Genomic DNA, 57,671 nt, shown 5'->3' with positions numbered 1-57,671 from the left:
CCACCGGGACGAACACCGCCGAGACCCGATCGGCGAGCCGCGCGATCGCGGCCTTCCCGCTCTGCGCCGCCACGACCAGCGTCGCCATCTGCGCAAGCTGGGTGTCCCCACCCACCCGGGTCGCCCGGACCACCAGCCGACCGCCGGCGTTCAGCGTGGCGCCGGTGACCGCGTCGCCCGGGCTGACCTCGACCGGTAGTGACTCGCCGGTGAGCATGCTCGCGTCGACCGCGGAGCGGCCTTCCTCGACCACCCCGTCAGTGGCGATCTTCTCCCCCGGCCGGACGACGAAGCACTCCCCCACGGCCAACTGCTCCACGGGTAGCCGCTGCTCCCGGCCGTCGCGCAGGACCGCGACGTCTGTGACACCGAGCTCCAGCAACGCCCGCAGCGCGGCGCCGGCCCGGCGTTTGGCCCGCGCCTCGAAGTAGCGGCCGGCGAGGATGAACGTCGTCACCACCGCGGCAACCTCAAGGTAGATGCTGTCCGCGGCGCTGTCCCGGGTGGCCAGGAGCGTGAAGTGCATGGTCATGCCCCGCTCGCCGGCATGACCGAGGAACAGGGCGTACAACGACCAGCCGAACGCCGCGAGCGTACCGATGGAGATCAGCGTGTCCATGGTCGCCGCGCCGTGCCGCAGGTTCGTCCACGCCGCACGGTGGAACGGAAAGCCAGCCCACACCACGACCGGCGCGGCCAGCGTCAGCGACAGCCACTGCCAGTTCTCGAACTGCAACGCGGGCACCATCGCCAACAGCAGCACCGGCAGACTCAGCACCACGGCGACGACCAGCCGGGTACGCAGCGGACCGGTCTGATCCGCCTGCGCTGCCCCGGTGGTCTCGCCGGCATCCCCGTCGAGGCTCGCCACCGCGCCGGCCGGCCGCTCCGTTCGCGGCTGGGGCACGAAGGCCCGGTAGCCGGCCTTCTCCACCTCGACGATCAGGTCGGCTGCGGTGAGCCGGCCGGGGTGGACGACATGCGCCTGCTCGGTGGCGTAGTTGACCGCAGCGCTCACACCGTCAAGCCTGTTCAACCGCTTCTCGATGCGCGCCGCGCAGGACGCGCAGGTCATCCCCTCGATCGACAGGTTGGTGGCACCGCCGCCGACAGGCCGCGCGTCATCCACGGTCGCGCTCATCACGAATCTCCCTCCACCCTCAGCGATCTTTCGACGCCAGCCCGGCCAGTGCGTAGCCGGCCTCATCCACGGCGGTGCGAACCGCCGCCTCGTCGAGCGGCTGTTCGCTGGTCACGGTCACCGCGCCGGCGGAAAGATCGACGGAAACGTCGCTGACACCCGCAAGGCGGCCGATCTCGCTGCGCACCGCGCTGACGCAGTGCGCGCAGGTCATGCCGACAACGGTGTAGGTGGATGTGATCACAGCGGGTTCCTTCCGAATCAAATGATCAATATCGGGGCGGGTCGACCAGGTTTCAGGTCAGGACCGGACCAGGCGGGCGATCGCCGCCGAGGCCTCCCGTACCTTGCGGTCGGCCTCGTCACCGCCGGCCGCCGCGGCCCGCACGACGCAGTGCGTCAGGTGCTCATCAAGGAGGCCCAGCGCGACCGACTGTAGCGCCTTCGTCGCCGCCGACACCTGGGTCAGGATGTCGATGCAGTACTCCTCCTGCTCGACCATCCGCTGCAGCCCCCGGATCTGGCCTTCGATGCGGCGTAACCGCTTGAGGTGGTCGTCCTTGTTGCCGATGTAGCCATGACCGACGTCCATGAACCCTCCAACACCAATACCCACTAGGGGTATCCTGAGTCGAAACGCTATACCGGTACCAGGTATCGGTCAAGGAGCGGCCGGCAGGGAGCCGGGATCGCCAGGGCGAACCCGCGGAAGATCCCGGCTCCGGTCAGGTGACGGTCAGCCGACGGACAGGGTCACGACGGCGGTGTGCAGTACCGCCGCGGTCTGGAACTGCACGAACACCCGCCAGTTGCCGGCTTTCGCCATCATCGCCTCGAAGGACAGCGCCGGTCCGCCACCCGCAGCGCTGGTCGCGCCCACCGGGTGCAGATGAGCGAAGGCAAGGTCACCTTCGTGGAAGGCACTCAGGTGCGCGTAGGTGTCCAGGTAGGGCTGCAGGTCGGTGACGGGCGTGCCCTCCTTGGACACCGTGACCGTCAGCGTGTGCGCCGCCCCGGCCATCACCTCACCGGCCAGGGTCAGGGTGTAGCCGTCGACCTGTGTCGTGGTCGATGCGGGCGGCAGCGGCGTGACGGCGGACCTCCCGGCAACGGTGACCGGCTGGCTGAGGACCAGCGGCAGGTCCTGCCCCGAGCTGTTCGTGGTGATGAACGAGGCGTAGACCCGGTACGAGCCCGGCTGCACCGCGTCAAGGGGCACCGTCCAGGTACCGTCGCCGGCCATGGTCGGGTGCACGTGCTGGAAGCCGGTGAGATCGGACCGGACCAGATAGAGGTGCATCAACCTGGTCTGATCCGGCCTGAACGCGGTGACCGGTGCACCAGTTCCGCCCACGATCTGGAACCGGAACGGGGTCGGCGCATCGGCTGGCAGCGAGGACACAGCCGGGACGAACCGGAAACCGGATGCCTCGGCGGTGAGGCCGTCGCCCACCGGCTGTTCCGCCGTACCTGCCATCCCGGCGTGCCCCGATGCAGACGGCGCCATCATCGTGGGCGCCATCATCGTGGGCGCCGTCATGGTGTGTTGCATCGTCGGCGTGGTCGTGGAACCACCGCCACAGGCGGTGACCGTCAGTCCGACGGCAACGGTCACACCGGCCGCCACGAACACGGACCGGACACGGGCATGCGAACGCAACAAAATCGACATCGACATCAAGAATCTTCCCGGACGGCACGCGACGCTCGCGTGCGGGTGGACGGACACGTCAGCCGACCCGAGCCCTCGCTCCGGTCAGCGACGCCCTGTCACGTCCGGGACACGCACAACCTCACCAGCAGACACGAACCAGCCAGCGGTGGGGCGCGGCACCCATGACCCGCACGGTCGGCACCGGCGTTCCACAGCCGGACGGGCCACGCCCACGCGACCACGCCGAGCAGAAGGGCCAGCAGCCAGGCCAGCCCTGGCCGGGGAGGTGACGACACGCACAACGTGCCATGGCCGCGGCCATCACCTCTGACCACGGCCGGTGTCTGGGACACCGCGGACACCGCGGACACTGCGGACAGTGCGGGAAGTGCGGGAAGTGCCTGGCCGGTGGCCGGGAGGTACATCGCCATCTGCGCCATCGCGGCGGCCTCGTGGCCGGTGGTCGAACCGTGTACCGCCATCGTCGACCCCGCCGCGGCGCCACCGCCTGGGCATCCCTGCCCGGCCAGCACCCCGTGCATGACGAACAACCCGGCCAGCACCACGTATGCCAGCACCAACCGGCCGGTCGCCCGCGCCGGTGCGATCCTGCTGCCCACGGGGCTCCCTTCCCGATCGGCATTCCCAATCGGCCTTCCCGATCGGAACCGGCAACCCGGGCCGCGCAAGCAGCGGCTCCGCGTGGCACGGCGACCACCTGACATCGTAGTCGATCTACGTGGGCACCGCTGCTCGCACGCTCGGTGCTTGCGACGCCCACTATTGCGAATTTCTTGCATCTGAGAATATTGTGCGTCTAGGTTGTGCTGTCGCCCCGCCGATGAAAGCAGGTCGCTCATGACCACGCGCTCGCTCGCCACGCTCCCCCCGGCCGGCTCGTCCACGTCCCGGTGGCAACGTGTGCGCGGCTCCATGACCCGCCGTGAGTGGAGCCGCACGGCCGGCATGGCCGCGTTCATCCTGGCCCTGCACGTGATCGGCTGGTTCGTCCTCGTCGCAATCGTCGCGCCAGAGCACTACAGCCTGGGGACCAAGACCTTCGGCGTCGGTATCGGGGTGACCGCCTACACCCTGGGGATGCGCCACGCCTTCGACGCCGACCACATCTCGGCCATCGACAACACCACCCGTAAGCTCATGAACGACGGCCAGCGACCGCTGTCGGTCGGCTTCTGGTTCTCTCTCGGCCACTCCACCGTCGTCTTCGCGCTGGCGTTCCTGCTCTCGCTGGGCGTCAGAAGCCTGGCCGGTCCGGTAGGTGATGAGAACTCCGAGCTGCACAACGTCACCAGCCTGATCGGCACCACCGTCTCCGGCATCTTTCTCTATATTATCGCGATCATCAATATTGTTATCCTTGCCGGGATCTGGCGTGTCTTCCGGCAACTGCGCACCGGCGTCTTCGACGAGGCAGCGCTGGAGGACCAGCTGAACAACCGCGGCTTCATGAACCGTCTACTGGGCCGGTTGATGAAATCAATTACCAAACCCTGGCAGATGTACCCGTTGGGCGTGCTGTTCGGCCTCGGTTTCGACACCGCCACCGAGATCGCCCTGCTGGTGCTCGCCGGCTCCGGCGCCGCTTCCGGCCTGCCGTGGTACGCGATCCTGTGCCTTCCCGTCCTGTTTGCCGCGGGAATGAGCCTGCTCGACACCGTCGACGGATCGTTCATGAACTTCGCCTACGGCTGGGCATTCTCGAAACCGGTCCGTAAAGTTTACTACAACCTCACCATCACCGCACTGTCGGTGGCTGTCGCCGTCATCATCGGCACCATCGAACTCCTCGGGCTCATCGCCAAGAAACTCTCGCTGCACGGTGCGTTCTGGGACTGGATCAGCGGCCTGGATCTGAACATCGTCGGTTTCGTCATCGTCGGTATGTTCTTCGCCACCTGGGCTATCGCGCTGGCTGTGTGGAAAATCGGCCGTATCGAGGAGAAATGGACCGCCGACAGCTGATTGCGCCCGGCAGGAGGGTCGCGGCGTCGCGGGTCGATCCCGGGCAGGCCGGGCTCCACGACCAGCCGGCGATCGCCCGTCCCCGGTGCCAGTCGGGTTCGCAGTCAGTCGGGTTCGCAGTCAGTCGGGTTCGCAGTCAGTCGGGTTCGCCGAGATCGAGTTGGAACCAGACGGTTTTGCCGGTGCTGGTGGGTCTGGCGCCCCAGTTGGTGGCGAGTTCGGCGACGAGTTGCAGGCCCCGACCGCCTTCGTCGTCGTCGGTGGGGTGCAGGAGGCGGGGGACGCGGCTGTCGTCGTCGGAAACCTCGACATAGAGGGCGTCGCGACCCTGGCGGATGGCGAGTTCGAAGGGGGTGGCGGCGTAGCGGATGGCGTTGGTGACCAGTTCACTGACGAGCAGTTCGGTGATGTCGAGAAGTTCCGGGACTTTCCATTCGGTAAGACTGGCGATGGCGGCACTACGGGCGATCTTGGCGGCGCGGGGTTCCGGGGTGAGGATGAAGGTGTTGGTGTACGCGGTCGTCGCAACGGTGGCGTGGACGAGCAGGAGCGCGACGTCGTCGTCATAGCCGTCGGTGCGGTCGAGGAATGTCAGAAGCCGGTCAGCGGTGGCGTGGAGGGCGCCGGGGCGGGCGAGGACGCGTAGGAGGTGTCCGGTTCCTTCGTCTATGTCGATGGTGGCGGATTCGACGAGTCCGTCGGTGAACAGGGCGAGGATGGAGCCCGCGGGAAAGCGGTAACGGGTTTCGGTGACGGTCTGGCGGCCGACGCCGAGAATGACGTCGTGGGTGTCCCCACCGCCGTCGAGGAAGCGGACCTGGCCGTCGGGGTCGCGCATGACAGGGGGCAGGTGGCCGGCGTTGGCCACGGTGATGCTGGCGGTGGCGGGTTCCCAGATGGCGTAGATCGCGCTGACGAGCGTGCCGTCGGGCCCGGTTCCGATGGCGCGGACAAGATCATCAAGATTGGTCAACACATCGGCGGCGGTCAGGTCGAGGGCTGCGAAGGCGCGGACGGCGGCACGGACCTGGCCCATGGCTGCGGCCGCGGTCAGGCCGCGGCCCATGACGTCGCCGATGACGAGGGCGACCCGGCCGGCGGACAGCGGGATGACGTCGAACCAGTCGCCACCGACCTCAGTGCCGGCGGTTCCGGGTTCATAACGCCAGGCAACGTCCAGACCTTCGACGGGGGGCACGTCGCCGGGCAGCACGCTGCGTTGCAGGGTGACCGCGGCAGTGCGTTGCCGAGCGTAGGCGCGGGCGTTGGCGATCGCGGACGCGATCCGGCTCCCCAGTTCCCCGGCGGTCCGCGCGTCCACGTCGGTGTAGGTCCGCCCGGAAGGACCCAGGCCGAAGTGGACGACACCGTGAAACTCACCCCCCGCCACCAGCGGCACCGCCAGGCCGGAGCGGATACCGAAATGCCGGCGATAGTCCTCCGTGCCGGGAATCGCAATGCGGTCGACCATTTCCTGGTCGAACGTCAAATGGATGGGGCGCCCCAGCGTCAGGGCAAGGTGGCCGGGAGTACCAGGCCGCATCTCGAGAAGGCGCCCGGCGGTGTCGTCGGCTCCGGGCAGGGGCGGAGTCCCAGGCAGGTGCGCCCAGACCACTCTGCGCATCAGCAGCCGGTCCGGCCTCGCATCGGGGTCCATCGGCTCGTCGGTCAGCAGCACCACGCACTCGTCGGTGAACTCCGGGACGACGAGCTCGACCAGCTCCTGCAGGGTCGCAGCCAGGTCCAGCGACGCTCCGACCAGCCCGCTGGCCCGGCCGAGCAGCCGCAGCCGCCGCTCCACCGCGTCACGCTCGGCCTCTGCCCTACGCTGATCGGTGACATCGGCCACCGCCTGACCGACCGCTACCGTTACGCCGCAACAATCCCGCAGCGGGTAGCAGGAGACACGGTGGATGCGTTCCTCGGGCCAGCGGAGCCGGGTCACGTCGATGATCTCCACATCGAGGCTCGCCTGCCCGGTCGCCAGTACGTGGCGGGCCATGTCCCATGCGGCGGACGCCACCTCGGGCATCACCGCGGGTGCGGGCCTGCCCACGATCTCCTCGGCGGTCAGCCCAGTCAGCGCGAGCATCGCCTGGTTGACCCGAAGTACCCTCAGCTCGCGGTCAAAGATCGTCAGGGCGATCGGGACAACCTCGAACAGCTCACCGGCTAAGGCCGACACAGCCAGCTTCCCCGACCCCGCCGTGGTGCGCGGTCCCGGGGGACCCGACTGGCTGTTCATGGACGTGTTGTACCCCCGAAGCCGTGGCGTCGCATCCAGGTGCTCGTGCACTTCCCGTGCTCGTCGGCACCAAACGTCCAGGTGGCCGCCGCACTGATGCAGGGCCGGGGTCCCGTGACACCTCCTCGGCTGCCTACCGTGCGTCACCAACCGTTCTGGACGTGGACGGGACCCCGGTCGCCGGCCGCCGGCCGCCGGCCGAATTCGCCAACGCCGGCTCGGGGACTCCGGTAGGTCATCCATGTATTACGCGGACGCGATCCGCATCGAGTTCGGATTGTGACACTGCGAACCTAACGTCGCAGCAGCGTCCCTGGCCTTCGGACCGGTCGAGCAACCTCGTGCCGACAAACCGGTGACGACCCGCGTCGCCGTCAGCTGCCGCCGCAGGGCAACGCTGGCAACCCTGTCGGGTGCAGACTCACCATGTGGACACCATGGACTATCCGAACCTGATCCGCCATGAGGGCGAGGCGCTGCTGAGCGCCGTGACCGGCAACCTCGACCGCCCGGTGCCCACATGTCCCGGCTGGGATGCCCGCCGGCTTGTCGGTCATGTCGGACGTGTGCTGGAGGCCCAGACGACCCACATACGCCGGGCGACGACGCAGCCGCCGGAGCGGGTCGGACCGCCGCCGACCGGCGACACCGAACTGATCGACTACTACCATCAATGTCTCGACCTGGCGGTCGACATCCTCACCTCGGTCGACGCCGACCTGCCCGCGTGGAACTTCACGCTGGCGCCGAAGATCGCCCGATTCTGGCCCCGCAGGCTGGCACACGAACTGCTCGTACACCGGTACGACGCGGCGAACTGCGCCGGCCTGACATGGACGGTCGAGCCGACCTTCGCCGCTGACGGGGTGGACGAGGTGCTCACCGTCCTGCTTCCGGCCGCCAGGGCGGCCGGGGTGACGCCGGTCGCCGCCGACGGGAGCGCGCACGTACACCTCACCGACACCGATGGGGAATGGCTGGTCCGGTTGGACGGCACGACGGTCGAGGTGAGCGTCGGCCACGCGAAAGGGGACGGGGTGCTGCGCGGACCGGCCGACAAGGTACTGCTGGCGCTGTGGGGACGGGTGGCGCCGGACTCGGACGGCCTCATAGTCCTCGGTTCCGCAGAACTCATCCAAGCACTGCTGCCTGGGCGGTGACACAGGGTGTCCGGGATGGCGGATTCGACGCCGATTCCGGCCGCTCTGAATTGCCCGCCGGCGGGATAGCAAGAACCGCAACGTGGCTGTTGACAGGTATTCGCCGCAGCAGCGAAGATTCGACCATGGCGACTGTTTCGGCGAGTACGCTCTGTATCGCACCATTGGATAGTGTATGGGCTACGCTGACCGACCTGTCCAGGTATCCGGACTGGAACACCGTGCACATCTCCTTCCCCAAAGGAGCACCCGCGGCCCTCGAGCCGTCGTCGACGTTCACCCAGAAAATATCGAACATGGGAACGTCCGCCGAGGTCAGATGGACGATCATGACGGTGGAGCCACCACGGCTGCTGGAGTTCAAAGGCCTCGGTCCGATGAATACCTCCGTCCAGACGTCCTACGAGGTCGACACGGTCGAGGGAGGCACCCGGGTCACCGTTACGAACGAATTCACCGGCACCATGGTCAGAATCGGGGGCAGACGACTCACCACCTCCGCGCAGACTGCTCTTGAAACATCGCTGGCGAAATTCAAGGACGTTGTCGAGTACTGATCCTGGTGGATGCACCGAACGATTTTCGTGATCTTTTTTGATCTTTCGGAAGCGGTTCTCCGGGATTCCGATGACGATAGTCGAGTGTCCGAGGGGGACTCGGCCACTACGCCTACGGACGAGTTTCGGGCATCCACAACCAGCGAGGAGCATTCGGGCCGGGGATCCGCTTGGACGGGGCGTGAAGGTACGGATCGGGATCGCGCCCGGAGCGGACTCCGGCGACAGTTTCGCGGACATCGTCGGCCGGCTTGACGAACTCGGTGTGGACTCCCTGTGGCTGCCGGAGCTTGTGTCCGCACCGACTACGTCGGTCATGACCCCACCTGCGGAAGGCTTTCTTCCTGTCCGGCGGCGTTCGTCCGCCGAACAAGCTCGGATAATGGACACTCGGTACTGTGCTGAGCCACGGGTGTACACGCCCCATGCTCCTAAATGGGAACCATCCTTGCGACGAGACCACGGAATGGACCGCACGCGTCGAGACGATCACTCCGGTGCTCGCCCGGCACCGAGACCAGGCTGAACACGAACGGGCCACTCCCCCCGCCGTCATCGACGCGCTACGCGAACAGAACATCCACCGGATGTGGGTCTCCCGCGCCTTCGGCGGCGGACAGGTCAGCGTCCAGACCGGCTCGGCCGTCCTGCAGGCACTCGCCCGCGTCGACGCATCCGTCGCCTGGCAGATGGGGGTCCAGGGTGCCATCGGCCGGATGTCGGACTATCTACCGGAGCCGGTGGCACACCGGCTCTTCCGCGAGAACACGAGACTGGTGGTCGGCGGCATCAACCCGACCGGGCAGGCCGAACCCGTGCCCGGCGGATACCGGCTACACGGCACATGGTCGTTCGCCAGCGGCTCGGCGCACGCCAGCTGGCTGGTCGCCACCGCGATGCTCCCGGATGACCACGCGTCATGCACGCCCCCCACCGGGCCACGGACACACATGTTCTTCGTGCCGACCAGTGCCGTCCGCTTCGTGGACGACTGGTTCACCGCGGGACTACGAGGCACGGGAAGCACAACCTTCTGCGTCGAGGACCTGGTCGTCCCCGCGGACCACACGATCGACGGCTCGCTCCTGCGACGGCCCCCCGCCGGTCGGACCTCCCGGGCCTACCCGATCGCCTACTACGACTTCGCCACGTTCACGACCGCGTCGACAGCACTGGGAATCGCCCAGGACGCCCTCGAGACCTTCCGGTCGCTGGCCCGAGAGAAAATCCCTGCCAGGGCGACGAGCCCGCTGGCCGCCAGCCACACCGTGCAGGCGGGGCTAGCCCGCGCGGAGATCCTGGTCCGGACAAGCGCTCTACTGCTCACCGACGCGGCCGACCACGCAACGGCACACGGCGAGCAAGGCCGGGACAACCTCAGCGCACTGATCCGCCTGGCGGCCGCAGCCGTCGCCGAGAACACCGCAGCAGCCGTGGACACCCTCTACGATCTGGCTGGAACGAGCTCCCTCCACACCGCCAGCCGGCTGGACCGCTGCTTCCGTGACATCCACGCGGCGGTCAAGCACATCACCCTGTCTCCGACGAATTTCGAGATGGTCGGGCAGTACCTGCTGGGCGGGGCACTCCTGACACGACGGTGAACCCCGTGGTCAGTCCAGACCTGCCCACGCCTGGGCGAGGAGTTCGTAGGAACGCACCCGGGCGGCGTGGTCGTGGGTAACGGTGGTGATGAGCAGCTCGTCGGCGCCGGTGACGTCCCGCAGCGTGCGCAGCCCCCGGACGACGGTCGCGGGTGAACCGACGAACTGGGTATCGACCCGATCCGCGACCAGCGCACGGTCCTCCTCCGTCCACGGGAAGGCCGTCACCTCGGCCGGCGTGAGATAGGGGACGACGCCCTCACCCCTGCGGATACTGCCCGCCCACGGGCCGTACCCGCCCGCCAGCCGGCGGGCGGTCACGTCATCGTCGGCGACGACGACGTCCGCGGAGACCATGACGTACGGTGCACGCAGCGTCTCCGAATTTTCCTACCTTCAGGACCATCCGACCGGCGGAGATCGACTGCCTGCCAAGTCAGGAATAAGGCGCAGATTGTTCCACAACATATGAGGATATCATCCTCTTCTCTCCCCTGCGCGCTTCTGCCGATCGACAAAAGCGGGACGGCTCCAGCCAGGGGCGGTCAGCGATGTTGATCGTACGCTATTCCGGAAAAGTGTCCGCCGTCCGCCGGCAATACGGGACGGCCTGTTCGACGCGCCGGCGTCCAGACGAGGAGTGCCCATGGAAACAGGCCCGGTGGTGACCCCGTCCGATACCGTCGAGCCGTCGGCACGGGAATTCTTTCTCCCCGAATTGCCGCGCTCCCTCCCGTTCGCCTACCACCCGAAGGCCGCACAGATCGAGTTCGCCTCGAACGGCTGGGTGCGGGCACAGCTCGGCGAGTGCTTCGCGACCGAAGAGGACCTGCTGTTCTTCCTGCGCCAGCGAAACGGAATCTACGGTCCCCTCACCGTGCCGAACGCCGACGACCAGCGGGCTCGGGACATCGCCGACTGGTACCAGTACGTGACAGTGATCGACAGCTTCGTCTCGGACCGGTCGGCCCTCTGCGCCAGTGACAGCAAGGCCCGCGAGGTCTTCGCCAACATCATCGCCGACTTCCACGGCCGTGTCCTCGGCGTAAGCCGGGCGTGCCCCGAACGTAACCGCTCTGATCAAGTCGACGGAGGTCGCGCTCTCTGCCGTCTGACGCCGTGAGCCTCCGTCCCGACCCGAGCTTGGGTGCCGCGCTGTCATCGTCCGCACATGTCTGCGTGATGAAGGCTGGGCTCCGTATCTGTACTTCCACTCGGCGCGGGCCGACATGCATTGCCGCCTGGGTGATCACGCCCAGGCGGCGGCCTACCGCCTCGCACGAAAGCGTCCGTCGAGCCCTACAGAACCGCAGCGTCGGCAGCTCCACAATGACCGCGTGATTCCGCCGGGCTATTCGACACGTGCGTTGTTCGGTTCGGTGATGCGTGTGAGTAGTGGGAGGGCGGTGAGGATCACTGCCAGGGATACGGCCAGGCCACCGCTGATGGTCAGGTAGTAGATGTGACCGGGCAGTGCGGCGGACCCGCCCTTGATGGCCAGCTGGCTGACGATCGGTACCGCGACGGCGAGACCTGCGGCGGCGGCCACGGCTGCCGCCACGACCAGTGGTAATGTCGATTCGAGCAGAACCACCCGGTAGAGGGTGGAGGTCGGGGTGCCGGTCAGGCGCAGCAGGGTGAACGGTCGTTTGCGTTCCAGCAGGCTTCCTCCGACCGCCACAGCGAGGCCGCAGCCCGCGACGAACAAGGTTATTGCGACCACGACCAGCGTGATCTGTTCGATTTCATCGAAGAGGACCGCCCTGGTGTGGGCGACTTCACCGAAGGTCTTCGGCGCGTCGGTCGCTGTCGACTGTGCGATGTAGATCGTCAGCAGCGTACGGACTTTCTCCAGCGTCGCGGGATCGTCGGTTTTGATCAGCACCGCTCCCAGAGCCAGGCCGGCGAGATCGTCAGCGACGGCGGCGCTGGCGTGGTCGACGATGGGCAGGTCCTTCTCGGCCGCCAGCATGTTGTCGGTACCCAGAAGGAGCCCGAAATCGGCGTTCACGGCCTGCACGCCCGGGGTGCACTGCCCGAGCGCGGCGAACTGGATGAGATTTTCGCAGCTGACGAGGTGGCCGATACCGGGGGGCCACCCGGTATCGGATGACGTCTGGGGCTGGCTGTCGTGCGCCGTCGGGGTGTACAGCGCCAGCGCGGTGACGCCGGGATAGGACCGCAGCCGGTGCAGGAGAGCGGCGCCGGTCTGCGGGGACAGCCCCTGCTGAGCGGATGCGAGGCTGAATTCGCTGGGGATGGGGGCTGTACCGCAGTCGCCCGCGCAGGTGGTCGGTATCGGCGCGAACGAGGCCCGCAGCACGGTGCGCAGCGTGCCGCCGCCGACCGCCTGCTGGCCCGAGATGATCGCTGGTATGAGCCCGGCGATCGCCGTCCCGATGAAGACGGCCAGCACGAGCCCGCTGACGGAGCGGAAGGCGGCTGTGGGGTTGTCGGCCAGTCGCCGTGCGGCCAGCAGCGTCGCGGCACCGCGCGCGGACCGGGCGACCAGACGCGCGGCCTGCATCGTGAGCCAGGAGCCGCCCACGACCAACCCGGCCATGATCAGCATGAGACCGAGGAAGGTGACCGAAAGGTCATGGGGAGGTTGGCGGCCGGCCGTCTGGGCTCCGTTGTTGTTGCCGAGCGTTGCCGGGCCTATGAACAGGAGCATGCCGATCAGGAGCGGAAGAACCCGCCACGCCCGGGGATCGGTGGGTGTCGTCTTTCGGCTGACGCCGAGCGGAGAGATCCGCACCCGCCGCAGCGACCACAGCGCTGCACCGACCGCCGCGAGTGGGACGCCGATGAGGACGGCGGCGTACTCGGACCCGGTCGCGGTGACCACGTCGGGGAAATAGCGTGCGCCGGTGATCGCGACGTCCGCGACCGCAGGCCGCAGCAGCTGGAAGATCCAGATGCCTGCCAGCGTGCCGAACATGGCGCCGACGAGCGCGTCCATCGACGCGATGACATTGATCTGGCGTGCTGTCGCACCGACCAGCCGCAACGCCGCGAAGCGCTCCTCGCGGCGAGCGGCTGCCAGCCGGGTGGCCGTGCCGATGAGGATCAGCAGCGGGAAGATCAGCGCGATCGCGGCGAGGCCGAATCCGTACTGGTACAGGCTGGTGGTGCTGGCGACGACGGGCTTGGTCGCGATGGCGCTGACCTGCATTGTGGACGGGATCGCGGCCAGTCGTTCGGGCGCGTACCCGATGATGATCGCTAGTTCATCCGGGCTGGACAGCGCCGCGTCGCCGACCACGCCGGCCTGCACACCGGGGAACCGGTCACCGAGTTCGTCGCGTGGTACCGAGGCCAGCAGCGTGGCCAGCGCCGGTGAGGCGTAGTACTGTCCCGCGCCGGGCAGTCTGGGGACGCCCGGCACGACAGGTGCCTGCGGGCCAAGGGCCGCCACGTCGAGCCGCTCGATGGGGTGGCCCTGGTAGTAGTCGAGGCTGTAGTTCCACAGCTCGCTGTTCGGGGCGCCCGGTGTGGGGCGGGCAGGCGCCGCCCCGTGCGTGCACTCCCAGCACGGCCGGTTGTTGGTCGCCTGGAAAGCGTGCAGATCGGCCAGCACCGACAGCAGCACCGCGACGCCGACCGTGACCGCCGACGCCATCAACACGAGTCTGATGAGGGCCTCCCTGCCGCTACGCAGCGACAGCGCCAGACCCAGCCGGACCATCACGGGATGACCTGTGTCACGTAGGGGTTGATGACCGTGCCATCGCGCACCATGACCTCGCGGTCGGCACAGGCGGCCACCCGAGCGTCGTGGGTCACCAGGATCACGGTCGTGCCCTCTTCGCGGGCGAGGTCGACCAGCAGACCCATGACGTGCTCGCCCGTCAGGGAGTCGAGCGAACCGGTCGGCTCGTCGGCGAACAGGACGGTGGGCTGGGCGACGAGCGCCCGGGCGAGCGCGACCCGCTGCGCCTGGCCGCCGGACAGCTCCCCGGTACGCCTACCACCGAGGCCGTCGAGCCCCAGCCGATTCAACCATGATCCGGCCCGGCGGTAGGCCTCTTTGCGGTTGACCCGCCCCAGCAGCAGCGGCAGGGCGATGTTGTCCGCCGCGCTCAGCTCGGGCACCAGCTGGCCAAACTGAAAGACGAACCCGAAACTCGTGCGCCGCAGCTGCGTCCGCTTGGTGTCGCTGAGCGTGTCGAGCCGTCGCCCGTCGAACCAGACCTCGCCGCGGTCCGGCGTGAAGATCCCGGCCAGGCAGTGCAACAGCGTCGACTTTCCCGAGCCGCTCGGCCCCATGACGGCCAGGATCTCCCCGGCGGCCACCGACACGCAGGCGTCCTGCAGTGCGGGCGTCGGGCCGAACGACCGGTAGACGCCGCGGGCCTCGATCATGCAGCCGCGGGAAGCGGGTGCGGCGGGCAGGTCGTCGGTTCTCATGCGGCACGCACCATGTCTGCCAGGACGGTGAGCCGCTCCGAGGTGACGTCGATCCACCGCAGGTCGGCCTCGAGATGAAACAGGCCATGATCGGCCAGAAGGGCGTCAATCAGAGCGCCGGTGCGCTTGACCTCGGTCAGCTCCCGCATGCGCTGCAGATGCGCCGCACGCTGGGCGTCGAGGTAGCCTCCGGCGTCGCGTCCCAACATCAGCGCCAGCACGACCTTGGTGAACAGCACCGTCTGCAGGTGCGGCTCGCCGTGCACCGGCTCGGTGAGCCACGCCTCGACCTCGGTCTTCCCGACGGTGGTGATGGCGTAGCGCTTGCGGTCCGGTCCCCCGCCGGGCTCGCTCTGTCCGGCCGTGACCTTGCCGTCTCGGGCGAGCCGTCCAAGAGTGGCGTAGACCTGACCGAAGGGCAGCGGCTTGCCCCGTCCGAAAAACGCGTCGTAGTCGTGTTTGAGGTCGTATCCGTGGCTCGGCTCACGGTCGAGCAGCCCAAGAAGGGTCAGCGGAACACTCATGTCGGTGACAATACTCTGAGAGTAGACTCGACATCTATACACGCATGTATCAGCTCATGGTCACGACCCTCCGCCGAAGGCTGGCCGTAGCCACGGGCACGTAGGCCGACCCGAATCGCCCCCTACCTGCCCCCTGCTGCCCCGGTCGGCCGCCAGGGGGGAGGCCTCGGTTCAACCGCGACCGAGGTGCGGCGGCGGTTCCGGTCGATGCACGGGCTTGATCGTCTGGTGGGGCGGCGGCGCAAGTGGGTGCCCTGGCGTGATCTTTGTCGGGAACGCTACGGAGAAAGCTGACGGCCGCGACTTCATGGCGGGATCGGGGTGCATCAGTGGTTGAGCCAGCCTGCCTGTCTCTGCGACCTTCATGCTCCATCCTGGGCCGAGATGGGCTTGAAGCGTGGCTGGGTGGAGAGGGGTTTGCAGCTGGGCCTGAACAGTGAGGAAGTCCGTGGTCTCGTGAGCTGTCCAGGGCCGGTTGCGTTCGACCTCGATCGCCGCTCGTAGCCCTGGCGGTCGTTCCCACTCTCCATTCGGGTCGAGCTGGTTGTGGTACCCCGGCTCACCTTCGCCGCGGCGGAACACCGCGACCTCCCCGACGATCCGGTCAGCATCGATCCGGTCAGCCAGCGCCGGCACGCCCACGTAGGAGCGGCGTGCGTTCTCCGGAACGGTGAGCCGGCCACCGCCGCGATCCTGGACCTGGTCGTAGTAGCGCTTGAGGATTCCCTGCTGGCTCATCGCCTCGGGCACGCCGAGGAACGCGGCCGCGATCCGGTAGCCGGCAGCGTGGTAGCGGCGCATGTCCTTGACCACCGACGCGGGATTGCCCGCCGTCGACTGGACGACGGCGTTGAACCTGTGCTCGCGGATGTGGTCATGCATCATCTGCGCCCACCGGCGTCCGGCGGCGCCCGTGTGCAAGGCCATCGACTGGTCGTCCTCGGCCATGAGCCGGTCGTATTCCGGGTGGAACGGTTTGTACCGGTCGCTGTCGACATCGACAAACCCATCATCGAACGTCGCGCCGATGTCCGGGGTGACCCGTGACTTCCCGCTGTCGGGCTGAGCGACGAGGAACACCACCACAGGCGCGTCCACCGGCCGGGCGCGGCGGGTCTCCGCCGGGACAATGAGCTCCCGGAAGATCCACGCTGCTTCTTCCGGGGGGACCTCATACGGGCTGGGAGTGCTGACTACTCAGCCCTCCCGCACCTGGACGGCCAGCTCACTGAACCGGACCCGCGCGGCCCTGATCGCTTCCGGGTCGGATGGGTTCAGCGCATCCCGCTCGGCGATCACCGCCAGGCACCCCGCCCGCCATTGCTGGATTTTCAGCAGGTCCGGGTCGGCCTTCTTCCGCTCGTCTGCGATACGGGCCGAATAGGCGCCGACCACCGCATGCCCCGCTTCCAACGCCGCCTCGTAACTGGCAACCTGCGTGCTGTCCCAGAGGAACGAGGGCAACCCGAACAAGCTCATACCTCCCATTCTCTCTGCCCGCCCGGGCAGACGACATCGGCCACACCGCCGGGAAGGAGCGTCGTCCGCACGAACGAGACCTTGAACCGGCTGGTCTGGCGCGCAGACCGGCATGTCGACAGGGCGCCGATCTCGTCGGCAGCAGCCCTATGGAGATCGCGGCGGACATCGAACACCCGGCCGTCCCGGCCGGCGTTGCCAGCATCCCGCGGATGAGCCGCCGGTCAGCGTCCCCGATCCCATCGGGACAACGATCCTCGTCGGCCTGTTGTGATGCCATATGATCCTCCCGAGGACGCCGCCGGTGACACCTACGTCAACATCCTCGGCGCCAGCACGGCCCGGCAGCGCCTCGACGCCGGTGTACTCGACGAGATCCTCGTCCTCATCGCACCCGTCCTGCTCGGCGACGGTGTCCCGCTGTCTCAACCAGCTGCGCCTGTGCCGGCCTGATTCAGTGGCGCGCCCGTACTGCGAGGCATGGAACCGAGATCCCCTGGCGCACGGCACCCCGTGAAAATCGCCGGAGAGACAAACCACGTGCCATCCCCCAGCTGGTTTGCCACAAACGTCGCGCCGCCGACCTGCATCCAGACCGGTGCTCCCCGTCCGTTACCCCAGGCGCGCTCAACAATGATCGGTTCCGCTCCGGGCCGGATTGCGCGCAAACCAGCTTCCGGACTCACCGCGCCGGCCGCCTTCCCATCGGGGAACCGTCCGAGGTCCAGCCCCGGTAGCTGGCCGGCCGGACACTGCCCCGGGCCTCGCGGAGCCGCGGCGACAGCAGCGGTGGAGACCACGGTCACCGTATCGTTCTGGATACCAGCCACCTCGCCCGCAGGTCGGCCACCGGCGACTGCCGCGGCCACTCCCAGCCCCACCGCCACCACTGCGGCCATCCCGGTGGCGAACACTACAATGACGCCCACCCGGCGCCGGTGGCGTCCGCCATCGCGACCGGCCATGTGGTCCGATGATTCAGTGATTTCCGGCGCATATTCATGTTCATGCACTGAAGATCATCTCCTTCTGAGATCCCTATTTTAGGGTATTACGTCGATAAATCAGACTGTAGCCCGCACTTTCCACGGCCCGAGACCGTCACCCGCGCGCGAACGGCCGGTGATCAGAGCGCGCAGGTCCGGAAGCCCGGCCTGTCCCGGTGGGTCCCGCCGCTACTCAGACATCCGCACAGCCGACAAAAGGATAGTAATATGAAAGATACGCTGCGCTGCTGTACCCTTTGACCTGGGTGCTGAAATTCTCGTGGAACCACCAGTACCGGTTACCGTTGATCGTTTGACCGACGACGTAGTAAAACAGGCACGCTTGCTGACCGGGGTACCCCGCACCCACGGCGGTGCAGGAAGTGTTCGCACAGGTGCGGATGTTCACACCATTTGCTCCGTAGCCACCCAAGGAGCCCACCGATGCATTCGCCGTTCCCGTGCACAGATAAACGGAGAGGAGAACTGCTAACAGAACACCCGAAACTCGCGGCGCTGATCTGCGCGCAGTGATTCCACCAAGCGTCACCATGTCTGCGTCCCCTCGCGAAATGAACGATGACGACCACATCGACTGCTGGTGCGTCATACTTCTTCGAGCGCCGCAAGCGCCCCGGCCGTACGGGTTGTCAACCTGTCAACCGCCGACTTCTCCGTGAACATCTCCCGCCTCGTCACATCGGCGTCAATTCGAAAACCGATCGCCATTACGTTAAGTAATGGACCGGATTTCTAATGTAGCCGATCCTGGCAGGATGCGGCAACTAGCGTCCTGGTTATCGAAAGAAACGAGTTTCTCGTCACAATTCGGCGCACCTCACGCCGCTGGTATGAGCCACGGTCGGCCGCGGTCGCCGATGCGGTCGACGTCTGCCCGGCTGGCAGCCGGAGCGCGGTCACCCCGATCAGTGGTCGGCCTCAGTCTGCCGTGCGCACTCCGGTGAACGCAGCCGGGCCGGTACCAAGATCGATTGTGAAAGCCCACCCCGGCACCTGCGTGTTCGACGACTCCATCCCACACCGCTACGCGGGCTGATCCGGCCGGCCCGGCGGGCAGCCGGTCGGTGTTCCGGGACCAGCTTGCGAGTCATTCGGAACCGAACGCAACGCGGCCATACTCGACTTTGTACGTAGAGAAACCGAGAATACCCTCAGCGACTCCGACCCCGATCGAGGTACCGGGCCTGGCCGACTGGCGGGCGTACTGGCCGCTTCCGCACGAAATCATCGACGTCCCCGGTGATCACTTCACCATCCTCGAAGAATTCCGCGACTGCTCTACCGGAAGCATGCATGTCGTCGGGGAGACCGACCTCCGCGGCTTCATGGAACTCGCCCTCGCCAACGAACTCGATATCGCCAGGCACAGCGCGACATTCGTCGCCGAATTGCCCCGTGTGCCAACGGCCGCACATGAAAGGCCGCAGGCGATGAGAGAGCGGATCATGAAAGTGAGGGAGTAAACGGCTGTGATGGCAGCCGTATGCGTACTCACTTTCCCTCCATTGATCACTCTTGACATTCTCAAAGATCGCCATCGACGTGTCTCCCGAAATATCGCTCGACCGCAGGAGGGTCGGGGAGACCGTGATGCCAGCGAGATCCGTGCCGCTACGGTCCTACCCCAGAGTTTTCGGGAAAACTTTTATCATAGCGCGGATCGGAGCTGTGGATAGAGAATCCTCCACAGGCGGGTCGACATGCACAGTCGGGACATGCTGAATGAATGGGAAGACATTCTCCTCGATCAGGACTGTGTTGTACGGGTGGAAGTCGCGGTCCATACCCTCGGACGTCCCGCCGTCCGCCACCGGCTCGCGACCGGGGCCTGGCAACGGGTGTACCCGCGGGTACTCGTCACCCACAACGGCCCGCTTTCCCCGCGGCAGGCGCGCTGGGCGGCTGTGCTGCATGCGGGAACCGATGCGACGCTCAGCCATGCAACCGCGGCTGGGCTGGGCGGGCTGCACGGCTTTCCATCACGAACGATCCACGTCACCGTTTCGAACCAGCACCGGGTACCCCCCGTACCCGGGGTCCGGGTCCATCGCCGCCGCAATCTGACCGCCGATGAGATCCTCCCGTCCGCGCGCCCATCCCGCATGCGTATCGAACATGCGCTGCTGGACATGGCGTCGACCGCCACCAGCCAGGACAGTGCCCGGACGGTTCTGGCCGCAGGGGTCCAACAGCGACTGACCACTGCCGCGCGGCTGCGATCCGTTCTCGACGGGCGTGTCTGGATCAGCCGGCGACGTCTGATCAGCGAGACCCTCGCAGATGTCGCAGGCGGGTCCCATTCGCTGCCCGAACTGCGATTCATCCACGCACTGCGCGCGGCCTGCCTGCCTTTGCCGGACCGCCAGGCGGTCAGGGAACGGGTGGGCGGACGCTGGTACCTGGACGCCCGCTGGGAGCAGGCCCGGCTGACTGTAGAGATCGACGGCATCGGCCACCTCGACCCGCGGACCTGGCTTGTCGACATCAACCGCAGCAATGAGCTGGTGCTCAGCGGCGAGCGGGTCCTGCGTTTCCCATCCTTCGCCGTTCGGGACCACCCGGGTGAGGTCGTCGCCCGGATAGCCGCCGCCCTCACCCAGGTCCACCCGACAAACATTGCCCGATCATGAAAGTGAGGGAACAAACGGCTGTGATGGCAGCCGTATGCGTACTCACTTCCTTGAGCACGCGGGATGATCCGTGAAGGCGAACTGCAGAGGCCGCGTACGAGCCACCTTTCGTCTAACCCGCTGACAGCCCAGCAGGTCAGACGAAGGCGTGGCACGGCGAAACGGGGTCAGAGGCCGGCGTACAGTGGCTCGTCGGCGATCAGGATGCGCTCCAGGGCCCGGGGGAAGTCGCCGTAATCGCGTACCGCGTAGTGCACTACAGCACGGTTGTCCCAGAACGCGATCGAGCCGGGTCGCCAGGAGAACCGGACCTGGTTCTCCGGCTTCCGGTACTGGTCGATGACGACCGTCAGCAATTCCTTGCTCTCGGCCCGGTCAAGCCCGATGATTGACGGCCGTTGAGTGAAGTTCACCCAGAGAATCTTCTCACCGGTCTCGCGGTGCACCCGTACGATCGGGTGCGCGACGATCGGATAATCGTGACCGGTGACGTTCAGCGCAGCGCGGTAGTCGTGGACGACGTGGAGCTCGGCCAGGCATTCCTTCACCTCGTCGGGCAGCCCGTTGTAGGCGAGCCCGGCGTCGACCCAGATCTTGTCGCCGCCCACCTCCGGCACGGTCACCGCGCGCAGCACCGCCCCCCAGGTCGGCACCAGCCGCCAGCTCGTATCGGAGTGGTAGCCGTCCCAGACATCGTCCGCCGCCAGGGCGGCGTGCACCCTTTCATACTCCTTGAAGTTTTCCGCCGCGATCGGATGGATCGCCGTGATGCCATCCGTGCCGGTCCTTTTCACGCTGGGATGGGTGTACAGCGGACCGAACTGCCGAGCGAACGCCTCGTGCTCGGAGCGGGTCAGCTCCTGATCGCGGAAGAAGACAACCTTGTACCGCAGGATCGCGGCCTTGATCTCGTCACGCACCTCATCGGTCAACGGATAGCGGAGATCGATGCCGGTGATCTCCGCACCGATGGTCGGCTGCAACGGCCGGACGGTCAGATCGTCGAATTTCCGTGGGTTGAGATGGGCGACAGCAGTCATGTGGGTTCCTTTCCACGCTTTCCGACCACGCGATCAACCCGCACGGCACATGCGCCGGCGATGTTGTACCTGGACGAAAGGGCGTTCACGAAAGTCCAAAGCAAGCCAGGCTCGGATGGCGGCCTACCGGACACAAAGGGGAGAAAAGCGGGCCTGAACGGAGCGGCAGCCCCCGCGATGTCGCTACCGGTTCAGCGACAGGCGGCGCTGGACACCCTGGCCAGGTCCACAAACAGCCGCACCGTGAGATCGGCTCCCTTGTTCATGAGAACAGTAGAACATGCGGTGCGTTCCATGTCCATAGTCGATAAATGAAGTGGAAAAGTTGACAAGGCATCAACTCGCACCGATACGGAATGTCATCATTCAGCCGCATACCCCGGTTCAGGCGTGAGCCTGACTCGGTTGGCCGAGGGCTGTGCGCACCACACGTCCGACCGCCTCGGTCTCGAGGAGGAACCCGTCATGCCCGTAGGGCGACCTGAGGATGTGTAGGTCCGCGCCGAGCAGCCGGGCTATCTCCTCCTGTAACCGCACCGGGTAGAGCCGGTCGCTGTCGATGCCGGCCACGGTAACCGGAACCGCGCAGCAGAAACCAGTGGAACACCGGGCCACCGGCGTCGATATGGCCATCGTGAACAATCAGTCCGGCCATGTAGACCCTCATGCTCCTTTCGGGACGGGTCGTGTTGGACGCAGGCTCCATGGGCTGCGATGGACGGCATCGAGCACCGTTGCGCCCGCCGCGACCGCGAGGGCCTGCGGGCCGAAACGGCTGGACAGCACGGTGCGCTCGGGGTCGGCGCACACCCGTGAATGCGCGGCGATCTCCTCATACAGGTCGGCCAGCAGCTCCGGCAGGACGATCGTGGTGTATTCGGTGAGCACGAGCACCTCAGGGTCGATCATGTCCAGGAGCATGGCCACCACGCGGCCGATGAGACGAAGACGGTCCCGCAGGAGCGTCCGTGCGCGGGGGTCGCCTCCCCGGACCACCTCCGTCAGGCTTCCCAGGTCCGGCGTTGGGATCATTCCCTCCCGGACCGCCCGCTTCACCAGGGTCTGTTCGGAGATCGCCGCCTGCACGCAGCCGGACCGACCGCAGGGGCAGGTCACCGGCACGTCCGACAACGCCAGATGGGCGACGTCCCCTGCGCCGGAATGCGGACCGCGGTGCACCGTACCGCCCGTGGCGATCGCCGCGTCGACGACGTTGCCGACGAACAGGTGCACCAGGCTTCGTCGTGCCCGTGGATCCCCGAACAGGATCTCGGCCTGGGCAAGGGCACGGGCGTGGCCATCCAGGTGAACCGGCAGACTCGTCGCCGCGGCGAGCACCCGGCAGACCTGGACGTCACGCCAGCCCAGCAGGCCGTGCTCGACAATGACACCGCGCTGCGGATCCACCCGGCCACCGGTGACCACACCGAGGCCGATCGGGCGGTTTCCCCGGGCGTGCCGGGCCATGAAACCGGGCAGATGCCCGCCAATCTGTCGGAGCACCTCGACGGCGACGCCCTGATGGGGCAGATTTTCCTGTGCCAGTACCCGGCCGCGCAGGTCCACCAGGCTGAACGTGATGAACGGCACCGCGATGTGCACACCGCAGGCGACGTGGTGCCGGGTGTCGATGTCCAGGGGAACGAAGGGCCGACCGGCGCGGGGTGGGTTGGTGGGAGACGGTAGTTCCCGCAACAGCCCGCGCGAGATCAGATCCGCGGTCTGCCTCGACACGGCTGCCGGGCTGAGCCCGGTCGCCCGGCCGACGAGGGTCCGGGCCACCGGCCCGTGGTCGAGCACGGCACGCAGAACCGCTGCGGCGGAACCGGTGGTGTCGGGGTGACCCGCGACGGCGGGCCACGTCGGAGCCTGGCTGTGTCTGTGCACCGGCACGGGGTGTCCTCCTTGTGCCACGGTGGCGCACGCAGACGCGGCGGAACCACGGCGCTGCGGTCGCAGGTCCGCGCTGCGGGCGGGTGCCCGGACGCTCCTCGCTCCGTCCGCGCTCCAGCAGCGGCAGGGTCCGGCGCGGACATGTCCGGAACGGGGAAGGTCTGCGCGAATGTCAACGGTTGGTCACACCCGGATGGAGCGACCGGGTCGGATCAGACCGACCAACAGAGTGCGCTCGCCACTCGACGCAGGTCGATGTGGACGCGACAGACCAGATAGGTGCGCCCCCTCATACCGATGAGGGTAAGGAAGTCCACAACGATTGTCAACTAACTTGGTAGGAAAACCTACTCACGCACAGCGGAAAGGCCTGTCACACCTGGCCGCAGCCGAGCCGACGGCGAAAACCGGTTGTTCCCGGACCGGACACACGAATCCGCCCCGTCGCCGAAACGAACCGGCAACGGGGCGGACGAACTACCTGACGGGTGCAGGCCGGTTACGCCGCGAGCGGCGTGTAGTGCGAGGCGTCGTCACCTTCGATGGCGTAGCTACGCCGGCCGTCCGCCCCCACCGGCACACCGCCGGCCACGGTCACCCGGTGCAACAGTCTCGGGAGGTCACCGTAGTCGTCAACCGCGTAGTGCTGGGTGATCCGGTTGTCGAAGAAGGCGAGGTCACCCGGCGCCCACCGCCAGCGGACGGTGTTCTCCGGGCGGGTGACATAGGCCTGGAGAAGACGGAGGATGTCGCGGGACTCGGTCGTGGACAAACCGGCGATCCGCTGCGCGAAGCCGCCGATGAACAGGCCCCGCTCCCCCGTTTCAGGATGTACCCGGACGACCGGGTGAGCGGTCCGGTATTTCCGGGAAACGAATATCTCACGGAACGCCTTTGTCTTCTCCGAGTCCGCCGACGGTATCGCGTAATCGTAGTCGTTGGTGTGCTCCGCCCAGATCCGGTCGGCCAGTTCGCGAAGTTCACCGGGCAGATCCCGGTAGGCGGCGGCCGAGTTCGCGATGAGAGTATCCCCGCCATAGGGCGGGACCACGATGCTGCGCAGCGTGCTCGCGGACGGCGGGCTGACGAGGAAGGTGACGTCGGTATGCCAGTTGTTGGCCCGACCCTGCGCCGAATCGACCGGCAGTACGTTCGGGCTGCCCTCCAGTGACGGAACCGTGGGATGAGCCGTGGTGAGCTCACCGAAGCGCGCGGCGAATCGCTGCTGTCCGGCGTCGTCCAGCGTCTGACCGCGGAAGAACAGCGCCTTGTACTCCAGCAGCGCCGCCCGGATCGAAGCGATCGTGTCGTCGTCGAGGTCCTCGCGTAGGTCCACGCCGACCACTTCGGCGCCGATCCGTCCGGCGACCCGCCGGACGTCGAAATCCGTGCCTGTGACGGTCATGATTCTCCTTGATCAGATGCTCGGGATGCTCAGTTGGCGAGGAACGGCTGCCCGGTGATGAGTTCGGATTGCTTCCCGTCGACGCCGACGGGAATGTCACCGACGAGCGTGACCCGGTACAGCACCCGGTCGAAGTCGAGATGACCGAGATCGGACGGCCCGAGATGCGCGGTGGCCCGGTTGTCCCAGAACGCGACGTCTCCGGGCTGCCACCGGAACCGCACCGTGTACTCCGGCCGGGACACCTCCTCGTAGAAAAGTTCGAGCAGCCTGCGGCTCTGGCGGGACGAAAATCCGATGATCTCGTTCTCGCCCGCGGTGAAACTCGGGCTGACGAACAGGGCCCGCTCGCCACTCTCGGGATGGACGCGGACCACCGGGTGGATCGCCACCAGTGGCTCGGCGGCGACCCTCCTGGCGTAGTCTGAGTCGGCGGCGAACAGGCGGCGGTTCCCACCGAAGCTGTGCCTGGCTCGCAGCTGGTCGGCCAGGCTCTGCAGCGGAGCCGGCAGGCCCTCGTAGGCTGCGACGAGGTTGGTCCAAGCGGTGTCACCGCCGTACGGCGGGACGATGTCGGCACGCAGGATGGACCCGGCCGGTGGGTTCACCAACGCTGTGACGTCGGTGTGCCAGCCGTTGTCATAGGTCACCTTCCGCGTGCCGAACTTCGCCTCGTAGCGCCGACTGTCGATGGGCAGAATCTGCGGGAAGCCGTCCGGCGGCGTGTCCTCGTAGGGATGGGCAGCCGTGAGCTCACCGAACTTCGCCGCGAAAGCGATCTGCTCAGCGTGACCGATCGACTGACCGCGGAAGAAGACGACCTTCCAGCGCAGGAGGGCGGACCGGATCTCAGCGACCGTCTGGTCGTCGAGATCCCGACTCAGATCGACACCGTGAACCTCAGCCCCGGTGTACCCGGAGAGAGGTCGGACGTCGATCCCCAGTTCGTGCACGACGTGTGTCATCGTCAGGTGCTCCATGGTCGAGATGGGCGGATGGGCGTGACCTGCCCGGCATGCCGCGGGACCGCAGTGGTCGTCCAGGGACGGGCGAAACCGTACCAAACAGGTCGATCGGTGATTCGGACGAGCGGAAGTCGCGGACGCCGAAATCCCGGACGTATAGGTCGATAATGTGGCGGTGCGCCATTCAGGCACCCCGGCACCCGGATGGCCCCGGCTACCGCCGGCGCTTACACGCCAGCACGTACGCAGGAGCCGCTGGTATCCAGCGGTGGTGACAGGGCCGGCTACGGTGGTCGGCTAACCGGCCACGGCGCCTATGCTCCGGTCCGCTCTCAGGCGGGTCAACGTTTAGCAGTGCAGTGAAAATAATTGAGCCGCGTACTCCCGGACGGATGACCATGGTTTCGATCAGGGAGGCGCCGCGGCCCTGAGGCGTCGGGCTGGTCATGCCGGTCGTCCGACGGTTGACAACCCATCATGTCAACCGACATAGTCGGCAACGTGCTGAACAGGCGATTCTTGATCCGGCGGACGGTGGACCATGTCCACGTCGCCAGTGATCTTTGTTGTCGCTGACCCGGCCCGCTTCTCCTGAGGGGTTCGTGGTGGACATGACGGCTGTCCACGGCTACCGGGCGTTTCGTACAGTCGAACTGAACCGGCGGTAGCCGACCACACCGGGACTTTCCCGCCCCGGTGACACATTCGCGCTGTCGGTGGCTGCGCTGTCAGCACCAAGACCCGACCTGGACAGCTCTCCTCGTCTATTCCTGCTTCACCTTTCCGTATCTGATCCCCCTTCTATATTTCTTTGTCGCTCCGGCGTGGCGCCCGTGCCCTCACCCGGACGGCACTGCAACCTCGCGGCGCCCCATGCCCCATGCCCCACGCCTCTCAAATCGCCCGCCCCCGGACCCGGCCGGCGACGCGTACCGACAGTTCACCCGCACCCATGTGAAGGACGCACCATGTTTTGCACCATCCGCAGGAAATCCGAGGCCCTCACAGTCGCCGCAGCCCTGGCCGTGACCGCCCTGGTGGCTGTGGCATGCGGCAGTGGTTCGGGTTCGGGTTCGGGTTCGGCTTCGGCTTCGGGCGCCCAGCAGACCGAGCTGCGCTACCAGGGCTCAGTCGGCCAGGTCACCCCTCCTGAGCTCGCCGCCGACCTCGGCTATCTCGGCCCGATCACGCTCAAGTGGATCGGGAACACCATCAGCGGTCCGCAGGATATCCAGGCTGCCACCACCGGTGACACCGACTTCGGCGGTGCGTTCAACGGCGCCATCATCAAGCTGATAGCGGCCGGCGCTCCGATCAAATCGGTGATCAGCTATTACGGAGCCGACAAGGATTCCTATATCGGCTATTTCGTGCCGGAGAGCAGCCCGATCTCGTCCGCCCGCGACCTGATCGGCAAGAAGATCGGAGTGAACACACTCGGCGCGCATCTCGAAGCCGTCCTGGACGCCTACCTCAAGAAGCAGGGCCTCAGCGCCGAGGAAATCAAGAAGGTCGTTCCCACGGTGGTTCCGCCGGTCAACACCGAACAGTCACTACGCGCCGGTCAGATCGACGTCGCCGCGCTCGGTGGAATCCTGCGGGACAAGGCGCTGGAACGAGGGGGGCTCCGCCAGCTGTTCAGCGACTACGAGCTCTTCGGGACGTTCTCCGCCGGCAGCCTGGTGCTGCGTAATGATTTCATCAAGAAGAACCCGACGACCACGAAGCAGTTCGTCGAGGGCGTCGCCAAAGCCCTTGAGTGGGCAAAGACAACACCACGGGCGGAAGTGATCGCACGTTTCGAACAAATCATCGACAAGCGGGGACGCCAGGAGGACAAGAGCGCGATCAAGTTCTGGAAGAGTTACGGGGTGGCCGGGCAGGGCGGCCGCATCCAGGACGCGGAATTCAGCCGCTGGATCGACTTCCTGCGGGAGCGCGGTGAGTTGAAGAAGGACGTTGCGCTGACCGACCTTTTCACCAACGAGTTCAGCCCATTCCGAGCTGCCACCGGCTCCTGACCCCGGCGGTACACGGTGGTTCCCGGCACACTGTGTGCCGGGAACCACCGTGTACCGCCGCGAGGAGGAATGCACGTGAGTACAATAGAATTCCAACGGGTTACGAAGAATTTCACCATTCGGGCCGACACCCGACCACGCGGCACGAGCAGCGAGTTCACCGCGATCTCCGAGGTGGACCTGGATATTCGCAGTGGCGAATTCCTCGTCCTGGTCGGGCCGAGCGGGTGCGGCAAATCTACCCTGCTTGACCTCCTCGGCGGGCTGACCAGACCCAGCAGCGGGCGCATTCTCGTCGACGGTGTCCCGGTCTCGGGGCCGGGCCTCGACCGCGGAATCGTCTTCCAGCAATATGCACTCTTCCCATGGCGGACCGCGCTGGGGAACATCGAGTTCGGTCTCGAAGCCAAACGCATCCCGAGGTCCGAACGCTCCGTGCGGGCGAAATCCTATCTGGACCTCGTCGGACTGACCGGATTCGAACGTCGCTATCCGCATGAACTGTCCGGAGGCATGAAACAGCGGGTGGCGATCGCGCGCAGCCTCGCCTACGACCCTGCGGTGCTGCTCATGGACGAGCCGTTCGCCGCGTTGGACGCGCAGACGCGGGAGACGCTACAGGACGAGCTGCTGCGGATCTGGGCGAAAACGCGCAAGACCATCCTGTTCATCACACACTCGATCGATGAGGCCGTGTACCTCGGTCAACGGGTCGCCGTGATGACGTCGCGGCCCGGCCGGATCAAGAAAATCATCGACGTCCCTCCCGCCGGTACGGCCAGCGACGACCCCCGTTCCGATCCGGAGTTCGTGCACTACCGGCATCTGGTATGGGAGCTCCTCCACGACGAGGTCGCCAACGCGCAGCAGGCCGAACGCCGGGTTGACATCCCGCACGGGCGGGACATGTCGGTCCATGCACCGGATGCAGCGCCGGACCCGGCATCGGTCGGTGCCAGGTCGACCGGAGCCGGCGGAAACGGCGGAAACGACGGAAACGGCGTTGTCGAGGAAATCAAGGCCGCCGGGATCAATAGGTATACCCGCAAAGAGGTGACCCGTGTCGGCAACCATTGATGACACCATCGGATCGGCCGTGGCCGAACCCGTGCTGGAACCCGCCGAGTCCGGCGGGCCGCCCGGTATGCGATGGTGGGCGGCTTCGCTACGGGTTGCGGCCACCGTGCTCCGCCGCATCGTGGCGATTGTTGCGCTCCTGACCGCTTGGGAGGTACTACCCCGAGCGGGTGTCGTCGACCGGGTGTTCCTGCCGCCCTTCTCCGAAGTAATCGACGAGTGGTGGGCGCTGTTCATCAGCGGCGACATCTGGGCGAACACGGAAGCGAGCCTGACGCGCGCCGGCGCCGGTTTCACTCTCGCCATCGCGATCGCGCTGCCCCTGGGACTGCTGATCGGCTGGTTCCGGCAACTGGCCGAGCTTCTGAACCCGCTGCTGGAACTGTTCCGTAACACGGCCCCGCTGGCCCTCCTCCCGGTGTTCGTCCTGATTCTCGGTATCGGCGAATCATCGAAGATAGGAATCGTCACCTACGGCTGCGTCTGGCCCATTCTGTTGAACACCGTCAGCGGCGTCAATAACGTCGACCCGCTGCTGATCAAATCAGCGCGCTCGATGGGCCTGTCCTCGCCACGGCTTTTCCAGAAGGTCATTCTTCCTGCCGCTGTGCCGACTGTCTTCACCGGCATCCGTCTCGCCGGGGCGTACGCGATCCTGATACTCATCGCCGCGGAGCTGGTCGGTGCGAAAGCAGGTCTCGGCTACTTGATCAACTATGCGCAGTCGAACTTCGACATCCCGGAGATGTACGCCGGAATCATCACGATATCCGTGATCGGGCTTGGTATAAACTACCTACTCCTGACCCTGGAGCGGCGATTCTCGCGCTGGCGCGTCACCCCTGAGGTCTGACCGCTGTGACCGCTGTGACCGCTGTGACCGCTGTGACCGCTGACCAACCGAACACGCAGCAGCCAGGCCACTGGGTCGGGCCACCGAGAATCGGGACCAGATGAGCGACCAGCCCCGCCACCTCCACCTCAACGCCTTCCTCATGCACGTCGGGCACCACGAGGCCGCCTGGCGGCACCCGACCAGCGAACCCGAACGCGATGGATCGGTCGACCATTACATTCGCCTCGCCCAGCTCGCCGAGCGCGGTAAATTCGACTCGATCTTCCTGGCCGACGGGCTCGCCCTGTGGAACAACGTTCGGTACAATTTCTCCGGCCGTTTCGAGCCACTGACCCTGTTGTCCGCGATCGCCGTGGCGACCAGTCGCATCGGGCTGATCGCCACGGTTTCGACGACGTACAACGAACCTTTTCATGTGGCCCGTAAGTTCGCCTCCCTGGACCACATCAGCGGCGGTCGCGCGGGCTGGAACATCGTCACCTCCGCGCAGGAGAACGAAGCGCGCAACTTCAATGCGCAGGCCCATTTGGAACACCATCGCCGCTACCGGCGTGCGGCGGAGTTCGTGGACGTTGCGCTCGCGTTGTGGGACAGCTGGCAGGACGACGCGCTCGTCTACGACAAACGGTCCGGAGTGTATGCCGACACCGCCCGGATCCACCCGGTCAACCACACCGGCCAATATTTTTCGGTGGCCGGACCACTGAATGTTCCCCGCACTCCCCAGGGTCATCCGCTCCTCGTACAGGCCGGCTCCTCCGAGGACGGCAGGGAATTTGCCGCACGGTACGCCGAGGCGGTCTTCACCGCGCAGCAGACCCTCGCCGACGGCCAGGCATTCTACTCCGATCTGAAACAGCGCGCAGCCCGTCACGGCCGTTCACCGGAACGGATCAAAATTCTGCCTGGAATCGCGTCTGTTCTCGGTTCGACCGAGAAGGAAGCAAAACAGCGGGAAGCCGAACTGGACAGCCTGATCGTACCCGAATATGGCCTTGGCCAGCTGTCGACAATGGTCGGCGTCGACCTTTCTGACCATCCGCTCGACGGCCCGCTGCCGGCGGAGCTGCCGAACGTCGACGACATCAACGGCAACAAGAGCCGTTTCACGCTCGTTGTGGAACTGGCCCGCCGGGAGAACCTCACCATCGGTCAGTTGCTGACCCGGCTCGCCGCCGGCCGCGGTCACCGTGTCTTCGCCGGCACCCCGGAACAGGTCGCAGACCAGCTGGAACAGTGGTTCACCAACGGCGCCGCCGACGGCTTCAACGTGATGCCGCCCTACCTGCCCGGTGCGCTGGAGGACTTCGTGGACTACGTGGTGCCGATCCTGCAACGGCGCGGACTGTTCCGGACTGAATACACCGGGACGACATTGCGTGATCACTACGGACTGGACCGGCCGGCCGGCCGCATCGACGCGGTGTCAACCGACATCGCGGCCGGGTGATCGCAACATCCCCCTGCCCTGCCCGACAGGGGAATAATCCAACTGACCGCACCGGGAAAGTTGACATTTGGCCCCGGCGAGTGCAGGGCGGAGGATGTGAAGCATCGTTGCTGCTCGGCGTGGCTCGTGATACAAGCTCACATCGACCTCATGCGAATCGCTTCGGCGACCTGTCTGCGCCCCGCGCCCTAGAGCGACCGACGACAGGGACTGTCCGGATCACAATGCCCGGGCGACGCCTGGCATCATCGGTCCCCGCGCATCGCGATCCACGCCATCGCTTCGCGAGTGGCGCGGCTCCCCGGTCGTGATGCACCGGTACCCCGGCTTTCCGGGCGAACGGCCTGGGCTCGGGCGCGCCAAGGGCCGGTTGCGGGGGCGGCCACGATCGGCGAGACGTCTCCCCAGCGTGTTCGCCTGCTGTTTCTCCTGCCCAGGCCCCGCCACACAATGCTGCGGGGTCCCATCGATCCTCCTCCCGTATCCGCGACCCCCGGGACCGCGCATGTCCGCCGTGGCCGGCCCGGGTGCACGATAGGAGAGACCCGTGACCCCTGTGTACCGTACGGTCGACCGCGCCATCCAAGACGCCGATGACGCCGCCTACGCCGTTGTGAAGCAGCCTTCCCACCGACCTGCCCGCGCTGCGTCCCCAACCGGCCGTACGTCCGTCGCCCTGCTCACCGGACGACACGAGACAGCGAAACGTTTCGAACCCCTGGCGATCAGACTCGCTCTGGACGGCCACGCAACCACAATCACACGATCGGGCGACGGCACAGCCATCTCACTCGGCGAAATACGTAACCCGGACGTACCATTCGTTCTTCTCGGATCGGACACCGGCGCACTACGGGCGCTCGTTCTCGCCGGCTCGCCGGCACTGCGGGCGGACGGACTCGTCCTCCTCGGCCTACCCCTGCTCCAGCGGCCCGTGTCCGGCGAGCCGCTGACCGAGCTGCCCCCGCGGGCACTGCCCGACATGCCGATCCTCCTCATCCACGGCGACGACGACCAGATCAGCCCGCTGCCGCTCGCCCAGATGCTGACGCGGACGGCACCCCGAGCGGAGCTTGCGGTCGTGCCCAGCGGCCACGGCGTCCTGCGCGACAGCAGCTTCCGTTGGGCCGCCGCGCGGATACTCCTCTTCCTCGAGACCCTCATCCACAGCCGGGTCGACACAGGGAAGCCGACATAAGAACGCCCGGCCACAGGGGCTAGGAGCGCCCGAGGGCACGGCGTTCGATCACTAGGGCCTGGCAGACCAGGGACGGGTGCCCGGCGGGGATGCTGCGACGGTGAGCGGCGGCAGCTCACCGACCCAACGCTTGATCTCGACCAGGGCATGCTGGCCGACACAACCCTGGGACAGTCGGGAGGTCGGCACGTCAGCGGTGAGCACGTTGGGATTGCCGTGGACGCAGAGAGGGCCGGACGGGTGGTCGTCCAGCGGGTCGAACCAGGCCCCGGTGGGCAACTGGACGACGCCCGGACGCAGATCGTCGGTCAGCACCGCTCCGGCGAGGCAGCCGCCGCGCTCGTTGAACACACGCACAACGTCCCCGCCGGCGATCCCCCGGGCAGCGGCGTCGGTGGGATGGATGCGTACCGCCTCCCTACCGGCGATCTTGGCGGCCTGGCTCACCGCGCCGCCATCGAGCTGGCTGTGCAGTCGGGTGCTCGGCTGGTTGGCGATGAGGTGGAGGGGGTGGACGGCAGCCTGCGGTGCGCCGAGCCACTCGGTCGGCTCCAGCCAGACCGGATGGCCGGCGCAGTCGGGATACCCGAAGGAGCCCACGGTCGCGGAAACGATCTCGATCCGCCCGCTGGGGGTGGCGAGCGGGTTCGCGTCCGGATCTGCGCGGAACCGCTCGAACAGTGTGTAGTGGCTCGGGCCGGCGGGCAGCCGGTATTCGCCGGCGGCCCAGAACTCCTCGAAAGTGGGCACATCGATACCGCGCCCGACCAGGTCGGCACGCCAGCCTGCGTAGAGGTGAACGAGCCAGCCGCGGGCGTCGCGGCCCTGGGTGAACACCCCGCCGGGCGTGACGAACACGTTCTTGGCCGGGATGCCGCCGAAGGCGACGATCAGCTCGGTGTTCTCCACGATCGTCGGCCAGGACGAGGCCGCGCGCAGCACCGCGTCGGCGCTCCCCACCAGGTGGGGCAGAAGCACCGTTGACGTGCCGTTGCTGTAGGAGTTCCGGGAGCCGGTAAACCCGCCGATGGTGTTGAGGAACCGGTGCAGCTGGCTCTGCGCGTGGTGGAAGCGGCCCGCGCTCGCCCAGCCGTAGGATCCGCCGAAGATCGCCTCGTTGCCGTGTTCGCGCCGGACCCGGTTCAGCTCGGCGGCGAGCAGATCGAGGGCCTCATCCCAGTCGAGTTCGACGAACTCCTCCCGTCCGCGTCCGTCCGCCGGGCCCGGGCCACCTTCCAGCCATCCCCGGCGGACGGCGGGGCGCGCCACCCGGGTCGGGTGACGCAGCCCGCCGGGGACGTTGGCGAGCAGCGGCGACGGCGCCGGGTCGTCGGGATGCGGAACCACCGTGATCCCGCCGTCCGCGTCGACCCGGACGCCGTAGGCGCCCCAGTGCGACGTCGTCGGGAACGTCCTCCGGTCGCCGTCAATGCCTTCTCCTCTGCTTACCAGCGGGCAGCGGGGACCTGGGCAGGTACGCCGACGGCCTCGCGGTCGGCGGTCTGTTCCCGGACCAGACGGATCAGCGTGCCGTAGTCCCGGGCGTCGTCCAGCGGTGCGAACCCGCGGATGAGCAGCGTCGACACGCCGATGTTGACATAGTCGACGAGCGACTCGGCAACCTGCTCGTAACTGCCGACGAGGGCGGTGGAGTTCCCGGCCGCGCCGGTGGCTTTGGCGACCGCGGTCCACAGCCGCTTGTCGTGCACCTCCGCCTGGTCGGCATAGCGCAGCAACCGCTGGCTGCCAGCCTGCGCCGGGCTTTCGATGTTGAAGGTCTTCTTCAGCTCGCCGACCCGTTCTCTGGTGAGCTCCAGGATCTCCGCCGCGCGCTGCCAGGCGGCCTGCTCGGTGTCGGCGGGGATGGGACGCAGACTCACGCTGAACCGCGGGTTGCGGCCGTATGGTGCAGCCGCCGCGCGCACCTCGCCGATCCGCTCGATGATGCCGGCGATCGGCTCACCCCAGAACGCATACACGTCGGCGTGCTTACCGCCCACCCGCACCGCGTCCGCGGAGGCTCCGCCGAAGTAGATCGGGATACGGCCGTCCGGCCGCACCGAGGACCGGGCGCCGCGGATCGTGTAGAACTCGCCGTCGTAGTCGAACGGCTCGGTCGATGCCCATTCGCGGCGCAGCACATCGAGGAACTCGTCGGTGCGCCGGTACCGGGTCACCTTGTCGGACAGGTCCCCGTCGCGCGCCTGGTCGGCGTCGTCGCCGCCGGTGATGACGTGCAGTGCCACCCGGCCCGGATGGAAGGCATCCAGCGTCGCGAACTGGCGAGCGGCGATCGTCGGAGCTGTGAAACCGGGCCGGTGCGCCAACAGCACCTTGAGCGTCGTCGTGCGGGACAGGATCTGGTCGGTGATGACGAAGCCGTCCGGGGTGATGGAGGCGTGCGCGACCAGGACCCGGTCGAACCCGGCGTCCTCGTGCGTGCGCACCAGCCGCTCCAGATAGTCGGGGTCAACCGCCGGACCCGAAAACGCCTCCGACTCGCTGCCCGCGAAGGTGCTCGCGATACCGATGAATTCGATGCTCACGCTGGAAGCTCCCTTTCCGTAGCCGATCTGTCTTCAGAATCGATGTGTGTTCGATGGCCCAGGTTGCTGCGGCTGTGTGCTTTCGGCTGTGTGCTTTCGGCTATGTGCTTTCGGCTATGTGGCTGCGCCGATCTGTTCGCGCCAGGTGGCGACGTGATGACAGGCTGCCGTCCAGCCTCCGCGGCCCGGTTCCGGCCGGTCGGGGACGGCGCGCAGTGCCGGGGCCCCGGCGCAGACCTCGGTGGCGAAGGGGCACCGGTGGGCGAACACGCAGCCACCGTTGGTCAGGGGACGGCGCGAGGTCGGGCTGCCGGCGGCGTCGGGCCGCAACTGCGCGGGAGAAAGCCGGTTCTCCCGCCGAATGCTCGGGGCGGATGCGATCAGAAGGGCCGTGTAGGGATGCCGGGGCCTGCTGAACACGTCCGCGATGGGACCGTCCTCGACGACCCGCCCCCGGTAGAGCACGACGACGCGATCGGCGATGCCGGCCAGCGAGCTGAGGTCATGGGAGATCAGCAGAATCCCGACCGTCAGCTCCCTGCGCAGTCCGTCGAGCAGCCGCAGAATGTGGTTGCGGTTGGAGGCGTCCAACGCGCTGACCGGCTCGTCGCACAGCAACAGCCGCGGGCGCCTGATGACGGCGCGGGCGATGGAGACCCGCTGCCGTTGCCCACCGGAGATCGCACCCGGCCGGCGGTGCGCGACCGTCGGGTCGAGCCCGACCCGACGTAGCGCATCGACCACCCGTTCGGCCCGCTCGCTGCGGGTCCCATCGCCGGCGATCGTCAGCCCCTCCGCCACGCTGGCACCGACGGTGAGGTCTGGATCCAGTGAGCGCAGCGGGTCCTGGAAGACGAACTGGATCGCTCCTGTCCGCCGGAACTCACCAAGGGCACGGCCACGGAGCCGGGAGATGTCCCGACCATCAAGGACGACCCGGCCGGTGTCAGGCTTGCCGAGCCCGACGATGGCTCGCGCGAACGTCGTCTTGCCCGATCCCGTCTCGCCGATGACACCGACGATCTCGCCGGCGCGGACGGTCAGCCCGACATCGGCCAGTACGGTGACCCGACCGCTGCCGCCGGGCCGGGGAAAGGACACCCCGAGGCCCTCGACCGCCAGCAACGGCACCTGCGGCAGCTCAGCCCGTCCGACCTGGATGGGCAACGCAGTGGCCAGCCTGGAATCGGTCATGCGACGACTCCTGCTCCGCTCAGCACGATCTCCTCGGCCCGGACGCACCGCACGGCCCGTCCATCCCCCGCTCCGGTCAGTGGCACAGGGCCGGAACGGCACTGCGCCGTCACGAAGGCGCACCGGTCGGCGAACCGGCAGCCGCTGATCGCGGCACCGACCGGTGGCGGCTGGCCCTCGATGACGTCGAGAGTCCGCCGTTCCCAGTTCCCGACCGACGCGACCCGCAGCAATGCCTCGGTGTAGGGATGCCGTGGCGCGTCCAGCACCTCGGCGGTCGGGCCGGTCTCGATGAGCTCGCCCGCGTAGAACACCAGCAGCCGGTCGCAGAGCTCGGTGATGACAGCGAGGTCGTGCGAGACTGCGAGGACGGTCAGGCCGCGGTCCGCCCGCAGCCGTGCCAACAGCTCCAGCACCTCGGCCTGGATCGTGACGTCGAGCGCCGTGGTCGCCTCATCCGCGACGAGCAGCTCCGGTTCGCCGGACACGGCGATCGCCAGCACGACCCGCTGCAGCATGCCGCCGGAGAGCTGGTGCGGGTACTGCCGGTACACCTGTTCGGGTTCGTGCAGCCCCATCGTCTCCAGCAGTGCCACCGCTGTCTGGTGTGCCTCCCGCCGCGAGCTGCGACGCTTCACCCGCAGTTGTTCGGAAAGCTGGTGGCCCACGGTGTGCGAAGGATTGAGGTAGGACGCCGGGTCCTGGAAGACCGCGGCGATCCGCGTCCCGCGCAGCTCCTCCCAGGCCCGCCGGGGCAGCTCGACCAGCGAGCTGCCGGCGAAGTCGATGCTGCCGCCGCTCACCGCGCAACCCGGGGGCAGAACACCGAGCACCGACCGGCAGGCCAGCGTCTTGCCACTGCCGGACTCCCCGACGATGCCGACCGCCTCGCCCCGCCGGACCTCGAACGACACGCCGCGCACGGCTTCGGCCCGACCGTCGGCCACGGTGACCCGCAGGCCGTCGACCGTCAACAGGACGCTGTCCGCCGGCCCCGCGGCGGTAACGGTACCGGTGGTTGTCCGGGAGGCGGTGGCCGTGCGGCGGAGCCTATGCATATGTCTCCTCCCTGGCAGGTACGGCGGTGGCGGTGGCGGTGGCGGTGGCGGTGGCGGGAATGGTCCCGCCGGCCGCCTCGTCGTCCACCGGGACGCCGGCGGTGTCCCGGATCGCGTCGGCGATGGCGTTCAGGGAAGCCACCGTGATCATGATTGCCGCAGCGGGGATGGCCGGTGACCACGGCTGCTGGGCAAGGAACCCCAGGTCGCTGGAGAGCATCCCGCCCCAGGTGGGGGCGGGCGGCTGCACGCCGATGCCGAGGAACGACAGCGACTGCACGGCCAGCAGGGCGCTGGCGGCCGCGTTGGCGGTGGTCACCGCGATCGTCGGGAGCACCTTGTTCCAGATGTGCGTACGGATGATCCAGCCGCGGGATGCGCCGAGCAGCTCGGCGACCTCGACGTACTGGGCCGCGGTGAGCCCCAGGGTCACGGCTCGGGTGATCCGGAAGAAGAGCGGGGAGAAGAGCACCCCGATGGCGAGCATCGCCTGATGGGAGCCGTTACCGATGATTCCGGTCACCGCGATGGCGAAGATGATGTAAGGCAGCGTCATCAGCGTGTCCGCCGTCCGCTGCACGGCCCATTCGAAGATTCTGCCGCAGACGACGGAGGCGAGTCCGGTGGGCACTCCGAGCACGAAACCGACCACGACCGCCTCCAGCGCACCCACCACCGAGCGGCCGGTGGCGTCCATCAGCCGGCTGAGCACATCCCGGCCGAGGTAGTCGGTACCGAACCAGTGCCCGCCACTTGGTCCGCGCAGGACGGCGGAGGTGTCCTGCGCGAGCGGGTCGTGTGGGGCGAGCGCCCCACCGGCGACCGCGAGCACGGCCACCAGACCGAGTATCACCAGTGCGATCTTCGTGGACCGCAGCCGTGCAGCCCGCCGCAGCGTGGTCACGGTGTCCTCCTCGCCTGCGGCCGTAGCCGCACGAGTGCGCCGTTCACCAGCACATTGGAGACGACGACGATGACAATCGCGGCGAGCAACGTCCCCTGGATCAACGGGATGTCACCCCGACTCGCCGCGTCGAGCCCGAGTGTGCCCAGGCCCGGCAGACTGAAGACCACTTCGGCGACGACCGTGCTGCCGATGAGAATGGGAATCCGGATGCCCAGCACGGTGAGCGCGGGGCCCGCGGCGTTACGCAACGCGTGGCCGAACACCACCCGCCGCCTCGACAGGCCGCGCACGACCGCGCCGGTCACGTAGTTCTCTCCCATCGCCCCGACCAGCGAGGTGCGCAGCTGGCGGGCGATGTCGGCGGCAAGATCCGCGGAGAGCGCGAGCCCCGGCAGGATGATGAACCGCAGCCATTGTCCGGGGTCGTCGGTGATCGGGACGTACCCTCCCGACGGGAGGATGGGGATCATCACCGAGAAGAGCACGATGAGACCGATGCCGATCACAAACGGCGGCACCGTCGACGCGGCGGCACACAGCGCGGTGACCGTACGGTCCAAGCGCCCCCCGTTGTTCAGCGCTGCTGCGATGCCGAGCGCGCCGCCTGCAAGGACGGCAATCGACACGGCGACGAGGGCGAGCGACACGTCGACCGGCAACGCTCGGCCGACGCTGTCGGCCACCGGGAGCGTGGTGAAGTAGGACCGCCCGAGATCCCCGGTGAGGGCATGCCCGAGCCAGCTGACGTACTGGACCAGGAACGGCCGGTCGAGGCCGAAGTAGTGGTTCATCCGGGCGATGTCCGCCGGGGTGGCGGTTACACCCAGCACTTCCGCGGCCGGGTTTGTGTCGGTCAGCGCTCCCATCCCGTAGGTGATGAACGTGGACAGCAACCCCACCGGCAGACCGATGAACAGGGCTCGGCGCAGGCCGTGCAGCGCCCGCGCGGTAGCCCCGGGCCGCAGGCGGGCCGGGGCTACCGCGGGTAGCGCCGGGGGGAGGTCAAGCGTCGTCATCTCACCTGTTCCATCAGTCAGGCCGGTCAATCAGTCAGGCCGGTCAATCAGTCAGGCCGGTCAATGAATCCCGACGGTCGAGAAGCCGGTCAGCTTACCCGGACACCCTCGAATCGTTGGGCCATCAGGTAGCTGCCGAGCTCGGACACGTTCTTCTTCCGGGCCAGAATGCGGGGCTGGGTGTAGAGAAAGATATTCGACATCTCCTCTACGGCAATCTTGGTGGCGGCCTGCAGAACGGTCGGGTACGACGGATCGTCCAGCGGGGTTCCCTGCACCTTCTGCAAGGCGGCTTTGAGTACCGGCGGGGTGGATCGGCCGGGGTTCATCAGGCCCGTATCCCCGAACAAGACCTGAAACGCCTGTACGGCGGAGTCCCGGCCGGCGAACCCGTCGGCAACGAACGCCTTCGCGTGCTGGACGTAGACGATCTGGGTGAACTGGGCCTGCGGGATGGCCTCGATGGTCACCTTGACACCGACCTTGGCGAGCTGCGCCTGTATCTGTTCCGGCAGTCCGGCCGGGTCGTACGCGGAGAGCGTGATCTCCAGCCCGCTTCCGTAGCCGGCCTCCGCAAGCAGGCTCCTGGCCTTGTCCGGGTCATAGGGAAACTCGTTCTCCAAGGCCGGGTTGTACCCGACATACCCCTTGGGGAAGGGCTGGTAGTTCACCTCGCCGAACCCGAAGGCCGCCGTTTCGACGATGGCTTTCCGGTCGATGGCATGTTTGAACGCCTGGACCACCCGCGGATCGTCGAACGGTTTCTTCGCGTTGTTCACGTCGAGGACGGTCACGACCAGCGAGGGGATGATTTGGACCTCGAGCCCGGCCGCCTTCGCTGCGGCCACCTGGTTGCCGGGGATCTGGGCGACGTCGTACCGGCCGGACTGCAGCCCGGCGATCACGGTTGCCTTGTCCGGGAGCGGGTACAGTTCGAAATTATCCAGGTGGATGTTCGCCTTGTCCCAGTATCCGTCGAAGCGGGTGAGCTTCGCCGACCCGTTCGGCACATACTCGGTGAGCCGGAACGGCCCGGCACCGACCGGCTTCGTGGCCAGTGAGTTCGCGTCCTTCTCGAACACGGTCGGGCTCACCACCATGCCGGTCTTCCCTGCAAGCAGGCTGGGAACCTGGTAGTCGGTGACGGCCAGCTGGATCGTGACGGTCCGGGCGTCATCGTCCGCGGTCACCGTCTTGACATTGACGAGTTGCGGCGCGATCAGGGAACCCTTGAAATCCCGGCCCCGCTCAAGGTTTTTCTTGACCGCGGTGGCGTTCACCGGTGTGCCGTCGCTGAAAGTCAGTCCGGCGCGGAGATCGAAGGTGATCTGGGTGCCGTCCGCGTTGTATTTCCACGACGTGGCCAGCGCCGGCACCGCGTTGGCCTTCTCGTCCAGCTTGGTGAGCCCCGCGTAGGCCAGCGAGAGGGCGTGCACGTCCCACCCTGCGGAGGAGGTCACCGGGTCCCAGGATGTGGGCAGCGCCCATCCCCACCGCAACGTCCCACCGTCCTTGCCGGCGCCCGGGGCCGCAGCGCTGTCCGCGCCGCAGGCGGCAAGCAGGAAAGAGGAGCCGGCAAGCGCTCCGAGACCGAGGAAGCCGCGGCGTCCGATAAGCATTGATTCGGCTCGCGGTTGTGCGTTCACGGAGGCCGCTGTCCTTTCTACGTATGTGGGCATGCAGCAGAGGACTGCAGAACAAAATGGACAGACTGGACATGTGACAGTGGCGAGAAACCGGCCACGGCGACTCGAAGATTTTCCTCGCGATGCACGCACCCCAACCCTCTCCTTCATCCACGCCCCTGTTTCCGGGCACTCTTGGAGCGCCCGGATGTGTGTCCTCGGCGAAAGGATGATGGATGGGCGCTGCCAGACACCGGAGAAACGGAGACGGTCAGGCTGCGCGCGAATACCTCAGGACGCGGGATCCGGACCCGTTGTCAACCTGGGAGGACGGGACGGGCCGTCAGCGGACAGTTGTCAGCGACAGAGAGCGCTGGACGTTCGCCGGTAGTCCACGTAACGGCAGACTACGGGGAGGAATCTCGACCGCATAGGTGAACATTGCCCGATCAACCACCGTGGCGTCAACAGCCCGAACATGCGTGACAGATCGAGTCGTACCGCGTCCCACCTGCCGGGCATGTCGGTCCTCGGTGCAGCAATGCCTGACCTTCAAGGCATTTTCACCCGCCAGGGTGGAGACATGCGACCTGAAGGACTTCACCCGGTTACCATCAGCCACAGATCAAGCGCCTCTAACGTGATGCACGTCACTTCCGGTGCGGTCCCACGAGCGCGTTCCGGCGACACGACGATGGCCAGCGCCAATCGAGGGGTCACCCTCCCGTCCCGGCTGGCCGGCAAGCTGGCACGACAGGGTCGCTGAGGATCACCGAGGAGGAGGCACCTGATAGCCCCGGACCTCATCCAGGACGCCTGGTGGTCTGTTCGTCACACGCCCTACCGCCGCGGGCACAGGCGGACCAGTGGCCGCTACCGCCGCCGGAACGCATCTGGGCCGCCTGGGACACTGCCCGGGCGACGATCGACGACTTCGACCCGGACCTGGTCGTCATATTCAGTGGGGACCACCGGCGGACGTTCCGGGACGTGATCCCGACGCTCTGGGCCTTTGCCCCGACGGGCCGACGCCGACGTGCGACTGTCAGCTACCGTTATATCTGCTGCGGTGGCTGATGTTCGGTGCGCAGTTCGTGGGCGCCGTCGGGTCGGGATGCCTCGTAGTACAGCCGGGCACCCCCGTCCGGAAGGTTAACGACGTTCATGTAGCGCAGCGCACCGTCGCCGTGTGGAGACATCGCCACCGGGCTGTCCCCGACCGGGTGGAAACGGTCCACGGTGACGCCGACGGCAAGCCCGGTGCGTTCGGACCAGTTCTCCTCTGCGCTAGCCCGTCCGTCGTAGAGGGCGACCGGCTGCCTGCCATGCACGAGCACGGCGCTGATCCGGACGCCGCGTCCGTCCCAACCGCCGGGGCGGGGCGAGAGTGCTGTGCCGCGCCAGCTCCAGGAGATTCCGTCGGCACTGGTGGCGTGACGGCTGTCCATCCGGTCGGTTGCGTCGGCGTCGTCGAGTGGATGGCAGGACGCCCACAGATGCCACTCGCCGTCCAACCAGGCCACGACAGGATCCTTCACCGCGGTCCGGGCGTCGCCGGGCAGGACGGTACGGCGGCGCGCCGGGTCGAACCCCGACGGTGTGTCCGCCTCGAGGACGTCGACCCACCAGTGCGGGCTGTCCGGGGTCGCGCAGCTCACATACAACCGCCAGGTTCCCTGCGGTGTCAGCACCAACGCGGGGCGTTCAAGTGAGTCGGCCCCGAACAGCTCGCGGCCTATGGTGGCGATCTCGGTGAAATGCTCCCCGTCGGCTGACCGGGCGATCACCACGGCATACCCGCGGCCCTGGCCGATCGGCCGTCGGAGCCGGTAGGCAAGGTAGAAGATGCCATCCACCAACAGTGCGCTCGGCGCCCCCGCCCAGAAGCCCGGTCCGTCGCCGGGAGGAGATATCGCGGTCGCCGCCGACTCCCATCGGGGCAGCGGCACGTTGGGCACGGTTCGCGCAGTCTGGTATGTCACCACGCGGCGAAGCCTACTGTTCGAGTGAACAAGGTGTGCGTATCGCCGGGCACCGGGTCCACCGGATCTCGTGATCCAATTTTCTCGACTGGATTAGTCGACTATGGACGAGAAGTCGGCGCGCGTGCTCTACTAGAGCCTGCCGGTGCGGTGCTGCACCCGAACGCCGGGCCAGCCGTCGACCTGGCCTGGTCGCTTACGCGGGCTGACTCCCCACGCTGCTGGTGACCGCAGTCAGCCGGGTGTGGGCCCGGCCCCGTGGGCCGTCCCGTTTCCCACTCGTGCTGATTCGGTCATGGCTACCCGATATCAAAAGCCCTCTTTACCATATCTCACTGCGCATGACGTCAGATGATGTCAGAGGAGCGTTTCCGTCGATGCCTCTCCCGGACTTCCTCGTCATCGGTGTGCCGAAAGCCGGCACCACCGCGCTCCACGCCGCGTTGAGCCGCCACCCGCAGCTGTTCCTGCCCTCGGTCAAGGAGCCGAAGTTCTTCCTGTCCGACGGGCCGCCGCCGGCGCGAGGCGGGCCGGGTGACGCCCAGACCTACTCCGAACACGTCTGGAAACAGGCAGGATACGAAGCGCTGTTCGCCCCGGCGCCCGACGGGGCGCTGCTCGGTGAGGCCACACCGTTCTACCTCTACGACCTCGACGCGCAGAACCGCATCGAACGGATCATCCCCAAGGCGAAGCTCGTCGTCCTGCTGCGTAACCCCGTCGACCGGGCACATTCGAATTGGACGCACCTGTGGGCCGCCGGCCTCGAGGCTGAACGTGACTTCGTCCGTGCCTGTGCGCTCGAGGAAGGCCGCAAAGCCGATGGGTGGGCGCATTTCTGGCACTACGTCTCCCAGGGACGCTACGGCGAGCAGCTCGACCACCTGTTCCGACGATTTGCGCGCGAGCAGGTGCTGCTGCTGCGCTACCGGGACCTGCGCGACTCCCCGGTCCCCACGCTGGACCGAGTGTGCGAGTTCCTCGGCGTCGAGACCGGCCTGCTCGACGCGGTGCCATCCGAGAATGTGACGCCCTTCGTCGCCGACACCCGTACCAACGCGATGCTGCGGGCGCTGCTGCGTAACGGCGGAAAGGTCGGCCAGCATTTCCCCGTGTCGCTGCGCAAGGTGGCCCGGGGACCGCTGCTGACGCTGTTGCAGCGCGAGCGTGGAGGCCGGCCGCAGCTCACCCCCGAGCAGCGCCGAGCTGTCCTGCCGTACTTCGTCGAGGACATCGCCCGACTCGAGCAGATCACCGGCCTGTCCTACGCGGACTGGCTGGCAGTGGGTCAGGAGTCCGACATCATCGACTAGGCCGTCAACGAAGGCAGCACCCGGCGCGGTCACCCCGATCAGTGGTCGGCCTCAGCCTGCCGGCCCCACTCCGGTGAGCGCAGCCGTGCCGACCGGGGCGGTTCACTACTACCCGACCGGCTCTCAACGATGTGAATCCGATGCTTCTGTAGCAGCATCAGATTCACATCCTTCAGCCCCGTGCACCGATGCGTTCTGGGCTGGTGCGCTGGGTGGGAGTGCCCTTCCGGGGCTGCCCGTTCCCGGCGCTGCCTGTCTAAGCCCCGCCGGGAAGGCCGCGCCAGGTCGATGGTCAGTAGGTCGCGGGGACCAGCGCGCTGGTGTCCGCGCCGCTCATCATCTTGGCGGGCAGCGCTGTGTCCAAGTAGTCGGTCCACCGGGTGATTACACCGTCACGGACGACGAAGGTACCCATGACCGGAACGCCCCTCACACCGTCAGGAGTCCGGATCATGTCAAGGCGTTCAGTGAGGACCACGTCGCCATCGACCGCCATATTAATCATTTTGTACTCGTAGGCGTCAGGAAACATGGCGAACTGGCCGGCGAGGTCGTCCAGCACGGCTGCGGCGCCGACGGCCGCAGGCATGCCGGTGTTCTGGTAGACGGCGTCCCCGGCGAGAAACGGCCGCAGCAGAGCAGGGTCACGCTTGGCCATCAGGTCGCAGAACTCGCGGACGATACGGGCTGAGTCACTCATTACGTCCCCATTTCAGTACACTCAGTGACATACAGACTGTATGTTGCCCATACAACCTGTAGGCGGACCATACTGGAGAGGTGGACAGCGGTCAACGGACGTCGACATCCCGCAGTGCCGTGCGAGCGGCGCTGGTCGCGGAACGCGCGGAGGCCACGCGCTCCGCCCTGGTCGCGGCGGCCCGGCGGCTGTTCGTCGAGAAGGGCTACTTCGACACCAGCACCGAGGAAGTCGTCGCGGCGGCCGGCGTCGGCACCAGAGGGGCGCTCTACCACCACTTCGCCGACAAGAAGGCGCTGTTCCTCACTGTCTTCGAGCAAGTTGAGGAGGACGTCCTCGCCGCGGCGGATACCGCCACCACCAGCAGCAGCGGCGACGCCCTCGCCCGCCTCCGGCACGGCCTCCTGGGATTCCTCGACGCGTCACTCCAACCCGAGGTACAGCGCATCCTGCTGATCGACGGACCCGCCGTCCTCGGCTGGCGTGAATGGCGAGCGATCGAAGAACGCTACGGACTCGGCGCGATCCACGCCCTCCTCGACCTCGCGGTGACAGAGGGAACCGTGCCTGCCCAACCGCTCAACGCTCTCGCCCACATCCTGCTCGCCGCCATTGACGAGGCGGCCCTGTTCATCGCCAGCGCCGACGACCCGGCCGCCGCGAAGGACCAAGCCGTTGCCGCCGTGGACCAGCTACTTACGGGACTGAAAGTCACCAACCGCTAGGGCGTGCTGATGGATGTTGGTCGATGCGGGCGATGATCCATCAGATATGCCCAAGAGCCACCCCCCACCGCCAGGTGCCGTTGCGGTGCCGGTACTCCCGTTCGCGCAGAAGATGGACGTGTCCCACACTTGTACGCGTCTCTACCCGCCCGAGCCTCCGGCGACGACCGGCAGCTCATGTCCCTGGCAGGACCGGTCCCGACATGAACCCGATGCCGCAGCCCGGCGGTCAGGCGCCCGAGGACCTTCGTACGTCTCGGCCTGGCTGGCCCGTCCCGCCGACATCGGGCCGCTGGGAAGAGGTGCTGCTCTGTTCGCAGGTGTTCGACGCGGCGCCGATCATACTGTCGGTCATCGATCGCGGCCTGCGGATCCGAGCCGTGAACCAGGCCTGGGTCAGGGCCTTCGGCCTGTCCGCCGAGAAAGCGATCGGCAGGCGTGTGTCCGAGTTGTTCCCGGACCTCGACCCTGTCAATGCGGAGCTGGACCGCCTGGTCATGGCGACCGGTGAGGCGATCATCGACGATGAGGTGACCACGGCGATGCCGTCGGACCCGTCGGACCAGCGTGCCCTGCGGGTCTGCCGCTACCCTCTTCACGACTCGACAGGAGCCAGAGTCGCGATGGGTGTGGCAGCGGTGGACGTGACCGACGAACACCGCGCGCAGGCCGAACGCGACGCGGTGGAGCGGCGGCTGCTGCTACTGAGCCGGGCGAGCGGGCTGCTCGGCGCGTCGCTGGACCTGTCCGCAACAGTCCGGGAGATAGTCACGCTCGTCGTCCCGGAGTTCGCCGACATCTGCGAGTTGTACCTGGCCGACGAGCCCTATCCCCTGGATGCCGACCCCGACCCGCTCATGCTCCGCCGGGTCGTATGGGCCCACTCCTCGAATCTACCCCGACCGCCTCCCGATCTGGACCTTCCACAGTCGGGCGAAATGATCAACGTGAAGGGGCGTCCGTCGGGGCAGGTATTCATCACCGGCCAACCGGTCCGCATCGACATCGACGACAGGCTGTTCGACGCCTCCCCCGCGCCGCGCGTAGCCGCGGTGATCCGGCACTTCCGGCTTCGGTCCGCGATCGTGGTGCCGCTGCTGGTCGGCGGGGAATACCTCGGAAGCGTGGGGTTCGGCGTCACCGCGACGCGGCCCTACGGCGAACAGGATGTCCAGACCGCGGCGGAACTGGGGAGCCGGATCGCGAGCGCGATCGCGAATGCGCGTGCCTTCAACCACCAGCGAACCGCCGCGTTGACGCTACAACACGCACTCATGCCGCGCGACATCCCAACCGTGGAAGGTCTCGAACTGGCATGGCGCTACCAACCCGGCACCAGCGGCACCGAGGTGGGTGGCGACTGGTTCGATGTCCTCCCGTTGCGGGCCGGACAGATCGCGCTGGTCATCGGCGACGTCATGGGCCGTGGCCTGGGCGCCGCCGCCGCCATGGGGCAGCTGCGCACCACCGCCCGGGCCCTCGCCCGTCTCGACCTGCCCCCCACCGCCGTGATGACCGAACTCGACGCCGTCACCCGGAGCATCGAAACCTTCGCCAGCGTGCTGTACGTGATCTGGGACCCGGCCGGCGCCACCCTGACCGTGGTCAACGGCGGCCACCTGCCCCCGGCCCTGCGCCATCCTGATGGCACCGTCGCACTCCTCGACGGCGCCCACGGGATCATCCTCGGCGTCGACGAGCAGACGTTCACCGAAACACATCACCGGTTCCCCGCCGGATCCACCCTCGCCCTGTACACCGACGGCGTGGTCGAATCCCCCGCCGTCGACATCGGCGAGGGCTGCCGACGGCTGCTGCGCGTCCTGTCGGAAACGGCCGACCTGTCCGCCACCGCGGACCGGCTTCTGACGCTCATCAACCGCAGTGGCGGCTACGACGACGACGTCACCCTCCTGCTCGCTCATGCCCGGCCGGAGCGAGCCACCCGGTGAGCCGCACCGGAGCATATGGGGACTCGTAGGCGTGAAGACACCGCTCCGTCGGTGTTCCACCACATCCAGCGCGGGAACGTTCCCACAAACCAGGCTCTCCGACCGGCTCTCAACGATGTGAATCCGATGCTTCGATAGCAGCATCAGTTTCACATCCTTCAGCCCCGTGCACCGAAGCGTTCTGGGCTTTCCCGCGCGACCGGAGGATGGGGTTCCTGGATTGCGGTGGCGACGGGCAGGTCAGGGTCGGACGACCACGCCGACCACGAGCCCGGGAACAGCGCGGATTCAAACCCGGCCACGGCGAGCGCGGCGATCTGGTGGGCCGCCGTCACCCCGGACCCGCAGTAGACCCCGACGGGCTCCGACGTACCGACACCCAGCGCCGCGAACCGGGCACGCAACGAGGCCCGAGGCAGGAAATACCCCTTCTCGTCCAGGTTGTCCCCCGTCGGCGCGCTGACCGCGCCCGGGATGTGTCCCGCGCGCAGGTCGACGGGCTCCACCTCGCCGCGGTAGCGCTCCGGCGCGCGGGCGTCGAGCAGGACGCCCTCGCGGGCCATCCGGGCGGCGCCGTCGGCGTCGAGGGTCGGCAGCGCTCCCGCGGTGAGCACGACGTCCCCGGGAACCGGAACGGTCTCGCCGGCTTCGATCTCGAAGCCGGCCTCCCGCCAGGCGCCCAGAGCGCCGTCGAGGATACGCACGTCGGCGACGCCCGCCCAGCGCAGCAGCCACCACGCCCGCGCTGCGGACTGTCCCCCGTTGTCGTCGTAGACCACAACCGGCCGCCCGGCGGTCAGGCCCCAGCCGCGGGCTGACCGCGCCAATGCCTCGACGTCGGGGAGCGGATGGCGTCCGGCCATCCCGCCCGGCGCGGCGGCGAGCTCGGTGTCGAGGTCGACGTAGACCGCGCCCGGCAGGTGGCCCTCCCGGTAGTGGTCACGCCCGCGCGGGTCGCCCAGCGTCCAGCGGACGTCAAGCAGCAGCGGCGGCGCGGCCGACGCCAGCTCATCGTGCAGTCGCTTCGCGTCGACGAGCACCGCTGGAAGGAGCTCGGGTCCTCTTGGATCGCTCCACTGGCGGGAGGCTTCGCCGATTGTCCCGCCCGCTTTGCTCGGGGGTCCACTGGCGTCGCTCGGCCGACGCGCCGACGCCAGCAGGGCCGCGAGATCGGCCTGGTCGAGACTGCCGGGAGGCGTCCCGGTGAGCGCCGCGGTGGCGATCCGCTGCGCCACCCCCGCATTGATCGGTGCGTCAAGGCCGTGCAGGCGGGCAAGCAGCACGATCTCGCCGTTGAGGAAGTCCGACTCCACCGACCCGCTGCGGGCCAGGCTCTGCCAGGTTGAGCTGCTGTGCCGCTCGTGGCCGGGAACGTCGTGCACGACCAGCTGGGACAGGTCAAGAGTGCTGTCCGCCGCCACATCTACGGCCGCGATCCCGGCCGCGGCGAACGCCGCCCGCGCCTCGTCCACCAGTGCAGCCGCCGCCGCGTCGCGCAGCTCACCGGGAGCGTAGAGCGCATCAAGATTGTAGGCCAGGTTGGCGAGCAACTTGCCGGCCTTCCAGCGGTCGATGTCCCCGACCACCCCGACGGCGAACGAGCCCCGGCGCAGCTGCGCGGCGATGCGCTCCACGACCGGATCACTGCCATGCGGCGCGCGGCCGAGGTAGAAAGCACCGGCGATCGGTGCGCCCGGGGACACGACCTCTCCGGCCCGCAGATGCGAGGACGGGATGAGAACAACCGCATCGACCACCATGGCGAACCGCCGCAACGCCGTCCGAGCGTTCTCAAGCCCGTTCTGCAGCAACAGGATCGGCAGTACCTCCGCGGCCGTGCGCACGGCGCCGTGCACGGTCACCGGGCACCATGCCCACTGCTGTAGCAGCGCTTCAGAGTCCTGCGACTTGGTGGCGAGCACCAGCACATCGTCCGCGTGCAGGTCGACCTCGTCCGGCCCACCGGCGACGTCGAGCGCGATCCGCCGGTCGGAGTCCGGCCGGATGTAGCGCAGCCCCTGGGATCGCAACGCGGCGAGGTTCGCTCCCCTGGCCACCACGACGACCGGAATGCCGGCCCCGTCCAACTGCGCGGCGACGGTCGCACCTACGGCACCCGCCCCGATGATGATGTATCTGGTGCTGATGGCGCTGCCTTCCCTTCGCATCGGTAGGTCTAAAGCGGATGTCGGCCGCCTCAGGCCCGGGTTGCCGGGCGCTCTTACTCGTCCAGGTGCAGACTCCCGAGCGGGCACGGGCTGGAGGATCAGCGACAGCGGCTGCTCGCGCTCCGCCCGAAGTCGATGCAGCGGCGGCGGGTCAGACGCGAAGAAGCGAGCACACCCAGCACTCTCGGTAAATCGACATTGTCAAGTCAAGAAGTAGACAAGTGATTTACGCCACAATGATAGACAGACTGGCGGCGGCCGCCAGACCCACCGATCACTCGCCAAATTCTCCACTGAGAAAGTCGACAATGCACCCCGTGCTCCGCTAGCCTCACAGGTCATGAGCGGTCGCACCGTCCTGGTCAGCCGCCCGCACGTCGACTACGTACGGGTGGCCAGCGCACTGTGTCTGCGCTGTCGTATGCCTACCCGGTAGCCAGGACGATCCGCGAAGGCCGCCGGCGGGGCGCAAAAAATGATCATACGGCCCCTGGCTCACTCAAGCCAGACTGCCCGATCCATTGCGGCGAGTGTGACTGACAGTAGTCGCAGCCGGCCTGCCTCCCGGCGTCCGGCACCCGACGTTCGACCTTTCGACGTCGTTTTCGGCCTGCCACGGTGACCACGGTGGCCTCGCCAACCTGATCGGGGAAGCCGTTTCGCCGCAGGAGCACTCCCGCCGCTGCCTCACCGCGGGCTCCCCTCCCCACGCCCCACGGACCTACCGCCGTCACCGGCCGTCACAGCGTTCAGCCATGCCTGCCGTGTCTGTGCCAGCTACCCGTCCCACCTCTGGAGGTACCGTCTCGTGACCACCGCTGCACCCGTGGACGTCGACCTCGACCTCGACCACAGCGGCATGACCACGGCGCCGCCCGCCCACGCCTGCGTGAGCAGCCGCCGCCCGACGGACCTCGCGCTGATCGTCCGCCGACTCGTAGCACACCGGGACAACTGGACACCACTGGTTCGCTTCAACCCGACCCGCCGATCGTCCATGCTGTTGGACGCCACATCCGACTACCAGGCATGGCTTTTGACCTGGCTACCCGGCCAGTCCACCGACCTGCACGACCACGGCGACAGCGCGGGCGCGTTCACGGTCGTGGCCGGCGTCCTCACCGAACTGACCGTCGTCCCCGGTCGGTCCGAACCCCTGCGCCCAACCGCCCTCGCCAGTCCAACAGCCTTCGCCCCCGGTCAGGTCCGCTCCTTCGGCCCCGCCCACGTCCACGACATCAGCAACACCGCCAACGCCCCGGCGGTCAGCATCCACGTCTACACGCCAGCGCTGAAGTTCATGCGACGCTACGCCCTGGATCCACACGCGGGACTCGTCGAAATCGGCCGCGAACGAGCAGGAGTCGACTGGTGACCGTTACCCCGCAGCCCCCGGCAGGGGCCCGAACGATCGAACAGATCCTCGCCGACACCCGATCCAGACTGATGCGGCTCACCCCCACCCAGGCAGACCAGGCACGCCGGCAGGGCGCGGTCATCGTCGACATCCGCCCGGCCGCACAACGCGCGACCGAAGGCAAGATCCCCGACGCTCTGATCGTCGAACGGAACGTACTCGAGTGGCGCTTCGACCCCACCAGCGACGCCAAGCTCCCCGAGGCCACCGGCTACCACCTGCAGATCATCATCGTGTGCTCGGAAGGCTACACATCCAGCCTCGCCGCAGCCTCCCTCCACGACATCGGCCTGCAGCACGCCACCGACGTCATCGGCGGATTCCGAGCGTGGGCCACCGCCGGTCTACCGACACACCACACCAAACCGTAAACTCAGAGTATCCGAGGGGGACCTTGCCCATTCCTACATGATCGACCATCGCGCGATCCTCGCCCTCTCGGCGGCACGATCACCTTCAGGGCAGGATGGATAGCTCCAGCTATAATAAGTAGAGCTATCAACATGAGGGCGGCATGGCGACCAAGCCCGTGGAGATGTTCGACCGCGGCTTCGAATGGCCGGAACTCCTCGAAGCCGCCGAGTTCGGACGGGCTGGCGAACCGGCCCCGAAGTCGTTGCAGAAGAAGAACGGCCGTCGGCCCGGCGGGCAGGAAGGCCACGACGGGGCGGCGTTGGCACGGGCCGTAGAACCTGACATCGTCCCAACGCATGAACCCAGTATAGGTTGTGTCTTATACTGGGTGCATGCGTTGGGATGTGCGGCTGCTCGACGATGTCGAAGCATGGCTGCTGGATCTCGACGACGACAGTTACGACCTGGTCGCCGCGGCGATCGACAAGCTCGCCGACGACGGTCCCACGCTGGGTCGTCCCCTGGTCGACCTGGTCAAGGGCTCTCGCCACCACAACCTGAAGGAGCTACGTCCCGGATCTGCCGGATCGAGCGAGATACGTGTCCTGTTCATCTTCGATCCGGCGCGACGGGCGGTGCTCCTCGTCGGTGGCGACAAGTCCGGCGATTGGAGCGGCTGGTATGTCCGAAACATCAAACTCGCCGACGACCGGTATGACGGCTGGCTGCGTGGTGACTATGACCGCTGAGGCAACGGGAGGCCTGGCCGTGACAAGTACCTGGAACGAGACTCGGGCCAAGCGACCTCCTCGCGAGGACAGGGTCGCGGAGCACCGCGCCCAGATCGACGCCGAGGTACGCGCCTACCGGCTGCGGGAGATCCGCGAGGAGCAGGGTCTCACCCAAGTCGAACTCGCGGAGCGGATGCATGTCAAGCAGCCGTCCGTGTCCGATCTTGAGCGTGGCGCGCTGGATCGCGCCGGGCTGTCGACCATCCGGGCCTATGTGGAGGCACTCGGCGGAAAAATCGAGATTATCGCCGACTTCGGTGACCGACGAGTCGTCCTCAGCTGAGTCGGTGCCGGACGATGAGCCGGTACGCCTACGACCCCGCCCGGCGTGCGGTCGTCGTCTCCTGGGCCACCGGAACCGGCGACCTGGCCGCAACCGTCGCCACGCTGCCCACGGCAACCGCCGGCAGCGACGCCCTGCGACTGGCCGAACAACTGACCTTTCTCGCCGCCGCGGCCTGGCGCACCTACGCCCACCCGGCCAGCGCCACGGTGAGTTTTTCCAACGCTGTACGTGTGTTCCGGCAGTCGGATTTCCGACATCCAACATGCCGTAAGCCGGCGCCCTCAAGGCAGTGACCAGCGGGCTTCCCCGAAAGGCGCGTCAGCCCGACCTTCAGGTAGCCGTACGTAACCGTCTGGAGCCGCTATTCTTTGATGAAAACTCAGGCTGGCCGGGGGCGCCCGCGAAGGCGTTGTTTCCTGAGCTTGTTCGCTCCCGACCTGCGCCGTACCGCAACCGTGAAAAATTCAATGAGCGGACCGGAGGGTAGGGTGCAGATGACCCGACGCCAGCGGCGGAGAACGCTTCGAGCCGGCTCTGGCGTCGGGGCCGTTCTTGCCGGGCTGCTCGCGTCGTTCGGGCTGTGGTTCGCGGTGCCGGCCTACATCGCCGTTGTACTGGGTATAAGACTGTTCGCCTGGCCCACCATCTGCGGTGCGTTTCGGCCCCGAACGGCCGGCGACGAGACGTGCCGGGCGCTGGTCAACGGGAAATTCACGGGGTGTGACAGGCACAGGCTGGACAAGGCCCGCGACCTGTCAGCCGTTCTCGACCCGCGTCACCCGGCGTCTCCCTTACCGACAATGCTACGACTGGTCCGCGGGCGCCGTATGCCAAACCCCGCACCCGCCCTGACCTCCGCGCCGAGGAACGTCACGTTCAGAAACGCGCTGAGCATCTACGGGATCATCGTATGCGTGGTGATTACTGCCGTCGGTGTCGCCGTCTACATCCTCGCCCGGTCGCTCTAAGGCTGCAAGCCCGAACACGGAAACCATCCGACGAGATTCGAGAGGATTTATACATGGCCGGTAGGCGGATCGGCGGGATAGACCCGGCGACTGGAAGCCCGGGTGGGAGTGAGCCGGCCAGGAGAACAGGGCCGGGAGTCCTCGTCACGGTCAGCGTCGCAGTAGCCCTTGTCGGTACCACCGTCTCCGCGAGCGGCACCGTTGCCGCCAGCGGCGGCACCACGGACGGCCCGGTCGTCGGCATCATCAGCCGGATCATTATCCAGGTCCGGGGAACGTCCCCGCGGGTCGTCGCAACGCCCCACTGTGGAGATCAGCACGCAGGACCTCCGGTCCACCGAGGTCCGGCTGGCCCGGCACGGTCTGCGGGCCACCGGACACCTGCAGTACGACGGCAGCGACTGTGCCGAGCACTCGTACGGGATAGTCCATGATTTTTTCCTGCGACGGCCGTGCACCGCTCTCTACCGGGCACAGTTCGAGGTCCGGGACAAAAAAGGCGACGTCGTGTTGGTCGCCGTTTCCTGGGTCAAGATGCCCGACGAGGACGGCGCCCGCTCCTACCAGCAGCTCGTAGACACGGGCGGCACCGGCAACATAACCGAACTGTCGCGGGAGGATGGACGCTACCGCACGGTCCGCTACACGGGGTATCAGTACGTCTCCCGCCGCAACGGCACGGTCGTCGCCAACGCCCAGGCCGAACCCGTCGCGCGGGGCTGGACAGGCCTCGCGCTGACATCGATCGCAGACAACGCCATCCGATGACCATTGGGCTCACTTCCCTGGCACGGACGCTCCGTCTGTCGCCCTACGCCGGAGCAGCGGGGCCGCCTCGCCCCCGCCAGTCAGCCTCGCCCACCGCCGCCGCCGTCGCACCAAATGCGGGGAGCAGCGTCGTGTTCAGGCCCATGATGAGCTGGAGACGATTATGCATACGTTGGTACTGGTTCTGCAGGTTGTTCTGCTGTTGCCGAAAATCCTCCATGAGGAGGTCGGTCCAGGTCAGGGACATAACCCACCGCTCCTTGGAAGTCGGGATGGCTGGGACATCCCGTCGGCCGGCATGATCGGTAATGCCGACCTCCGGCGTGGTGGTATCAAGGCTTCGTCCCCCGCCAGGTGAGCAGGACGAAGACGTCCAGCACGGTTTTGTCATCGAAGTAGAGAATGAAGGTGTCGGTCGGCCCCGGCGGGACGTCCCAGGCGCGCTTTCCGGTGGTCGCGGGGTCGTTGCCCACAGCGCCGCAGAGCAGTCCCTTCAGCTCGTCCCGGAAGGTGAGCCTAACCGCGCGGGACTTCTTGTCCTCTTCGTCATGGGGGTTGTCCTGGTCCCATGCGCGGTCCACGACGACCAGCGACTGTGTCGCGTCCCCACCCCCGTCCCGGCCAGGGGAGCCGCCGGACGGCCCGGTTCCCGGCGCGGCGGTCAGACCTGCCCCCGCCACATCGGCCGGCGACGCCGACGACCGGGCCGTCATGTGCTCGGCTGGCGTCACGCGCCCGCTGACCTCCTCGGTGCGTCGACCGACATCGACGTATCTCGATCTGTGTTGTTCAGGTCGAGTGTCCGGCCGGGACGGCGTCGCCGGCATCCGGGAACTCCCCAGGGTTTGCGGCGACAGAGCCGGTCCGTCTCCGCCGTGTCGAGGAACTGCCCGGTCTGGGCCGGGGTCCAGACAATCACCGGACTCAGCCGTTGACCCGTGCGGCACCCACCGGAGCCGGTTGGCCGTCCCCGCCAGGGCCACGACCGCCACCGTCGCCACCACCGGCCGGGCCGCGGACGACGAAGTCACGCTGTCGGATGAGGACGAGCGACAGTCCCGCCGCCACGAAGGCCGTAACAGCTGCGACCAGCAGAACCTCGTTCAGCCCGGCGACGAAGCCGGCGTGCGCGGCGACACCGATCGCGGCGCGGGCGGACGGCGGTGCGGCCGCGACCGCCGCCTGGATGCCACCACCTGACACCGCCTGGGCGATGTGGCCAGCCTGCTGGGCCACGGGCGTACCGGCGAGGCTGACGGTGACGGTGTCGCGCATCTGGGCACTGAAGATCGAACCAAGGCCGGCGATACCGGTCGCGATCCCGACCTGACGGAAGGTCGTGTTGATCCCGGACGCCATGCCGGCGCGTTCCGGCGCCACCACACCGACAGCGGTGGAGGCGAGCGGAACGTTGACAAAGCCGGCGCCGACACCGGCGACAATGAAACCGGGGATGAAGTGGGTCCACCCGGAGTCGACGGTCAGGCCGCCCATGAGCAGCAGGCCCGCGCCGATGGCCACGAAGCCCGGGCCGATGAGCAGCTTGGCCGGCACGCGTTCGGTGAGCCGTCCGGCGATGGCGGCGGCCACGAAAATCGCCCCACTGAGCACCAGGAAGCGGATGCCGGTGGCGACGGCCGACAGGCCGAGCACGCTCTGCATGTACAGCACGAGATAGGTGAACATCGAGAAGAGGCTGGCGGACAGCCCGAACGCGGCGAACAAACCCCCGTCGAAGGTCGGCTTACGCAGCAGGGTGAGGTCGAACATCGGCTGGGTCTGGACGGCCTCGGCGACGCCGAACGCCACCAGCAGCACAGCCGCCCCGATCAGGCACCCGGCGACCTGGGCCGAGCTCCAGCCGTCGGTGCTGCTGCGGATGAGCCCGTAGACCAGCGCGCCGAGCGCGCCGGAGAACGTCACCAGGCCGAACCAGTCGACCCGACCGGCGTGCGGATTGCGGGACTCGGCGACCGTGAGCAGAGTGATCGCGACCGCGACAACGCCAACCGGAAGGTTCACGAAGAAGATCCATCGCCAGGACAACCCGCTGGTCAGCACCCCGCCGAGGACCGGGCCCACAGCGACCGCCACGCCGGTGACGGCCCCGAAGACCCCGAAGGCGACCCCGCGGTCGCGGCCGCGAAACGCGTCGGCGAGCAGCGCCAGGGACGTCGCGAACATGATCGCACCGCCGACACCCTGCCCGGCCCGGGCCAGGATGAGGAACAGCGAGGTTTGCGCGAGGCCGCACAGCAACGACCCGACGGTGAACATGGCCGTGCCGACGGCGAACATCAACCGTCGACCGAACCGGTCCGCCAGCGAGCCGGCCGTCAGCAGCAGGGCGGCCAACGTCAGAGCGTAGGCGTCGATCGTCCATTGCAGGTCCGACAGCGAGGCGCCGAACGCCCGCCCGATGTCCGGCAGCGCCACGTTCACGATCGTGACGTCAAGCAGCAGCATGAAGACGCCGATGCAGACCGCCGCGAGCGTCCACCACTTCCTCTGCACGGTTCCTCCCCAGACAGGCCTCTTACAGATACTTGTTTAACTATCAACTAGCCTAACTATCAACTACCATAGGGACAAGGCCGAGCGTGGCCGCCACGCCTGACGGCCGGAGGGATGCATGATTGGGGAGCGCGAGCCGGCGGTTGCGACGGTGAACGCCGTGCCGGTGAACGCCGTGCCGGTGAACGCTGCCGGGGCAGCCGGGGTCGGCGCCGCGGAGCCGGGCGGATCGACGTACGTCCCGGCGGTGCTCGCCGGTTCGGTCGGGTACCTGCTGCGGCTCGCGCACGAGCGGGCGCGAGCGGACGCACAGGCCTTGCTGGCGCCGGGCCAGCATCCGCGCGAGTACGCCATGCTGGTCGCCATCGACGCCGACGGAGCGTACTCGTCCCAGCAGCGGCTCGCCGAGCGGCTGGACGTCAACCGGACCGCCATGGTCAAACTTGTCGACCGACTTGAGCAGGCCGGCCTGGTCGAGCGTCGCCGGAACCCGGCCGACCGACGTAGCTACGTCCTTGTGCCCACCGACGCCGGCCGGGCGCGGCTGACCGCGATGAGGCCCGGGCTCGAAGCCGCCGAGCGGCTGTTCACCGCCGGCCTGACCCCGCCGGAGCGCGAACGGCTGCACGGCCTGCTGCTCCGGATCCTTGTCGGGCCGGGTCACCCGTCCGGGCTACCCGAGGCGCTCACCGGCCGAAGCACCTTCCTCGTCGTCCACGCGCACTACCGGGTCCACACGATCGCGTCTCGTCTCCTGGCACCAGTGGGCATCACCCCACGCCACGTCGGCGCGCTTGCCGTCATCACGAACGACACGCCGTGCTCCCAGCAGCACGTCGCCCACGAGCTGGGAACCAGCGGGGCGGTGATGGTCGAGATCGTCGACCACCTGGAGGCCCGCGGCCTCGTCGAGCGCCGGTCCTGTCCAACTGACCGCCGGCGCTACGAGCTGTCGCCCACCGCCACGGGCAGGACCGTCCTGTCCAGCTCCTGGGAACTGATCACCGAAGCGGACGCGCATCTCACCGCCCCGCTGCCCAGGTCGGAGGCGGCCCAGTTGCCGGCTCTGCTGCACCGTCTACTGCGCT

At 67.4% G+C, this 57,671-nt stretch carries 54 protein-coding genes and 4 pseudogenes (1 of these 58 running past the window's edge); 26 read left to right on the top strand and 32 right to left on the bottom strand.

The genetic code is table 11. The annotated features are described in order from the left end of the window. The 5 genes from U9983_RS03570 to U9983_RS03550 all read right to left on the bottom strand — a co-directional run. Positions 1-1,141, bottom strand: the 5' portion of a protein-coding gene (locus U9983_RS03570; RefSeq protein ID WP_322752639.1) for a heavy metal translocating P-type ATPase. The gene continues 1,184 nt to the left of window position 1, outside the view; only the first 1,141 of its 2,325 coding nucleotides appear in the window; the start codon lies at positions 1,139-1,141; its stop codon lies beyond the left edge, outside the window. 19 nt (positions 1,142-1,160) lie between these two features. Further along, positions 1,161-1,385 (bottom strand): heavy-metal-associated domain-containing protein, encoded by a 225-nt coding sequence (locus U9983_RS03565; protein WP_322752638.1) that lies wholly within the window; start codon positions 1,383-1,385, stop codon positions 1,161-1,163. Positions 1,386-1,442: 57 nt separating this feature from the next. After that, on the bottom strand, positions 1,443-1,733 hold the full coding sequence (locus U9983_RS03560) for a metal-sensitive transcriptional regulator (RefSeq protein WP_322750898.1): 291 nt from the start codon (positions 1,731-1,733) through the stop codon (positions 1,443-1,445). 144 nt (positions 1,734-1,877) lie between these two features. Then, entirely contained in the window at positions 1,878-2,819 is a 942-nt protein-coding gene (locus U9983_RS03555; RefSeq protein ID WP_322752637.1) for a hypothetical protein, read from the bottom strand. A gap of 92 nt (positions 2,820-2,911) precedes the next feature. Then, positions 2,912-3,415, bottom strand: coding sequence for a hypothetical protein (locus U9983_RS03550; protein ID WP_322752636.1), 504 nt, complete (start codon positions 3,413-3,415; stop codon positions 2,912-2,914). A gap of 313 nt (positions 3,416-3,728) precedes the next feature. On the opposite strand from U9983_RS03550, the gene U9983_RS03545 reads away from it, so the two are divergent. Continuing rightward, positions 3,729-4,778, top strand: a complete 1,050-nt coding sequence (locus U9983_RS03545; RefSeq protein WP_416211267.1) for a HoxN/HupN/NixA family nickel/cobalt transporter — start codon at positions 3,729-3,731, stop codon at positions 4,776-4,778. Positions 4,779-4,914: 136 nt separating this feature from the next. Here U9983_RS03545 and U9983_RS03540 read toward each other — a convergent pair whose 3' ends face one another. Next, positions 4,915-6,963 (bottom strand): SpoIIE family protein phosphatase, encoded by a 2,049-nt coding sequence (locus tag U9983_RS03540; RefSeq protein WP_322752634.1) that lies wholly within the window; start codon positions 6,961-6,963, stop codon positions 4,915-4,917. Positions 6,964-7,460: 497 nt separating this feature from the next. Here U9983_RS03540 and U9983_RS03535 point away from each other — a divergent pair, with 497 nt between their 5' ends. From U9983_RS03535 to U9983_RS03525, 3 genes are all read left to right on the top strand, one after another. Further along, positions 7,461-8,183 (top strand): maleylpyruvate isomerase family mycothiol-dependent enzyme, encoded by a 723-nt coding sequence (locus tag U9983_RS03535; protein ID WP_322752633.1) that lies wholly within the window; start codon positions 7,461-7,463, stop codon positions 8,181-8,183. A 125-nt stretch (positions 8,184-8,308) separates the two neighbouring features. Further along, a complete protein-coding gene (locus U9983_RS03530) occupies positions 8,309-8,740 on the top strand; it encodes an SRPBCC family protein (protein WP_322752632.1) in 432 nt (143 codons plus the stop codon). A 425-nt stretch (positions 8,741-9,165) separates the two neighbouring features. Beyond that, positions 9,166-10,344 (top strand): acyl-CoA dehydrogenase family protein, encoded by a 1,179-nt coding sequence (locus tag U9983_RS03525; protein WP_322752631.1) that lies wholly within the window; start codon positions 9,166-9,168, stop codon positions 10,342-10,344. 9 nt (positions 10,345-10,353) lie between these two features. On the opposite strand, the pseudogene U9983_RS03520 reads toward U9983_RS03525, so the two are convergent. Further along, positions 10,354-10,728, bottom strand: a pseudogene (locus U9983_RS03520) (LLM class flavin-dependent oxidoreductase); the annotation flags it as partial. 262 nt (positions 10,729-10,990) lie between these two features. Here U9983_RS03520 and U9983_RS03515 point away from each other — a divergent pair. After that, complete coding sequence (locus U9983_RS03515) at positions 10,991-11,467, top strand: hypothetical protein (RefSeq protein ID WP_322752630.1); 477 nt, start codon at positions 10,991-10,993, stop codon at positions 11,465-11,467. Between the two features lie 228 nt (positions 11,468-11,695). On the opposite strand, the gene U9983_RS03510 is transcribed toward U9983_RS03515, so the two are convergent. From U9983_RS03510 to U9983_RS03490, 5 genes are all read right to left on the bottom strand, one after another. After that, positions 11,696-14,032, bottom strand: coding sequence for an FtsX-like permease family protein (locus U9983_RS03510; RefSeq protein WP_322752652.1), 2,337 nt, complete (start codon positions 14,030-14,032; stop codon positions 11,696-11,698). Next, entirely contained in the window at positions 14,032-14,754 is a 723-nt protein-coding gene (locus U9983_RS03505; protein ID WP_322752629.1) for an ABC transporter ATP-binding protein, read from the bottom strand. The genes U9983_RS03510 and U9983_RS03505 overlap by 1 nt, the downstream gene beginning before the upstream one ends. Next, on the bottom strand, positions 14,751-15,278 hold the full coding sequence (locus tag U9983_RS03500; protein WP_322752628.1) for a PadR family transcriptional regulator: 528 nt from the start codon (positions 15,276-15,278) through the stop codon (positions 14,751-14,753). The genes U9983_RS03505 and U9983_RS03500 overlap by 4 nt, the downstream gene beginning before the upstream one ends. 171 nt (positions 15,279-15,449) lie before the next feature. Further along, the gene (locus tag U9983_RS03495) at positions 15,450-16,364 is read right to left on the bottom strand and encodes a zeta toxin family protein (RefSeq protein WP_322752627.1); all 915 of its coding nucleotides are present in this window, start codon (positions 16,362-16,364) and stop codon (positions 15,450-15,452) included. 111 nt (positions 16,365-16,475) lie between these two features. Then, positions 16,476-16,757, bottom strand: a complete 282-nt coding sequence (locus U9983_RS03490; RefSeq protein WP_322752626.1) for a hypothetical protein — start codon at positions 16,755-16,757, stop codon at positions 16,476-16,478. A gap of 297 nt (positions 16,758-17,054) precedes the next feature. Here U9983_RS03490 and U9983_RS03485 point away from each other — a divergent pair. After that, positions 17,055-17,210: pseudogene (locus U9983_RS03485) on the top strand (dihydrofolate reductase family protein); the annotation flags it as partial. Positions 17,211-17,936: 726 nt separating this feature from the next. Here U9983_RS03485 and U9983_RS03480 read toward each other — a convergent pair. Continuing rightward, a complete protein-coding gene (locus tag U9983_RS03480) occupies positions 17,937-18,296 on the bottom strand; it encodes a hypothetical protein (protein ID WP_322752624.1) in 360 nt (119 codons plus the stop codon). 532 nt (positions 18,297-18,828) lie between these two features. Between U9983_RS03480 and U9983_RS03475 the strand changes: the two genes are divergently transcribed. Both U9983_RS03475 and U9983_RS03470 read left to right on the top strand, forming a co-directional pair. Continuing rightward, positions 18,829-19,227 (top strand): hypothetical protein, encoded by a 399-nt coding sequence (locus U9983_RS03475; RefSeq protein WP_322752623.1) that lies wholly within the window; start codon positions 18,829-18,831, stop codon positions 19,225-19,227. Between the two features lie 252 nt (positions 19,228-19,479). Continuing rightward, complete coding sequence (locus tag U9983_RS03470) at positions 19,480-20,394, top strand: DUF559 domain-containing protein (protein WP_322752622.1); 915 nt, start codon at positions 19,480-19,482, stop codon at positions 20,392-20,394. Between the two features lie 167 nt (positions 20,395-20,561). Here the strand turns inward: U9983_RS03470 and U9983_RS03465 are convergent, their stop codons facing one another. The 6 genes and pseudogenes from U9983_RS03465 to U9983_RS03445 all read right to left on the bottom strand — a co-directional run bounded on the left by U9983_RS03465 (position 20,562) and on the right by U9983_RS03445 (position 25,697). After that, positions 20,562-21,434: a TauD/TfdA dioxygenase family protein gene (locus U9983_RS03465; protein WP_322752621.1), complete on the bottom strand. Its 873-nt coding sequence runs from the start codon at positions 21,432-21,434 to the stop codon at positions 20,562-20,564. A 384-nt stretch (positions 21,435-21,818) separates the two neighbouring features. Beyond that, a pseudogene (locus tag U9983_RS03460) lies at positions 21,819-22,022 on the bottom strand (hypothetical protein); the annotation flags it as partial. A 75-nt stretch (positions 22,023-22,097) separates the two neighbouring features. Beyond that, positions 22,098-23,327 (bottom strand): ROK family transcriptional regulator, encoded by a 1,230-nt coding sequence (locus U9983_RS03455; protein WP_322752619.1) that lies wholly within the window; start codon positions 23,325-23,327, stop codon positions 22,098-22,100. A 212-nt stretch (positions 23,328-23,539) separates the two neighbouring features. Beyond that, positions 23,540-23,620 (bottom strand): putative leader peptide, encoded by an 81-nt coding sequence (locus U9983_RS27705; RefSeq protein ID WP_416211266.1) that lies wholly within the window; start codon positions 23,618-23,620, stop codon positions 23,540-23,542. 206 nt (positions 23,621-23,826) lie between these two features. Next, positions 23,827-24,732 (bottom strand): TauD/TfdA dioxygenase family protein, encoded by a 906-nt coding sequence (locus U9983_RS03450; protein WP_322752618.1) that lies wholly within the window; start codon positions 24,730-24,732, stop codon positions 23,827-23,829. A 29-nt stretch (positions 24,733-24,761) separates the two neighbouring features. Beyond that, positions 24,762-25,697, bottom strand: coding sequence for a TauD/TfdA dioxygenase family protein (locus tag U9983_RS03445; RefSeq protein ID WP_322752617.1), 936 nt, complete (start codon positions 25,695-25,697; stop codon positions 24,762-24,764). Between the two features lie 968 nt (positions 25,698-26,665). On the opposite strand from U9983_RS03445, the gene U9983_RS03440 reads away from it, so the two are divergent. The 5 genes and pseudogenes from U9983_RS03440 to U9983_RS03420 all read left to right on the top strand — a co-directional run bounded on the left by U9983_RS03440 (position 26,666) and on the right by U9983_RS03420 (position 32,299). Next, positions 26,666-27,718 (top strand): ABC transporter substrate-binding protein, encoded by a 1,053-nt coding sequence (locus U9983_RS03440; protein ID WP_322752616.1) that lies wholly within the window; start codon positions 26,666-26,668, stop codon positions 27,716-27,718. Positions 27,719-27,787: 69 nt separating this feature from the next. After that, positions 27,788-28,597: pseudogene (locus U9983_RS03435) on the top strand (ABC transporter ATP-binding protein); the annotation flags it as partial. 265 nt (positions 28,598-28,862) lie between these two features. Further along, a complete protein-coding gene (locus tag U9983_RS03430; protein WP_416211265.1) occupies positions 28,863-29,648 on the top strand; it encodes an ABC transporter permease in 786 nt (261 codons plus the stop codon). A gap of 100 nt (positions 29,649-29,748) precedes the next feature. Then, positions 29,749-31,101 (top strand): LLM class flavin-dependent oxidoreductase, encoded by a 1,353-nt coding sequence (locus U9983_RS03425; protein ID WP_322752613.1) that lies wholly within the window; start codon positions 29,749-29,751, stop codon positions 31,099-31,101. A gap of 547 nt (positions 31,102-31,648) precedes the next feature. Further along, the gene (locus U9983_RS03420) at positions 31,649-32,299 is read left to right on the top strand and encodes an alpha/beta hydrolase (RefSeq protein ID WP_322752612.1); all 651 of its coding nucleotides are present in this window, start codon (positions 31,649-31,651) and stop codon (positions 32,297-32,299) included. A gap of 51 nt (positions 32,300-32,350) precedes the next feature. On the opposite strand, the gene U9983_RS03415 is transcribed toward U9983_RS03420, so the two are convergent. The 7 genes from U9983_RS03415 to U9983_RS03385 form a co-directional block, all read right to left on the bottom strand. Then, entirely contained in the window at positions 32,351-33,730 is a 1,380-nt protein-coding gene (locus tag U9983_RS03415) for a molybdopterin dinucleotide binding domain-containing protein (protein WP_322752651.1), read from the bottom strand. Positions 33,731-33,744: 14 nt separating this feature from the next. Beyond that, positions 33,745-34,845, bottom strand: coding sequence for an LLM class flavin-dependent oxidoreductase (locus U9983_RS03410; protein ID WP_322752611.1), 1,101 nt, complete (start codon positions 34,843-34,845; stop codon positions 33,745-33,747). Positions 34,846-34,959: 114 nt separating this feature from the next. Beyond that, the gene (locus tag U9983_RS03405) at positions 34,960-36,039 is read right to left on the bottom strand and encodes an ABC transporter ATP-binding protein (RefSeq protein ID WP_322752610.1); all 1,080 of its coding nucleotides are present in this window, start codon (positions 36,037-36,039) and stop codon (positions 34,960-34,962) included. Then, a complete protein-coding gene (locus U9983_RS03400; protein ID WP_322752609.1) occupies positions 36,036-37,097 on the bottom strand; it encodes an ABC transporter ATP-binding protein in 1,062 nt (353 codons plus the stop codon). The genes U9983_RS03405 and U9983_RS03400 overlap by 4 nt, the downstream gene beginning before the upstream one ends. Then, complete coding sequence (locus tag U9983_RS03395; protein ID WP_322752608.1) at positions 37,090-38,001, bottom strand: ABC transporter permease; 912 nt, start codon at positions 37,999-38,001, stop codon at positions 37,090-37,092. The genes U9983_RS03400 and U9983_RS03395 overlap by 8 nt, the downstream gene beginning before the upstream one ends. Further along, complete coding sequence (locus tag U9983_RS03390; protein ID WP_322752607.1) at positions 37,998-39,020, bottom strand: ABC transporter permease; 1,023 nt, start codon at positions 39,018-39,020, stop codon at positions 37,998-38,000. Before U9983_RS03390 ends, U9983_RS03395 begins: the two co-directional genes overlap by 4 nt. An 89-nt stretch (positions 39,021-39,109) precedes the next feature. Beyond that, positions 39,110-40,666: an ABC transporter substrate-binding protein gene (locus tag U9983_RS03385; RefSeq protein ID WP_322752606.1), complete on the bottom strand. Its 1,557-nt coding sequence runs from the start codon at positions 40,664-40,666 to the stop codon at positions 39,110-39,112. Positions 40,667-41,464: 798 nt separating this feature from the next. Between U9983_RS03385 and U9983_RS03380 the strand changes: the two genes are divergently transcribed. Then, a complete protein-coding gene (locus U9983_RS03380; protein ID WP_322752605.1) occupies positions 41,465-41,722 on the top strand; it encodes a hypothetical protein in 258 nt (85 codons plus the stop codon). Here the strand turns inward: U9983_RS03380 and U9983_RS03375 are convergent. After that, complete coding sequence (locus U9983_RS03375; protein WP_322752604.1) at positions 41,701-42,630, bottom strand: hypothetical protein; 930 nt, start codon at positions 42,628-42,630, stop codon at positions 41,701-41,703. The two genes, U9983_RS03380 and U9983_RS03375, sit on opposite strands and share 22 nt — an antisense overlap. A gap of 374 nt (positions 42,631-43,004) precedes the next feature. On the opposite strand from U9983_RS03375, the gene U9983_RS03370 reads away from it, so the two are divergent. After that, positions 43,005-43,940 (top strand): sulfotransferase, encoded by a 936-nt coding sequence (locus tag U9983_RS03370; protein WP_322752603.1) that lies wholly within the window; start codon positions 43,005-43,007, stop codon positions 43,938-43,940. A gap of 292 nt (positions 43,941-44,232) precedes the next feature. On the opposite strand, the gene U9983_RS03365 is transcribed toward U9983_RS03370, so the two are convergent. Then, a complete protein-coding gene (locus U9983_RS03365) occupies positions 44,233-44,640 on the bottom strand; it encodes a limonene-1,2-epoxide hydrolase family protein (RefSeq protein ID WP_322751275.1) in 408 nt (135 codons plus the stop codon). Positions 44,641-44,720: 80 nt separating this feature from the next. On the opposite strand from U9983_RS03365, the gene U9983_RS03360 reads away from it, so the two are divergent. Next, on the top strand, positions 44,721-45,365 hold the full coding sequence (locus U9983_RS03360) for a TetR/AcrR family transcriptional regulator (protein ID WP_322751274.1): 645 nt from the start codon (positions 44,721-44,723) through the stop codon (positions 45,363-45,365). A 212-nt stretch (positions 45,366-45,577) separates the two neighbouring features. Further along, the gene (locus tag U9983_RS03355; RefSeq protein WP_322752602.1) at positions 45,578-47,317 is read left to right on the top strand and encodes a SpoIIE family protein phosphatase; all 1,740 of its coding nucleotides are present in this window, start codon (positions 45,578-45,580) and stop codon (positions 47,315-47,317) included. Positions 47,318-47,475: 158 nt separating this feature from the next. Here U9983_RS03355 and U9983_RS03350 read toward each other — a convergent pair whose 3' ends face one another. Further along, complete coding sequence (locus U9983_RS03350) at positions 47,476-49,485, bottom strand: rhodanese-like domain-containing protein (RefSeq protein ID WP_322752601.1); 2,010 nt, start codon at positions 49,483-49,485, stop codon at positions 47,476-47,478. 340 nt (positions 49,486-49,825) lie between these two features. Here U9983_RS03350 and U9983_RS27700 point away from each other — a divergent pair, with 340 nt between their 5' ends. The 8 genes from U9983_RS27700 (at position 49,826) to U9983_RS03310 (ending at position 54,069) form a co-directional block, all read left to right on the top strand. After that, positions 49,826-49,921, top strand: a complete 96-nt coding sequence (locus U9983_RS27700; protein WP_416210996.1) for a putative leader peptide — start codon at positions 49,826-49,828, stop codon at positions 49,919-49,921. Positions 49,922-50,293: 372 nt separating this feature from the next. Next, positions 50,294-50,860, top strand: coding sequence for a cysteine dioxygenase family protein (locus U9983_RS03345; RefSeq protein WP_322752600.1), 567 nt, complete (start codon positions 50,294-50,296; stop codon positions 50,858-50,860). Between the two features lie 71 nt (positions 50,861-50,931). Next, positions 50,932-51,273: a rhodanese-like domain-containing protein gene (locus U9983_RS03340; RefSeq protein ID WP_322751481.1), complete on the top strand. Its 342-nt coding sequence runs from the start codon at positions 50,932-50,934 to the stop codon at positions 51,271-51,273. 375 nt (positions 51,274-51,648) lie between these two features. Then, complete coding sequence (locus U9983_RS03330; protein ID WP_322752599.1) at positions 51,649-52,005, top strand: type II toxin-antitoxin system RelE/ParE family toxin; 357 nt, start codon at positions 51,649-51,651, stop codon at positions 52,003-52,005. Positions 52,006-52,024: 19 nt separating this feature from the next. Continuing rightward, positions 52,025-52,330, top strand: coding sequence for a helix-turn-helix domain-containing protein (locus U9983_RS03325; protein WP_322751473.1), 306 nt, complete (start codon positions 52,025-52,027; stop codon positions 52,328-52,330). Positions 52,331-52,344: 14 nt separating this feature from the next. Then, complete coding sequence (locus U9983_RS03320; protein ID WP_322752598.1) at positions 52,345-52,626, top strand: hypothetical protein; 282 nt, start codon at positions 52,345-52,347, stop codon at positions 52,624-52,626. A 201-nt stretch (positions 52,627-52,827) separates the two neighbouring features. Then, the gene (locus U9983_RS03315; protein ID WP_322752597.1) at positions 52,828-53,301 is read left to right on the top strand and encodes a hypothetical protein; all 474 of its coding nucleotides are present in this window, start codon (positions 52,828-52,830) and stop codon (positions 53,299-53,301) included. Positions 53,302-53,607: 306 nt separating this feature from the next. Then, entirely contained in the window at positions 53,608-54,069 is a 462-nt protein-coding gene (locus U9983_RS03310; RefSeq protein WP_322751476.1) for a hypothetical protein, read from the top strand. Between the two features lie 43 nt (positions 54,070-54,112). Here U9983_RS03310 and U9983_RS03305 read toward each other — a convergent pair whose 3' ends face one another. From U9983_RS03305 to U9983_RS03295, 3 genes are all read right to left on the bottom strand, one after another. Further along, a complete protein-coding gene (locus tag U9983_RS03305) occupies positions 54,113-54,316 on the bottom strand; it encodes a hypothetical protein (protein ID WP_322751477.1) in 204 nt (67 codons plus the stop codon). An 85-nt stretch (positions 54,317-54,401) separates the two neighbouring features. Next, a complete protein-coding gene (locus U9983_RS03300; RefSeq protein ID WP_322751478.1) occupies positions 54,402-54,800 on the bottom strand; it encodes a hypothetical protein in 399 nt (132 codons plus the stop codon). A 193-nt stretch (positions 54,801-54,993) separates the two neighbouring features. After that, positions 54,994-56,583 (bottom strand): MFS transporter, encoded by a 1,590-nt coding sequence (locus U9983_RS03295; protein ID WP_322751479.1) that lies wholly within the window; start codon positions 56,581-56,583, stop codon positions 54,994-54,996. 118 nt (positions 56,584-56,701) lie between these two features. Between U9983_RS03295 and U9983_RS03290 the strand changes: the two genes are divergently transcribed. Continuing rightward, positions 56,702-57,671: MarR family winged helix-turn-helix transcriptional regulator (locus tag U9983_RS03290; protein WP_322752596.1), on the top strand; the 970-nt coding region annotated here is incomplete at its 3' end.

The sequence above is a fragment of the Protofrankia sp. Cas3 genome (assembly GCF_963555955.1).
Taxonomy (GTDB): Bacteria; Actinomycetota; Actinomycetes; order Frankiales; family Frankiaceae; genus Protofrankia.
Note: the sequence above shows the minus strand (reverse complement) of the source record. Positions and strands in the feature narration are given on the sequence as shown.

Coding starts and splice junctions, on each gene's coding strand:
- U9983_RS03445 (WP_322752617.1), bottom strand. CDS start 25,697: ATGACACACGTCGTGCACGAACTGGGGATCGACGTCCGACCTCTCTCC.
- U9983_RS03425 (WP_322752613.1), top strand. CDS start 29,749: ATGAGCGACCAGCCCCGCCACCTCCACCTCAACGCCTTCCTCATGCAC.
- U9983_RS03480 (WP_322752624.1), bottom strand. CDS start 18,296: ATGGTGACGCTTGGTGGAATCACTGCGCGCAGATCAGCGCCGCGAGTT.
- U9983_RS03555 (WP_322752637.1), bottom strand. CDS start 2,819: ATGTCGATGTCGATTTTGTTGCGTTCGCATGCCCGTGTCCGGTCCGTG.
- U9983_RS03440 (WP_322752616.1), top strand. CDS start 26,666: ATGTTTTGCACCATCCGCAGGAAATCCGAGGCCCTCACAGTCGCCGCA.
- U9983_RS03465 (WP_322752621.1), bottom strand. CDS start 21,434: ATGACTGCTGTCGCCCATCTCAACCCACGGAAATTCGACGATCTGACC.
- U9983_RS27705 (WP_416211266.1), bottom strand. CDS start 23,620: ATGAGGGGGCGCACCTATCTGGTCTGTCGCGTCCACATCGACCTGCGT.
- U9983_RS03505 (WP_322752629.1), bottom strand. CDS start 14,754: ATGAGAACCGACGACCTGCCCGCCGCACCCGCTTCCCGCGGCTGCATG.
- U9983_RS03535 (WP_322752633.1), top strand. CDS start 7,461: ATGGACTATCCGAACCTGATCCGCCATGAGGGCGAGGCGCTGCTGAGC.
- U9983_RS03490 (WP_322752626.1), bottom strand. CDS start 16,757: ATGAGCTTGTTCGGGTTGCCCTCGTTCCTCTGGGACAGCACGCAGGTT.
- U9983_RS03350 (WP_322752601.1), bottom strand. CDS start 49,485: ATGCGAAGGGAAGGCAGCGCCATCAGCACCAGATACATCATCATCGGG.
- U9983_RS03305 (WP_322751477.1), bottom strand. CDS start 54,316: ATGTCCCTGACCTGGACCGACCTCCTCATGGAGGATTTTCGGCAACAG.
- U9983_RS03430 (WP_416211265.1), top strand. CDS start 28,863: ATGCGATGGTGGGCGGCTTCGCTACGGGTTGCGGCCACCGTGCTCCGC.
- U9983_RS03510 (WP_322752652.1), bottom strand. CDS start 14,032: ATGGTCCGGCTGGGTCTGGCGCTGTCGCTGCGTAGCGGCAGGGAGGCC.
- U9983_RS03450 (WP_322752618.1), bottom strand. CDS start 24,732: ATGACCGTCACAGGCACGGATTTCGACGTCCGGCGGGTCGCCGGACGG.
- U9983_RS03370 (WP_322752603.1), top strand. CDS start 43,005: ATGCCTCTCCCGGACTTCCTCGTCATCGGTGTGCCGAAAGCCGGCACC.
- U9983_RS03530 (WP_322752632.1), top strand. CDS start 8,309: ATGGCGACTGTTTCGGCGAGTACGCTCTGTATCGCACCATTGGATAGT.
- U9983_RS03320 (WP_322752598.1), top strand. CDS start 52,345: ATGAGCCGGTACGCCTACGACCCCGCCCGGCGTGCGGTCGTCGTCTCC.
- U9983_RS27700 (WP_416210996.1), top strand. CDS start 49,826: ATGAGCGGTCGCACCGTCCTGGTCAGCCGCCCGCACGTCGACTACGTA.
- U9983_RS03560 (WP_322750898.1), bottom strand. CDS start 1,733: ATGGACGTCGGTCATGGCTACATCGGCAACAAGGACGACCACCTCAAG.
- U9983_RS03515 (WP_322752630.1), top strand. CDS start 10,991: ATGGAAACAGGCCCGGTGGTGACCCCGTCCGATACCGTCGAGCCGTCG.
- U9983_RS03340 (WP_322751481.1), top strand. CDS start 50,932: ATGCGGCTCACCCCCACCCAGGCAGACCAGGCACGCCGGCAGGGCGCG.
- U9983_RS03545 (WP_416211267.1), top strand. CDS start 3,729: ATGACCCGCCGTGAGTGGAGCCGCACGGCCGGCATGGCCGCGTTCATC.
- U9983_RS03355 (WP_322752602.1), top strand. CDS start 45,578: ATGCCGCAGCCCGGCGGTCAGGCGCCCGAGGACCTTCGTACGTCTCGG.
- U9983_RS03330 (WP_322752599.1), top strand. CDS start 51,649: ATGCGTTGGGATGTGCGGCTGCTCGACGATGTCGAAGCATGGCTGCTG.
- U9983_RS03500 (WP_322752628.1), bottom strand. CDS start 15,278: ATGAGTGTTCCGCTGACCCTTCTTGGGCTGCTCGACCGTGAGCCGAGC.
- U9983_RS03405 (WP_322752610.1), bottom strand. CDS start 36,039: ATGACCGATTCCAGGCTGGCCACTGCGTTGCCCATCCAGGTCGGACGG.
- U9983_RS03470 (WP_322752622.1), top strand. CDS start 19,480: ATGCTGAATGAATGGGAAGACATTCTCCTCGATCAGGACTGTGTTGTA.
- U9983_RS03400 (WP_322752609.1), bottom strand. CDS start 37,097: ATGCATAGGCTCCGCCGCACGGCCACCGCCTCCCGGACAACCACCGGT.
- U9983_RS03365 (WP_322751275.1), bottom strand. CDS start 44,640: ATGAGTGACTCAGCCCGTATCGTCCGCGAGTTCTGCGACCTGATGGCC.
- U9983_RS03390 (WP_322752607.1), bottom strand. CDS start 39,020: ATGACGACGCTTGACCTCCCCCCGGCGCTACCCGCGGTAGCCCCGGCC.
- U9983_RS03525 (WP_322752631.1), top strand. CDS start 9,166: ATGCTCCTAAATGGGAACCATCCTTGCGACGAGACCACGGAATGGACC.
- U9983_RS03315 (WP_322752597.1), top strand. CDS start 52,828: ATGACCCGACGCCAGCGGCGGAGAACGCTTCGAGCCGGCTCTGGCGTC.